We start from the raw sequence: 56,573 nt of genomic DNA on the forward strand, positions 1-56,573 counted from the left end.
CCTTACTGACCGATAGCGAACCAGTACCGTGAGGGAAAGGTGAAAAGCACCCCGACGAGGGGAGTGAAACAGTACCTGAAACCGGACGCCTACAAGCAGTCGGAGGGACCTCGAGTCCTGACGGCGTACCTTTTGTATAATGGGTCATCGACTTGGTCTCACAAGCAAGCTTAAGCCGTTAGGTGTAGGCGCAGCGAAAGCGAGTCTTAATAGGGCGAATGAGTTTGTGGGATCAGACCCGAAACCAAGTGATCTAGCCATGACCAGGATGAAGGTTGGGTAACACCAACTGGAGGTCCGAACCCACACCTGTTGAAAAAGGTCGGGATGAGTTGTGGCTAGGGGTGAAAGGCCAATCAAACTTGGAGATAGCTGGTTCTCTGCGAAATCTATTTAGGTAGAGCGTCAGACGAATACCCTCGGGGGTAGAGCACTGGATGGGTAATGGGGTCCCACAGACTTACTGATCCTAACCAAACTCCGAATACCGAGGAGTAATATCTGGCAGACACACGGCGGGTGCTAACGTCCGTCGTGAAGAGGGAAACAACCCTGACCTACAGCTAAGGCCCCTAATTCATGGCTAAGTGGGAAAGCAGGTGGGACGACCAAAACAACCAGGAGGTTGGCTTAGAAGCAGCCATCCTTTAAAGATAGCGTAACAGCTCACTGGTCTAATTAAGTTGTCCTGCGGCGAAGATGTAACGGGGCTCAAGCCATGAGCCGAAGCTTAGGGTGTGCATTTATGCACGCGGTAGCAGAGCGTAGTGTGACATAGCGCAATGCCTCTTCAGTCTTCGAAAGAAGATTTTGGAGGCAAGGCGCTTTCTGTGAAGCCGGGCTGTGAGGCATCCGGTGGAGAGATCACTAGTGAGAATGATGATATAAGTAGCGACAAAGAGGGTGAGAGACCCTCTCGCCGAAAGTCCAAGGGTTCCTGCTTAAAGCTAATCTGAGCAGGGTAAGCCGACCCCTAAGGCGAGGCCGAAAGGCGTAGTCGATGGGAAGCAGGTTAATATTCCTGCGCCAGGAGATGGTGACGGATCTCAAAGGTAGTTCAGTCTTATCGGATTGATTGGGCTGCTCAGAGGTCCCTGGAAATAGCCCTCCATAAGATCGTACCCTAAACCGACACAGGTGGACTGGTAGAGAATACCAAGGCGCTTGAGAGAACTATGTTGAAGGAACTCGGCAAAATACCTCCGTAAGTTCGCGAGAAGGAGGCCCGTTCAGTAGGCAACTATTGGGCGGGGGCACAAACTAGGGGGTGGCGACTGTTTACTAAAAACACAGGGCTGTGCGAAGTCGTAAGACGACGTATACAGTCTGACGCCTGCCCGGTGCTGGAAGGTTAAAAGGAGAGGTGCAAGCCTTGAATTGAAGCCCCAGTAAACGGCGGCCGTAACTATAACGGTCCTAAGGTAGCGAAATTCCTTGTCGGGTAAGTTCCGACCTGCACGAATGGCGTAACGACTTCCCCGCTGTCTCCAACATAGACTCAGCGAAATTGAACTGCCCGTGAAGATGCGGGCTACCCGCGGTTAGACGGAAAGACCCCATGCACCTTTACTCCAGCTTCACATTGGCATCAGGCCAAGCATGTGCAGGATAGGTGGTAGGCATTGAAACAGAGACGCCAGTCCCTGCGGAGCCATCCTTGAGATACCACCCTTGCTTTGCTTGATGTCTAACCGCGGTCCGTTATCCGGATCCGGGACCCTGTGTGGTGGGGAGTTTGACTGGGGCGGTCGCCTCCCAAAGTGTAACGGAGGCGCGCGAAGGTTGGCTCAGACCGGTCGGAAATCGGTCGTCGAGTGCAATGGCATAAGCCAGCCTGACTGCGAGACTGACAAGTCGAGCAGAGACGAAAGTCGGCCATAGTGATCCGGTGGTCCCGAGTGGAAGGGCCATCGCTCAACGAATAAAAGGTACGCTGGGGATAACAGGCTGATGATGCCCAAGAGTCCATATCGACGGCATCGTTTGGCACCTCGATGTCGGCTCATCTCATCCTGGGGCTGGAGCAGGTCCCAAGGGTATGGCTGTTCGCCATTTAAAGAGGTACGTGAGCTGGGTTTAGAACGTCGTGAGACAGTTCGGTCCCTATCTTCCGTGGGTGTAGGATACTTGAGAGGAGTTGCCCCTAGTACGAGAGGACCGGGGTGAACGGACCACTGGTGGACCAGTTATCGTGCCAACGGTAGTGCTGGGTAGCTATGTTCGGACAGGATAAACGCTGAAGGCATCTAAGCGTGAAGCCCCCCTCAAAACAAGGTATCCCTGAGGACCGTGAAAGACCATCACGTCAATAGGCTAGAGATGTAAGTGCAGTAATGCATTCAGTTGACTAGTACTAATCGTCCGATAGGCTTGGTTTGATCCAGAAATAGCTCAACCAAATCAAAAATCATACATAACAGTATACTTGAACAAAAATGCTTCTTTCCCGGTCTGGTGGATATAGCTCTTGCAAAACACCCGATCCCTTCCCGAACTCGGAAGTTAAGTGCAAAAACGCTGATGGTACTGCGACTTAAGTCGTGGGAGAGTAAGTCACCGCCAGACCTGATAAGAAGCATATCTCTCTCTATATACAAAAAATCCAAACAACGCGGGGTGGAGCAGCCCGGTAGCTCGTCAGGCTCATAACCTGAAGGCCGCAGGTTCAAATCCTGCCCCCGCAACCAACAAATCCTACACTTTCCGCAACCTCCCCTAAAACGGAGGTCTTTTGATGCACAGACATCAGGTCCGCATTCAGGCTCAAAGCCAGAATAATGCCGGACAAGACAGCGAACAATCATCGAGCTGAGGCTTGAGCACCCATTGGTGCAGGTCGAGAAATCGAACGACGCGCGGATGGGTTTGACGCGCGAAGAGTATAGAGCCCTGCGCACCCCTAGCGCCAGAAAATACTATTCTTGCTGTATCATGGTATTATACTGGACCTATATTTGGCTTTGATCTTGCAGGGGCATAGTGGAAGACCAGATCGCGACCCAACCGCGCCTTCTTGCTGATCGCATTGCTGCTGCCCTCGCGCAGGACGCGGGCGAGGACCCGCTTTATCGCCGTTTGGCGCGGGCCATGCGCCTCCTCATCGCGGCGAGCGAGATGAAAAACAACGACAACCTGCCCTCCGAGCGACGCCTCGCCGAAGTCACAGGGCTGTCGCGGGTGACAGTACGAAAGGCGCTGACAGCTTTGGCCGAGGAAGGCATCATCGGTCGGCGCGCCGGGGCGCGTGCGCATGTCGTGAAAGATATCGACCAATCGCTCTCGGTGCTTATCGGGTTTACGGCTGATATGCGACGGCGCGGGGCTGATGGCCGCTCGATCCTGCTGTCGCAAGATGTCGGGCTCCCGACCCCTGACGAGGTTATTTTGTTAGGGATATCACCGACCGACAAGGTCATGCGGTTGTCGCGGGTGCGGCTGGCCGAGGATGAGCCGGGATCGGCCGATATCTGAACTTCTACAACACCCGCCGTCCGCATTCATCGCTTGACGGGAAAACCCCCGATCACGCTTACTTCAACCAGCCAATGCCCGAAGTGGCAGACGCCTAACCGAAGAGGAAAACCACTTAGAAAACGCCCGGAACATATTTAGATAAACCGAACCACCTCTATACCGGGGGGCAGGGCATTGCGCAACGTCACCCAAAGGCCTGCCAGAATCTCGGGCGGGTATTGCGGGATGAAGTCGAACCTGAAGAAGGTGGTCAGAAAATGGTCCATGGCTTTCAGTCCGGACGTATGGGCAGGGGGGGCGCAAGGCACGGCACAGAAGTGGCGGATCAGTCGCAGCTGAGGGTGTGTTCGCTCGCGTCATACCCCTCGTAGTCGGGGGCGCCGTAACCGGGGAAAACCTCGGCTTGGGGGGCTGCGGCGGGGCGATGCCGAACCATTTGGTGTAGATTTCAGCGAACGCGTCGTTGGTCTTCATGCATTCCAGCGCGACTTCGACTTCGTTGCGGAAAGCGACGTCGTCCTTGCGGAAGAAAAACGACACGTTCACGCCCACCGGAATGCGTAGCGACACTTCCAGTTGCGGGTTTTCGGCAGCGAAATACCGGCTGGCCGACATATCGGCAATGGTGGCGTCGGCGCGGCCCGTCAGCACTGCGCGGATCGCATTGGGCTGCGAATTGTAACGGTCCGACTGCAGGCCCGTGAAGATCGACGAAAACGGGGTGTCGATCAGGTCGGTGCCGGGGCGGCCCATCTGCGCGGCCAGTGCAACGCCAAGGTCGTAGGTAAAGCCGGTCAGGTCACCGTCATCGCCGACGAAGGCAAAGGGGGCGAAGCCGCCATCATCGGCCGCGCGCAGGGGGCATTGCTGTCTTGGGCAAAGGCGCCCCGCGTTCCGAGGAACGCAACTGCAGCAAGAGCGTCTTTCAGAATATTGGTCGTTTAGGTCTTCTGTTGGATCTGTTGCTGTCGGGGCGGTGGGCCGACCCGAGGGGGTAATGGCTAGGATGTGGCTTGTTCGGCGGCCAGAAAGCCTTGCGCCAGCGCGACAGCCGCCAGTACCAGGTCGATCACCGGAATGCCGATGGCCGCTTGTAGGCGTGCCCGCGCCGGTCCCATGTCCGCGCAGCCCAGTACCAAGACGCCAGCACCCGCTCCGGCAAGGTCGGCTCCGATGGCGCAGGTGCGGTCGAACAGCGCGGGGTCGGTGCTGGTCGGCAGCAGTGGTGCCGGCGGGCAGGGGCAGCTCGCCTGCGCATCGCGCTTCGATTCCCATCTCGCACATGCGGCGGCGGTGCCGCAGCAGCGATGCGGGGGTCATGGCGATGATGCCAAATCGGTCTGCGCGCGTGCCAGCGCGGCCATCAGGCCTGCCTCCGTAACCGATCACGGTGCGGATGGTCACTTAGCGCGCGATATGGCCGCAGGGGCCGAAAAAGCATGCGCTGATATAGGCGCTGGCGGCGCGCGCGCGAACCTCGGCGGCAAGGCGCAGGCCAGCGGTCGCGACGCCTTCTTCGGCCGCGATGGTGGGGGGCATGTCGTCCAGCCCCGATCACGTCGACCCCATCAAAGGGCGCGAAGCTGGTTCAGATCGACGATACTCGACCCACCAATCATGTGGTTGCCATCTTAGGTGCCGCATTTAACGACGGCGAAGGCGCAGGTGGAATTCTGATACGCCTCTGCGCAGACCGACAGTTCTTGGTGATAGAGGCGCTTTTCCAGCTCTTCGGATTGCGACGGGTTGTTTTGCGACGGGGTGTTGTAACCGATGCTGACCAACTGCACGCCCTGTAGACCCAGAATGCGCCATGTTTCTGGCCAGCGCCGGTCGTTACAGATCGCAAGGCCCGTGATCACACCGGCGTTGCGCACCACGTTGAAGCCGGTATCGCCTGACAGGAAATAGAGCGCTTTTCCAAGTGCTGGTGCGTGCGTTCAGCCTCGAATTCGGCGTGGCCGGGCAGGTGGGTCTTGCGGTATTTCAGGGTGATCTCGCCCGATGCATCGACCAGAATAGCGGTGTTGAAATGCTGACCTTCGGGCGTTAGTTCGCAGTAGCCGAAGCTGAACGACATCCCATAGGCCTTGGCGCGGACGAGCAGCGGCTGGACGGCGGGGTTCGGCATTTGCGTTTCGAACCATATATCGAAATCCGCGCGGTTTTCCATGTCAGAGCGGGGAAAGAACGTCGTCAGCGTCATTTCGGGAAACGACAGAAACTCTACACCCTGTGCATGGGCCTGATCCATCAGGGCCAGCATGCGTGCAACAACCTGATCGCGCGTTTCCGCACGTCGAATGCCGCCGATTTGCGCCGCGCCGATTTTCATTTTCGTCATGATGTCGATCTTTGTCTTGAGGGTGCTTAGTCGAGGACGCGTGCAAGGAATTCGCGCAGCCGTTCAGATTGGGGGTTCGCGAAGATGTCCTCGGGGTGCCGCTTTCGACGACGTGGCCCTTGTCCATGAAGACGACCCGGTCGGCGGCCTCGCGCGCGAAACCCATCTCGTGCGAGACGACCAGCATGGTCATGCCGCGCGCCTTCAGGTCTTTCATCACGCGCAGAACCGACCCAACCAATTCGGGATCAAGCGCGGATGTCGGCTCGTCGAACGGCATCACTTTGGGGGCGAGCGCAAGCGCGCGGGCGATGGCAACGCGCTGTTGCTGCTCGCCCGACCCCGACGGCCCGATCACGAAGACCAATTCACCCTTGTTCACCTTCAGGTCGATCGACCAAAGAACCTCGACCTCGCCGAAGCGTTTTTGCAGGGCGTGAATTTCTGACATGGGGGGTGCATCGTCTTCCTTCCTTAACGGCGTCCACTGCTACGGCCTCGGTCGCGACAGCGGCGGGCGATAGCGGACTAAAGGCGCGAAAACGCCTGATATGTGAGCCGGTAAATATGGTAAGAAGATAAGTGAAACTTATGCGATGGCGCGCGGCCCTAGGGCGCGGTGGAGGTTAAGCATATGAAGTTTCGCGGGAAAGTGTCCTTCGTATCGCGGGGGGCCGGGCTGGCGCTGATGGGTGCGCCAGCGGCGGGCATGGGGCGTTTGTGTGATTCTGGGCGACTTCGCGACCCGTGTTTGTTTTGTGGGCGTTTTACAGACGGTCTTTTGGTGCGGGTTTGCGCAGGCTAAGGCCGCCGAATATGAAGCCCGCCCCGATCAGGCCGTAGAAGCCGCCAAAGATGATCACCATGAACACGGCCGCCGCAGGCCCGCCCGGGTCACCGTCGTTTGCCAGTGCCGCGCCGACCAGCGCGGTGATGATGACTGCAGGCAGCGCTAGCAGGAACAGCGCGCCCGTTGCGATCAGGCCGCGGCTGATCCGCAGCGTGGTGCCGCTGATCCGCGCCAGCCAAATCAGCGCGGCGATAAGGGCGATCAGTTGAATGACGACCACCGGTATCAACCCGATATCAGCCGAGGCCGTCAGGCTGGCCGCCGCTACCAAAGCCGAGGTCAGCGGGCTTGCAGCATAGGCGATCAGCACGGCCAGACCGATGATCGTCGCCCATCGCAGAAAAGGGCGCTCGGCGGGCGTGGGGGTGTCCATGGGGGCGTCCTTGGGTAGGTTTCAGGGTGCTCACCATGGCGTAACACGGAAAAGTCAGCCGCGTCAAAAGCCTAGCGCGGTGCGGGGTGCGCCGCCCGATTGGGCGGATCCCCGCTGGTTGGTGGCGGGCGTGGATGCAAGGTGCTGGCCCGCGTTGCTTTGGCGAGCTGAATTCATTTAAGTCACGGGACATCGCGCGTTCGTGAACGCGCGGCAAAGTCGCCTTACCGAGGAGCCCCCATGCGCCACCTGAAATTTGCCTGCGGCGCGGCCGCACTAGCGCTGCCGCTGCACGCCCATGCCGACGTGTATGACCATGTCAACAGCGCGCTGGACGCCTTGCCCGCGCAGGTGTTCGCAGGGGCCGAGCCGGCGCAATTCGTCAATCTGCACGCGATTTCGATGGTCTTCGGGACAGCCGATTTCGCGCCCAGCATGGCAGGTCGGGCCAGTGTGGGGTTGGATTTGCCGGTTCTGCAGGCGCTTGGTAATGGCGATAGCGCGACCTTTGCTGATAAGGCTGGCGTCAGCCCCTGCGAGGTGAACTTCTTTGTGTCGCTGGGCGCGCGCCCGAACCAAGCCGTTATCTGGGGTGGCGAGCAAGGCATGCCGGGGGCGATCGCCGCCAGCCTGCCCGCCGTCGGGTTCGCGCCCATCGCGGACGATGTATCTGCCAACGGCCCCGTGGGCGAGATGAACTTTGGGGCGGTCGATGCGCAAAACCCGTGGGTCGGCCCGATGGGCGAGGCCAGCCTTGTCGCGGTTACGCCGACCGTCGTGTATCAGGCATCCTCGCAGGCCGCGCTGGATGCGGTAATGGCGACGCCTTCCGCCTATGACACGCCGACGGGCCAAGCGCTGAGCAAACTGTTCGCGGCTGGCGGCCAATACGTAGTACAGGGGGTGTTCTTCTCGTCCGCGTTCGGGCGGTCTGTGGCCGAGGGCGGCGGCGAGACGGTGCCCGCCTATGCTGGCGGGGCCTTGGTCGATATGCAGGGCGAGCAGGGGCCGATCACGCTGCTGGCGCTGGTTTACACCGACTGCACCACCGCCGAGGCCGCGCTGGCCGCCCCGTGGCCGCAAGAGGTTGAGGTGCCGCTGCAAACAGTGCTGGCCGAGACAGAAGGGCTGTGCATCGCCGTGACCCGCGCTGGCGTAACCGACGGCAGCCAAAACGCCAATCGGGTGTTTGACGCGGCCTATCGCGGTATGCTCTCGCGCAGCTTTGCCCCCGTCGCCGTGGGGGGCAAGTAAGGTGCCGCGCGCATCAGCATGGGCGATTGTCGGGCTTTTTGCAGGCGTTCCGCTGGCCAGCCTTGCCCAGCAACCCCAAGTGGCCGTCGATGTGGTGGCCCAATGCACCGGCCAGATCCTGATCGCGTGCCCGCTGGAGGATGCGGGGCGGCTGCTGCTCTGCGTCGATGGGGCGGGGTTCAAGATGCAGTATGACGGCGGCGAGGGTAGGCAGGTCAGCGCTGTCAGCCCGTTTGCGGCGAATCGCGTGACGCCCGCGTGGAACGGCTTTGGGTCGAGCATCAACAGCGGCGTTTATTTTGACGCCGATGGGCAGGACTATCTGGCCTGGATCAGCTTTGATCGGTTCAGCGCAGGCGAGGCGGGGGGGACAACTGCAGGCCTCAGCTTGTTGGACGGTGATCAACCGCCCCACGTGCTGCACTGTGCACCTGGCGCCCAGACACACGCCGTCATGCCGCTGGTCATCGAAGATGTCATGGGCGAGGCGGGATACGTCTACAACGACGCGGCGGACGTGTAGGAGAGCGCATCGCGCTGATCTGGGGCCCAAAAAACCAACGGGTCACAGCGGTCGCCTCAAAAAATCGCAGCGTTGTTGCGCTGCGTCAGTATTTGTCTTGCACCCGTTCCTATGGAACAGATACGCCCGCATTGAAAAGCGGCGCGCCGATATTGCAAGGCAGGGGCGCAGCCACGTTGCTTCGCGCTTTGGCGCATGGTCTGAAAGAGTGACACCATGAAGGTTCTTATTCTGGAAACAACTGCCGATGCTGAGGCGCGCGCTGCCGGCATCATCGCCGAGACCGTCAAGGCCAAGCCTTCGGCGGTTCTGGGGCTGGCGACAGGGGGCACGATGTTACCGCTGTACGCTGCGCTGCGCCGTATGCACACCGATGAGGGGCTGTCGTTCGCGCAGGTGACCACCTTTAATTTGGATGAATACGTCGGGCTTGCGCCCTCGCACCCTGCGTCCTACCACCATTACATGCGCGATGTGCTGTTCGACCATATCGATATCGATCTGGCGAATACCCACCTGCCGCGCGGCGACGCGGCAGACCCCATCGCCGAAGCTGATGCGTATGAGGCGCTGATCGCCAGTGCCGGCGGGATTGATTTGCAGCTGCTCGGCATCGGCCGCAACGGCCATATCGGCTTCAACGAGCCAACCTCGAGCCTGTCGTCGCGCACGCGCATCAAGACCCTGACCGAGAGCACCCACGCGGCCAATCGCCCCTACTTTGCCGAAGGCGAGGCGCTGCCCAAATACGCCCTGACGATGGGCATCGGCAGCATTCTGGCGGCCCGCCACTGTGTTCTGCTGGCTACGGGTGCTGCCAAAGCGGATGTCGTCGCTGCGATGATCGAAGGCCCACTCGCCGCCGTCTGCCCCGCATCGGCACTGCAGCTGCACCCTTGCGCCACAATCGTGCTGGACCGCGCTGCGGCATCGACCCTGAATCTGACAAGCTATTACCACCTCGTCCACCAAGACGGCGCTAAAAGCGCTTTCGAGTAACGCAAGACGACCAGCCCGGCGCACCCGCGCCGGGTAAGTTGGCTAGCGTTGTTTGGGTGTTGGCGGAGCAGGTGGGATTCGAACCCACGGGACCATTCCTGGCCCGGCGGTTTTCAAGACCGCTGCCTTAGACCACTCGACCACTGCTCCGAAGGCGTAACTACCTGTGCGGATGGGTGTTGCCAAGAGGCAAAACACTCAACAGTTTAGCTGTGCGGCGGCAGTGGGGCGATCGGTGGGTTTTGCACGGTTTTGCCGAGGCGGTAGGGCGTTTTAGTGGGGTTCACGCGGATTGTTAGCATTGATTCCAAAGTGAAATAGGCGCGCAGCAGCCGAAACGCGATATAGCTGGGTACGCCCAGAATGCTGCGCGGTTTTCCGGCCAGCAGGCAGGCCAGCACCGCAACGATAAGCGACGCGCTGAGCATGAAGGCCACTAGTGGCTGCCATTCCATCATCCCGCGTGGGCCCGAGCCGAATGCGAATTCCAGCACGCCGAAAAGCAGCAGCGGGATCATCGCGGTGCGGCGCGCCGAATTGAACAGCATGTAGGGCAGCACGATCCGGCCGCGAATGCTGGCGGGGCCGCCCAGCACTATCTGGCGCCCGCGCGCGCTGATGTGCAGAACCGACCGGAACCACCGCAGGCGTTGCTCGCGCATGTGGGCGAGGCTGGTCGGAACTTCGGATATATAGCGGATGCGCGGGTCGACGACGATGTCGTAGCCAATTGCGCCGATACGCATCGAGATATCGGTATCCTCGCCGTTCATTCCGCTGACAAAGCCACCTAGCGCGCGTAGATCTGCCGTGCGGTAGACAGCAAGCATGCCGGGCACGCCGACTACCCCGTTCACGGCTTGCAGCGCGACGGAGTAAAACCCGTGCTTTACAAATGTCTCGATCTGGCGGGCAGGGTCAAAGGGGCCGCCGCCGGGCACCAAGGGCAACCCGCCCACGACGCCGACACGGCCGTCGGAGAACCAAGACAGCGCTCGCGCGATTGATCCGGGCAAGATCTGTGTATCGGCGTCGACGCGGATCAGAATGTCGGTCTCGGCAAGGCGCAGGCCTGTGTTCAGCGCATGTGATTTGCCGGGCGTCGGCTCGCGCAGGACGCGGCCCGAAATATGCTGCGCCGCCGCAAAAGCACGGGTAGCGATCGCTGCGGTTGCGTCGCGCGAGTTATTGTCGATCAGCAGGGCGTGCACCGTGCCACCGTAACCTGCCGCGGCCCGATCTAGCGCCTCGATCGTGCGGGCAATGATGTATTCTTCGTTGAAAGCGGGAATGATGACAGTCACGTCGGGGGTGTAGCTGTCATCGCGGCGCGTGCGCCAGTGCTTGATGCGGGCGACGACATACAGCATCAGAAAAAACAGCGGCAGCACAAGAAAAACGCCCGGGCCCAAGCCGCCGATGATGCCGCTGTGACGCAGTGCGCTGACGATTTGGCGGGCGTGCGCCTCGACCCAGTGGGCGGCCAGAATGGCGATGGTCAGCAGCACCAAGCCTAGCAGCACGTCACGGCCAAAGCCGATGACGCGGCGGCGAATAGGGATCTCGCGCGGCAGGCTGGCATGTTCCAGCAGCTTCAGCGCAAACCAAAGCCACGCGAAAATGCCGCTCAGCACCTCGACCAGATGTAGGGGGATGCCGAGGCCGGACACGCTGGAAATGCCCGCCAGCAGCAGGTCTGCTGCCAAACAGATCGCGATGTAGCCTGGCAGCATATCGGCGATCAGCCGCAATCGCGTATGCGCATCGCGGCCCCAGAACAGGGCAAAGCTGACCAGAAACGACAGCGCATAGGCGCGAAAGGCGATGGCATGCTGACCGGTAAAACCAACATCCAGAACATAGTCGCCCGCCGGAAAGACGCGCGCCAGATCGCCGTGGTTCAGCACATAGATCTGCAGCGCCGCCAGCGCGGTGAACAGCGCCAGCATGCACGGCGCGCGCCAGACAGGCACCGGCGCGGCAAAGCTGCCCGGTGCGCTGTCGACCGATGTGAAAACCGCAGGCGCACCATGCCCGACCGCGACCGCCATTTGTCTGCCCCTTCGCGGTTAATGCGTGGTGGCCGGTGCCGCGATCAGCAGGGCGACGGCGTGGTCGTCCAGCTTGGATCGCAGCGCGGGGTCATCTAACCGCATGACGAACTGGTCGCGGGCGTCGTTCACGTAAACCCAAGCGCTTGCTGGGGCGGCTGCGGGCAAGGCCGATGTTTGCAGCACGCTGATCGTCGCTGATGGCGCGTGGGTGCCCTGTGCCGTTGCGGGCGCGAATGGCAGATCGGCAAGCATGCGCGCGGCGGCTTGCGCCTCGGGCGGTGTCAGGCGGGCTACGCCATCCGTCAGCAATTGAGGCGTATTTCCAGTCATTTGGCCTAGCTGGTCGGCAATGCCGGTGATCGTGGTCGACCCCGGAACCAGCACGGAATCGCTGGCAAGTTCGGCGACCAAGGTCGGGCCGTCGTTACAAATTCCTTCGGCCCCAAAGCCGCGCCCGACCGTCACCTCCAGCTGGTTGACGGCGCCGGTCAGGGTGGGGGGAATGGTGGCGCTGCGGCGCAGCGACCCCTCGGCTGCGGCAAAGCTGTCCAACAGGTGGCCGTTCAGCATGACGGAAACCATCCAGCCGTCGCTACCTTGTGGTAGGGGGGCGAGGCCGTCAATTCCCAGCGGCCCAAGTGTCAGCCCATAGTCCAGACGGGCCGGAACGCGCCGGTCGGGCAGATCGTCGGCGCTGAAGCTATAGCGCCAGCTTTGCGTGCCGGTGAAACTGCGGGCGGCGCCCGCGGCCGGATCGGTGATTTGCAGCGGCCACTTGGCCTGCGTGCGTGCGGTTGCCGCATCGAAAGTCTCGGTCAGGGCTGCGATGGTTTGGGCGGTGGTGATAAAGGCCGGGTCCGCCGCCGCATCGCTGCCCAGCACGCTGACGTTCAGCCCCTGCCGCAGCGCGTTCGATACCGCCAGCACCGTGGTAGTCGCACGTGAATCATCGCCGGTCACGCCGGCCCACCGCACGCCCGCCCGTGCCCCCGCCAGCCGGTATTGGTCGGCGGCGGATTGCGGGGCCGACGCGGATCGCGCCTGCACCGTGCTTCCGGGCAGCAGCGACACCAGTGCGTTGCCGGTATTTATGCTGCACACGCCAGTCGTCGATACGCCGGTGATGGCAAAGGTCACCTGCGTTGAATTCAGCGCAAGATCTTGGTCTTGCAAGGGAATGCGCACCTCGCGCGTGTCGCGGCCTGCGGGCAGCAGCACTTCGGCGCGGCGCGTGCCGTTTAGCGAAATCCGCAGCGTGGCATTCACGTTTTCGGGGATTTCCGAGGCGAACTGCAGCACGACATCGCCCGCTGATACACGGGTATCGCGCGGCAACAGATAGGTCATGCGACCGTACCCGGGCAGGCCGGACACGACCGGCTCGCGCTCGGGCAGCGTCGCACCCACTGGCAGGATCACGGTGTTGGCCGCGTTTGGCCCCTCGGCTGTGCGCGGCAGGGGGGCGCCCGCCGCCCAAGGTATATAGGCGGCGTTCACCCGTGTTGAGGATAGGACGGCATCTGGGTCACGGGCCAATTGCACGGTGACATAGCTTGCCCACCCCGCCGCGCCGAGGACACCCAGCCCGATGACTGGTAAAACCCATTTCATATTAAAACTCCGGCGCGGCGGGGCCGCGTTTACATCGCCTTAACTGGCTTTTTTGATCGTGTGGCTGGCCGCCTCGGGCATATCCTGACGCCATAGTGAGGCCGCAGGGATCTTGCTGCGGTCGACACGATCGGCAAAGCGTTGGCTGATCTCGATCGTTTCGGCCAGCAGGCCGTTCGACAGGGTAATAGGCTCCAGCCCCAGCGCGATGAACGACCGGTTCGAGACGAACAGCTCGTTCTCGGCGGCTTCCAAGCGCGGGTTTTGAACACGATCTACCCTCGCGCCTGTGATCTTGGCCACCAACGCCGCCAGATCGCGCACGCGGTGCGTTTCTGTCATCTGGTTGCGTACGCGCACGCGTTCGCCGCGTTCGGGTGGATTGGCCACGGCCAGCGCGATACAGCGCACCGTGTCTTGGATGTTGATGAACGCGCGCGTCTGCCCGCCGGTGCCGTGCACTGTCAGCGGGTAACCAATCGCAGCCTCGATCAAGAAGCGGTTCAGAACCGTGCCGTAATCGCCATCATAGTCAAAGCGGTTGATCAGCGCGTCATCAAGGCGGGTCTCATCGGTCTGGGTGCCCCAGACGATGCCTTGGTGTAGGTCGGTTATGCGGATCTGGTCGTTCTTGGCGTAGAATTGGAACAGCAGCTGATCGAGCGATTTCGTCATATGGTAAACGCTGCCCGGGTTCGTTGGATACAGGATGCTGCGCGGCAGCAGGCGACCGTCGGGCGTTTCGACCTTCACATCCAGATAACCTTCGGGAATTTCCAGCCCGTCTCCGTCATAGCCGTAGACGCCCATGGTGCCCAAATGGACAACGTGGATATCCAGCTTCAACTCGGCAATCGCTACCAGCAGATTGTGCGTGCCGTTCAGGTTGTTGTCGACGGTATAGCGTTTTTGGCGCGGCCCCTTCATCGAATAGGGCGCGGCGCGTTGTTCGCCGAAATGGATGACCGTATCAGGCTTCAGCAGGTTCAAGACCGCCGCCAGACCGTCGTAATCCTGCGCGACGTCCAGATTGACGAAGCCCAGTTGATGGCCGGACACGCGCTGCCATGCGGCGATGCGGTCTTCGATGCTTGCGATGGGGGTCAGGCTTTGCGCCCCCAACTCGTCCGCGATTGCGCGGCGCGACAGATTGTCGACGATTGTCACTTCGTGACCCAAATTCGACAGGTGAAGGGCAGTGGGCCATCCACAGAAGCCATCGCCACCAATAACCAGGATATTGCCCATTACGGCCCCCAACAAAAACACTGTAGCGCAGCTAGATCCGGACCCTAGGTAAATCAATTCACCTCATGGCGATGTGATGGGAAAAGGCGAATTTTGCAATTATGAGGTGCATTTTTTGGCCAAATCTCATCGAAAGGTTGCGCTAACAGGTTAATGAAATCTGTGTTTGATGTTAAAAAAGGGCGGCACACCGGTCGTGTCCTCGCTGCGGGGCGGATGATTCTAGTCTTTATCCGGGCGTGGATGCGGCGGTAGATGCGTTAAATATAAGAACAATAGTGCGTTGTTGACGTTCCTGCGTCACCATGTGGTTTGTGCTGGGCCGCGTGCAGCCTTGTATCTTGTTAATTCCTGCTTTCACGAAACTTTGCAGGCTGTGGTGGTTTTGTAGTGCACGTATAGGTTGTTTTTCTTTACCTGCCCGTTCAGCCCTATCAGGGCCGCGCCCGATGGCAGGGCGTTGCGCGAATGTGACGCTTGGGCAGCACGCATGTGCGGGACACTGGCGTCGCCGCACAAAGCGCGCGACAACGTGCGGATCACCATTCAAGGCCCACGTGCATGTCGACACTGACCCGACCCAAGACCCAATTCGCCGTTCTGATCGTGCTGGGCTTGTCTCACTTCCTTAACGACCTGATGCAATCGCTGATCCCTGCGGTTTACCCGATCATCAAGGAATCCTACGCGCTGGATTTTGTGCAGATTGGCATCATAACGTTCACATTCCAGATCGCGGGGTCGATCCTGCAACCCGTCGTCGGGGCGGTGACCGACAAACGCCCTGCGCCTTATTCGCCGGTTGTGGGGATGATGTTCACGCTGTCGGGGCTGGTCTGTCTGGCCCGCGCGCATGACTACACCCAGATCCTGATTTCGGTCGCGCTGATCGGCATCGGCTCGTCGATTTTCCACCCCGAGGCGACACGTATGGCGCGCTATGCCTCGGGCGGGCGGCAGGGGCTGGCGCAGGGCATCTTTCAGGTCGGCGGGCAGGCGGGCGGTGCGCTGGGGCCGTTGCTGGCCGCGCTGGTCATTGTGCCAAAGGGGCAGGGCAGCCTGACGTGGTTTGCCGTTGTCGCGCTGCTGGCGATGGGCCTACTGACGTGGACGGGGCGGCAGCACCACCAGAACATCAAGCAACTGGCCGCGCGCCGCGCGAGCGCTGGGGCAGCCCCCTCGCCGTTCCCGCCGTCCAAAGTCGCCTTGGCGATGTTTGTGCTGATCTTCCTGATGTTTACCAAGAACGCCTATGGCGAAAGCTTCCGTTCGTTCTATACCTTCTACCTGATCGAACACTTCGGCCTCAGCGTGACGGCGTCGCAAATGATGCTGTTCGTGTTCTTGTTCTCGGCGGCGGCAGGCGCGTTGATCGGGGGAATCGTCGGCGACAAAATCGGCCGCTATCGCGTGATTTGGATCTCGGTTCTGGGGCCGCTACCGCTGACGCTGATGCTGCCCTATGTCGACTTGTTCTGGACCGGCGTTTTGTCGGTCGCCATCAACCTGATCATGGCCAGCGCGTTCGCATCCATCATGATCTACGCGATGGACCTGATGCCGAACCGCGTGGGGCTTGTCGGAGGGTTGTTCTACGGGCTGAACTTCGGGCTTGGCGGGGTGGCTGCTGCGATTTTGGGCGTGATGGCCGACACTTATGGCCTGTCGACCGTTTATCGTATCTGCGCCTTGCTGCCACTTGCGGGGCTGATGGCGTGGTTCTTGCCGCGCCTTGATACGCGCGGCAGCTAGCGCGTCGCACCTTGCATTTTCCGCCTTGGTCTGCGCCTTTGGACCCAAAGCAGTACGGGGGCCGCGGCCAAGGCAATGGAAAACACTTTCTTTCAAACTCTGGCGCTGGGCTTGGCGGGCCAGCCCAATCTTGCACTGGCTTTGGCCGCACTGGGCGGGCTGTTTTTCATCTTGTTCGTTGTGGTTGCCGTGCAGTTGCGCGCCCATCGCGGCGTGGCGCAGCAGCGTCTGGCCGAGGCTGACCATCAAATTCAGATCCTGCGCGAAGGCGTCGCGCGTGGCGATAGAGCCGAGACCCTGCTGCACGAGCGCCGCGCCGAGGCCGAACGTTTGGGCCAAACCGTCGAGGCTCTGCGCGAGCGGATCGAGGCCGGGCAGGGCGAGAACCGCACCCTTGCGCAGCGCTTGGCCGCGCTGGATATGCGCCGCGCGGCGGATGGCGAACTGCTGACGGCGCGTGACGATACCATCCGCCGCCTGACCGGCCAGATCGACGGTCTGCGTGATCGCCTCGAGGAAGAACAACTGAGCCATCAGGGCCTGAAAGCCCGTATCTCGGCCCTCGAGGCCGAGCTGGAGGCTGAAATGAAAGCCGCCGAGGAGAAGATTACCCTGCTGAGCCAAGTGCGCGGCGACATGCAGGAACGCTTCCGCTTGTTGGCCGACGAGGCGCTGAGGACGCAGGGCGAGACGTTCAGCAAAGTGAATACCGAGCGGCTGGAAGCGACCCTTTCGCCCCTGAAAGAGCATGTCGGGCATTTCGAGAAAGAACTGCGCGAGGTGCATCAGGAAACGGTCAAAGACCGCGAGCGGTTGAAGGCCGAGATCGCAAACCTGACCCAGCGGTCCGAGCAAATCTCGCGCGAGGCGGTGCAGTTGACGCGCGCGCTGAAGGGCGACCGGCAGCAGCAGGGTGCGTGGGGGGAAATGATCCTCGAGGGGATACTGGAGCGGTCGGGGCTGCGCGCGGGAGAGGAATATGTCACCCAAGCCCACCGCACTGGCGTCGATGGCGAACGCCTGCGCCCCGATGTTGTGGTGAACATTCCGGGTGGCAAAAGCCTTGTGATCGATTCCAAAGTCTCGCTGAACGACTATGCTGCGTCGGTCAATGCGACCGATGACGGCGAGGCGGCCTTGTTCCGGCGTCGCCATCTGGCCGCTATTCGTAACCATATCAACGGTCTATCCGCTAAATCCTACCAGCTGGCCGAGGGGCAGTCGCTGGATTACGTGATCATGTTCGTCCCCATCGAGGGGGCCTTGTCCGAGGCGCTGCGCGAGGACGGCAAGCTGACCGAATATGCGTTGGAACGCCACATCACCATCGCCACCCCGACCACGCTGATGATGGCGCTGCGCACGGTATCGCAAGTGTGGGCGGTCGAACGGCGCAACCAGAATGCGGACGAGATCGCCCGCCGCGCAGGGCTGCTTTACGACAAGGTGGCGAATTTCGTCGCCAGCATGGAACGCGTGGGCAAAGGGATCGAGGGGGCGCAGACCGCCTATGAATCCGCTATCGGCCAGCTGTCGCGCGGGCGCGGGAACGTGCTGTCGCAGGTCGAGACGTTGAAGACGATGGGGGCCAAGACGTCAAAGGCTATCGGCCTTGATTTCGACGCGCCCGCCGACGATCAGGCCCAGCCCAGCATCGGCCGCGACGACGACTAGACGCGGCCGATCACGCTGAACACCGCGCCGTCTTGCGATGGGATCAATGTGGCACGAATACCGAAAACATCCGCCAATAGGGCGGGTTTTAGCACCTCCTGCGGTGGGCCATCGGCGCATATTGCCCCGTGTTGCAGCACGATCAGCCGGGTGCAGTAGCGCGCGGCCAGCCCCAGATCGTGCAGCGATGCTACCACAGCACGGCCCGCCTGCGCCTCCGCGGCCAGTACCTCCATCGCCTGGTATTGCGCGGCGGGGTCAAGGTTTGCAGTAGGCTCGTCAGCCAACAACAGGGGCGCGGTTTGCGCCAAGGCGCGCGCCAACAACACGCGCGCCTGTTCGCCGCCCGACAGGCTGCTGACGACGCGATCGGCCAATGGTTGCAGGTCGAGGCGGGCCATGGCGTCTAGTATCGCGCACTGGCCACTGGGCTGAAGCGCATCGTCGTATGGCATCCGCCCCAGCGCGATCAGGTTGCGCGCGGTCAGGGGCCACGCAACGGTGCGCTCTTGGGGCAGAAACGCTGCCGCGCGGGCGCGGCGCATGCTGGGCAACCGCGCCAACGACGATTGTCCGCTGCAGGGTGTCAGCCCCAGCGCCGCGCGCAGTAGCGTGGTTTTCCCCGCACCATTCGGGCCGATCAGCCCGACGCATTCACCCGACGCGACACTAAACGATACGTCGCGCAGGGCAAAGTTAGACAGGTTTTCCAGTGACAGTATCGTCATATAGCCTCGCGGCGCAGGCGCCATATCAGGTGCAGGAACAGGGGGGCGCCGATCAGCGCTGTGACGACCCCCAGCTTCAGGTCGCGCTCGGGCGCGATCAGCCGGATGGCGATGTCGGCGGCCAACAGCAGTGCCGCGCCGCCCAGTGCGCTGGCGGGTAGAAGGCGCGATGGGACGCCCCCCACGGCGCGGCGCAGCACGTGCGGCACAACCAGCCCGACGAAACCAATGGCACCCGCCACGGCAGTTGAACCGCCCACCAGCAGGGCAAGGCCGCCAATCAGCATCAGCCGCATCCGGCCCATATTGATCCCCAGCGCTGCGGCGGCATCTTCGCCCAGCGTCAGCGCATCCAGCGCGCGGGCGGTGCTGCCAACCAGCACCGCGCCACCCACCAGCAGCGGCAGCGCCATCAGAACATGGCCCATGTCGCGGTCGGCAACCGCGCCCATCAGCCAGAACATCGTCTCGTAGGCGGCATAGGGGTTGGGCGACAGGTTCAGCGCCAGCGATACGCCTGCGCCCGCGAGGGCCGAAATGGCGATACCCGCCAAAATCACCCCTAATGTCGGGCCACGCGGCCCTGCCAGCACCAGCACAAGCACCACCGAAAGCAGCGCCCCGGCCAGCGCAGCTGTAGGCAGCGCCCATAGGGCAGCGCCCGCGATGCCGGTCTGCAAGACGATAACCGCCCCCAGCGCCGCTGCCGATGATGTGCCGAGCAGCCCGGGTTCCGCCAGCGGGTTGCGCAGCCAGCCTTGCACCGCCGCCCCCGCCAAGCCGAGTGCAGCGCCGACCAGCGCTGCCAGCAGTGCGCGCGGCAGGCGAATTTCGCGCATGACCAATACCTCGGGGCCGCCCGTGCCGGTCAGCAGCGCCGTAAGGCTGTCGCCAAGGCCGATCCCTGCCGGCCCGATCAGCAGCGATGCGGCCAGTAGCAGCGCCACGAGTGTCGCCAAAGCGGTCAAAAGCCACGGATATTTCATTCTAGGGCCTCGCGTGCTGCGGCAAGACGCGCGACCGCGCGCGCCACCATCACTGTGCCGCAGGCCCATTCGTTCCCCGCAAGGCCGGCGCCAGCGCGCCCTGCCAGCGCGGGGTGGCGCAGTAACTCCTCGGCGCGCGAGGCACCGGGGTAGGGCGTGGGGGTGATGATCATTTCGGGCGCCAGCATGACCAGCTTTTCTAGCGCGAGGGTTCCGCTGAAAGCCAGCACATCATTGGCCGCATTGGTCAAGCCAGCCGCGCGCAAAAGGGCATCGGGCAGGCCGGTGCCCGCGCTGGCAAAGCCGTTCGGGCCATAGATAACCGCGGTCACCTTGCGATGCGCGGGCGGTATTTCGGCCAAGCTGGCGCCAAACCCTGCGATAAGGCGCTCGGCCACGTCGGGCTGGCCCAGCAGTTCGCCCATGCGGCGCGTGTTCGCGCGAATGTCGTCGAAGCTGTCTTCGGGCGGGAATTGTTCAACGCGCAGGCCCAAGCGGCGCAGCAACCCAACCGTTACTGGCGAGGTATAGGCGCTGGCCAGCACCAGATCGGGTTGCAGGCGAAAGACCTCCTCGGCGCTGCCGTGGTTGACGGGATAGGCCATAGCCGCCTCGGCGAGGGGCGAGACTTGTGCGTCGCGTGCGACCGCCGACAGCGACACAATTTGCCCCGGCGCGGCCAGTTGCAGCGCCAGCTGGTCGGTACACAGGTTGATCGAGACGACCCGCGCCGGTGGGGGCGGGTCGCCTGCTTGGGCGGTGCTGGCGCAAACCAGCAGCGCGCCCAGCACTTTAGAAATCCGCGCCAAGGCCGACAAAGACCGAACGCCCTGCGGTGCCATACCCCGAGACCAGCTGGTAATCGGCGTCAAACAGGTTCTCGATGCGGAAGCGCCCTTGCAGGCTTTCGGTGAAGTCATGCGTCACGGCCAGATTCGCCACGGTGTAATCGGGCAGGGTGGCACGGTCGGCGGCGTGTTTCACGTCGAAACGCGCCACGGTTGCATCGCCCAATTGCGCGGCTAGGCCCAGCAGATACGCGTCGCCGACCACGTTGGCAGACATCGGCGTGCTTTGGGTGCGCGTGTAAGATGCGGTCGCGCGCAGCCAAGCGGTCAGGGCGACCTCGCCCTCGATCACAGCGCCTTGGCGGTGGGTAGTGCCTGCGACCTGCTGGTAGCTGCCACCGACCCAATCGATCAGGTCGTCAATCTTCAGGTCAAACCAGGTTGCGCGCACGAAGCCGTCGGCGGGCAGCGCGTATTCGACGCTGAATTCCGACGACTGCGATGTTTCGGGGCGCAAGCCCGCGTTGCCGTAGGGCCCGAACAGCTCATAGCCCGACGGCGCGCGGAATCCGTTGCCGACCTGTCCGCGCAGTGTCCAATCACGGCTGGCGCGCCACACAGCCGCCAAACGCGCGCTGTCATAGCTTCCGAATGCCGAATGGTCGTCGTGGCGGATCGAGGCGCTGAGGTCAAAATCTGGGCGCAGCGCGAAGGTGCCTTCGGCAAAGACGCCGGTGATGGTGTTCTTGCCGTTGCTGGCGCCGTACATGCCCGACTCGTCATAAACCTCGCGCGTGGTGTCTGCGCCGAAGGTCAGGCCGGTCGTCTCCGACAGTGCCGTGGTCGCCAGCCAGCTCAGCTTGTTGCGCGTGCCGGTGTAGTGGGTCGAGCCATAGGCCTCGTCATAATCGCGCTCGATGCCGTAGTGGCTGATCGCCACTGTGTGGCGCAGGCCCGCAGCGTCGAAATCGGCATAAAGGCGCACGCCTGTACTGTCGCTGCGCGATGTATTGTCGGCGTCCGCGCCGAAATCGTCATAGTCGGCATGGGCGCGTGCGGCGAAACCCGCGCCGCCGATGACCGCTCCGTTGTCCAGCGTATAGGCGAGGTTGAAGCCAAGGCGAGTTGCATCAGCGGCGTCATCCTCGGCCCCGCCAGCGACGGCGGAAATGCCATCGGTTGCCAGCGTCGACAGCGTGGCCGTAGCCGACAAGTGATCGTCCAGATGCGCCACGCCAAAGCTGAGGGCGCGGGTGTTACGGCTGCCATATTCTGCATCGGCACGATAGTGCGTGCCGCTTTGGGTTGCGGTGGCGGACGTGATGTTGATGGCACCGCCCACGGCGCGCGCACCATAGATGGCCGACTGGCTTCCCGGCAGAACCTCTATCCGCTGCAGGCCGCCGGTTGTCAGCGTCGCAAAATCGAACGCGACTTGCCCCATCGAGGGGTCGGTCACGTCGATCCCGTCAATAAAAACCGGGACGTAGTTTTGCGACGCACCGCGCAGGGTGAAGCCGCTGGTTTGGCCGTAGCCGCCGCTTTGCGTCAGATTAAAGCCCGGAAGCCCCTGCAGCAGCGTCGACAACGCGGTCTGGCCGCCGCTGTCGGCGTCTTCGATAACCTCGGCAACGACGCCGGTGCGGTTGGCCGCAATCGGAGCGAGGCCAGCCGAAATCACGATCGGCCCTAGCGTGCGGCTGGGCACCGGTTGGGTCGATTGCGCAAATGCGGTGCTGGCCGTCGCGGTCAGCGCAAGGGTGGAAAGTGTGGTCAGGGCGCGAAATGTCATGCCCGGCCTCCTGTCATGGCGGCGTGCCGCCTGTAGAAACATGCCGGTGTCAGCCGGCGGTGAACGTCACCGCTGGGATGGCGCAGCTGCGCCGCCGTCCGATACGCGCCCCGCGACCGGATTGGGTGATCCACCTATGGCAGGTCTCCTGGCTTTGCGGGTCTTTGCGGGGCACCGGCCTTCCCAGGATGGCCCCAGTGGCATGTTCGGGCCTCGCTCGCCGCTTACAGTTGCGGGGGCAGCCGCGGATTTGCACCGCATTCCCTGTTCGGCCGCGTGTGCGGGCACCAAGGTTCCCCCTGATGCGTCGGGCGCTGGGCGGTGTCAACAAAATGAAACCGCCCCCGGCGGGTTGCCGGGGGCGGTGTGGTCTTCTTGCTGCAATCTGCCCTTAGGCTTGCAGCGCGCGGACGGTGATCTCGCCTTCCTCGCGGGCCTGAATGGCCTGCGCGGCCGCATTTGCACCCGCAGCGGTGGTGAAATACGGGATCTTGTCGTTCAGCGCGACGGCGCGGATCTGGCGGCTGTCCGAGATCGTCTGCGTGTTGTCGGTCGTGTTCAGCACCAGCGCGATCAGGCCATCCTTCAGGCGATCGACAATGGTCAGGCCACCTTCATACACCTTGTTCACAACGCCAGCTTCGACGCCGTTCTGGGCCAGCCACGCCTGCGTGCCGCGCGTCGCCAAGATCTTGAATCCAAGCTTGGTCAGGATTTGCGCCGTTTCCAGCATGACCGGGCCCTTGTCGCTGTCCTTGATCGAGATGAACACCGTGCCCGATTTCGGCAGGTCGGTGCCCGCGCCCATCTGCGCCTTCAGGAAGGCGCGGGCGAAGCTGCGGTCCCAGCCCATGACCTCGCCGGTCGAGCGCATTTCCGGCCCCAGCAGCGTGTCGACACCGGGGAAGCGGGCGAAGGGCAGCACGGCTTCCTTCACCGAATACCACGGCATGTTCGGGTCGGCCAAGGTCAGCGGGTCGGCGTAGGGCAGCGGCGTGTCGTAATCGGCCGACTTTTCATAAGGGGCGCGCAGCGGGAAGTTGTCCAGCTTTTCGCCCGCCATCAGACGCGCTGCGATGGATGCGATGGCGCTGTCGGTTGCCTTGGCGACGAAGGGCACCGTGCGGCTGGCGCGCGGGTTCACTTCCAGCAGGTAGATCACGCCATCTTTCACCGCGAACTGCACGTTCATCAGGCCGACGACGTTCAGCGCCAGCGCCAGCTTTTCGGTCTGCACGCGGATCTCGGCCACGATTTCGTCGCTGAGGGTGTGCGGCGGCAGGCAGCAAGCGCTGTCGCCCGAGTGGACGCCAGCTTCTTCGATGTGCTGCATGATGCCCGCAACGTGGACGCGGGTACCATCGCACAGGGCGTCCACGTCAACCTCGGTCGCGCCGGCCAGATAGCTGTCCAGCAGGACAGGGCTGTCGCCCGAAACCTGCACCGCCACGCGGATGTAGCGGTTCAGCTGGTCCATGTCGCGGACGATTTCCATCGCGCGGCCACCCAGCACGTAGGACGGGCGGATCACCAGCGGGAATCCAATACGGCCCGCAATCTCAAGGGCTTCTGCATCAGAGTGGGCGATGCCGTTGATCGGCTGTTTCAGGCCCAGATCTTCGACCAGCTTCTGGAACCGCTCGCGGTCTTCGGCCAAGTCGATGGCATCGGGTGTGGTGCCGAGGATCGGAATACCGGCCGCTTCCAGCTGGTTCGCCAGTTTCAGCGGGGTCTGGCCGCCGAACTGCACGATCACGCCATGCAGGGTACCGTTTTCTTGCTCGACACGCAGGATTTCCATGACGCTTTCGAACGTCAGCGGCTCGAAATACAGGCGGTCCGATGTGTCGTAGTCGGTCGACACGGTCTCGGGGTTGCAGTTGATCATGATGGTCTCGTAGCCGACCTTCGACAGCGAGAAACAGGCATGGCAGCAGCAGTAGTCGAATTCGATGCCTTGGCCGATACGGTTCGGGCCACCGCCAAGGATCACGACCTTCTTGCGGTCGGACGGACGGGCCTCGTCCTCGACCTCGCCCATGACGGGCATTTCATAGGTCGAATACATGTAGGGGGTCTGGGCTTCGAATTCGGCGGCGCAGGTGTCGATGCGCTTGAACACGGCGGTGACGCCCAGATTCAGGCGGGCGCGGCGTACGTTGTCTTCGTCGCGGCCGGTCAGCTTGGCCAGACGCGCATCAGAGAAGCCGAGCATTTTCAGCTCGCGCAGGCCGGTTTCGGTCACGGGCAGGCCGTCACGCTTCACGCCGGCTTCGGCATCCACGATCTCGCGGATACGGTCAAGGAACCACGGATCAAAGCTGGTGACGGCGTTGATTTCGTCGTTCGTCAGGCCTTCGCGCATCGCTTGGGCGATGGTGCGCAGACGGTCGGGAGTGGCTTTGGCCAGCGCGGCGACGATGGCCGACTTTTCGGGCGCGCCAGGGATGGCGATCTCGTCGAAACCGGTCAGGCCGGTCTCAAGGCTCGCCAGCGCCTTTTGCATCGATTCATGGAAGGTGCGGCCGATGGCCATCGCTTCGCCGACCGACTTCATCGCGGTGGTCAAGTTCGGCTCGGACCCAGGGAATTTTTCGAATGCAAAGCGCGGGATTTTGGTGACGACATAGTCGATGGTCGGCTCGAACGAGGCGGGCGTGACCTTGGTGATGTCGTTGTCCAGCTCGTCCAGCGTGTAGCCGACGGCCAGCTTGGCCGCGATTTTCGCAATCGGGAAGCCGGTGGCCTTGGAGGCAAGCGCCGACGAGCGCGACACGCGCGGGTTCATCTCGATCACGACCATGCGGCCGTCTGCGGGGTTCACGGCCCATTGCACGTTCGACCCGCCGGTTTCGACGCCGATTTCGCGCAGAACGGCGATGCTGCCGTTACGCATAATTTGGTATTCTTTGTCGGTCAGCGTCAGGGCAGGGGCCACGGTGATACTGTCGCCGGTGTGGACGCCCATCGGATCGACGTTTTCAATCGAGCAGACGATGATGGCGTTATCCGCTTTGTCGCGGACCACTTCCATCTCGTATTCTTTCCAGCCCAGCAGCGATTCATCGACCAGAATTTGGCCAACGGGCGAGGCATCCATGCCGGTGTGGCAGTAGTGCTCGTATTCTTCGCGGTTATAAGCCACGCCGCCGCCGGTGCCGCCCAAGGTGAAGGCGGGGCGGATAATGGCGGGCAGGCCGATCTCGTCCAGTGCATCCAGTGCGATCTGAACGCCGGCCTTCAGGTCTTTGCGGCCATCTTTGCCGGTGGGGGCGGTGACGATGGTAGCTTTGGGGTTTTCCAGACCGATGCGATCCATCGCCTCGCGGAAGAGGGCGCGGTCTTCGGCCATCTCGATCGCGTCGCGGTTCGCACCGATCAGCTGCACGTTGAATTTTTCCAGCACGCCCATGTCGGCCAGCTTAAGCGCGGTGTTCAGGCCGGTTTGGCCGCCCATGGTGGGCAGCAGCGCGTCGGGACGCTCTTTCTCGATGATCTTGGCGACGACTTCGGGGGTGATCGGCTCGATGTAAGTCGCGTCGGCCATTTCCGGGTCGGTCATGATCGTCGCGGGGTTCGAGTTGACCAGAACGACGCGGTAGCCTTCCTCGCGCAGGGCCTTGCAGGCCTGTGCGCCCGAATAGTCAAACTCGCAGGCCTGACCGATGACGATAGGCCCTGCACCAATGATCATGATAGACTTGATGTCGGTTCTCTTCGGCATTGCGTTCCCCTCGGCAGCTTGCGGATTAGATTCGTGATGAAAGCCGCCCGTCTTTGCCAGAGGGCAGCCAAATTGTCCTGCCTTATAGACAGCGCGCCGCCCCGCGCAACCCCGAACCCGCCTGATTCATGCTGAATCTGCCCCGCGGGGGGATTCCATTGTTGATGTGGTGGCCCGTTTCCTGTATGGCGCGCCCATCCGAGGAGGGGAATGTCCCCTTAAAAGACCGGCGGAGACAACCGCATGGCCAGAAAACACACCGTAAAGGATAGACTGATTTATGTGCGCTAAAACCACCATGGACGAATTCGAAGCCCTTCTGCAGGAGAGCTTTGAGATTGACACCCCCCAAGAGGGCACGGTTGTCAAAGGTAAGGTCATTGCTATTGAAGCTGGCCAAGCCATCATCGACGTCGGCTACAAAATGGAAGGCCGCGTTGACCTGAAAGAATTCGCTAACCCCGGCGAAGCTCCCTCGATCAAGGTTGGTGACGAAGTCGAAGTTTACCTTCGCGCCGCCGAGAACGCCCGTGGCGAAGCTGTCATCTCGCGCGAGATGGCCCGCCGCGAAGAAGCATGGGATCGTCTGGAAAAAGCATACGCTTCGGAAGAGCGCGTCGAAGGCGCCATCTTCGGTCGCGTCAAGGGCGGCTTTACTGTCGATCTGGGCGGCGCTGTTGCGTTCCTGCCGGGCAGCCAAGTCGACGTGCGCCCCGTGCGCGACGCTGGCCCGCTGATGGGTCTGAAGCAGCCGTTCCAAATCCTGAAAATGGACCGTCGTCGTGGCAACATCGTTGTCTCGCGTCGTGCAATTCTGGAAGAATCGCGTGCTGAACAGCGTGCCGAAGTCATCGGCAACCTGACCGAAGGCCAAGTGGTCGACGGCGTTGTCAAGAACATCACCGAATACGGTGCGTTCGTTGACCTGGGCGGCGTTGACGGCCTGCTGCACGTGACCGACATGGCATGGCGCCGTGTGAACCACCCGTCGGAAATCCTGTCGATCGGCGAGACCATCAAGGTCCAAGTCATCAAGATCAACAAGGAAACGCACCGCATCAGCCTCGGCATGAAGCAGCTGCAAGACGATCCGTGGCACTCGGTTGAAACCAAGTATCCGCTGGAATCGGTCCACACCGGCCGCGTCACCAACATCACCGAGTACGGCGCATTCGTTGAGCTGGAACCCGGCGTTGAAGGTCTTGTCCACGTCTCGGAAATGAGCTGGACCAAGAAGAACGTACACCCCGGCAAGATCGTTTCGACCTCGCAAGAAGTCGAAGTCATGGTTCTGGAAATCGACAGCGCCAAGCGCCGCGTTTCGCTGGGCCTCAAGCAGACCCAACGCAACCCGTGGGAAGTGTTCGCTGAAACGCACCCCGAGGGCACCGCTGTTGAAGGCGAAGTCAAGAACATCACCGAATTCGGTCTGTTCATTGGCCTGCCGGGCGACATCGATGGCATGGTTCACCTGTCGGACCTGACATGGGAAGGCCGTGGCGAAGACGTGATCGGCGACTACCGCAAGGGCGACGTCGTGAAGGCCAAGGTTCTGGAAGTCGACGTCGAGAAGGAGCGCATCTCGCTCTCGATCAAGGCGCTGGACGAAGACCCCTTTGCTGATGCCGTTGACGGCGTGAAGCGTGGTACGGTCATCACCGTCGAGGTCACCAAGATCGAAGACGGCGGCATCGAAGTCGAATACGAAGGCATGAAGTCGTTCATCCGTCGTTCGGACCTGTCGCGTGACCGCGCTGACCAACGCCCCGAGCGTTTCTCGGTTGGCGACAAGGTCGACGTTCGCGTGACCAACATCGACCCCAAGACCCGCAAGCTGGGTCTGTCGATCAAGGCCCGCGAGATCGCAGAAGAGAAGGAAGCCGTCGAACAATACGGTTCGTCCGACTCGGGCGCGAGCCTCGGCGACATTCTGGGCGCTGCCCTGAAGGTGTCGGCTAACGACTAATCAGCCCCGCTGAGCAGGATATTGCCCCACGCCCGAAAGGGCGTGGGGTTTTCTTTTTTTGCAAGTCATTGAATCTTTGCCAAAGACAGTGAACTACTGCACAATAGCCCGATAAGGTCGTTTCCCGCCCGCCGGGCGTCTCGGTGAATTTTTCGAGGGAGAGTCCCAGCCAATGATTCGTTCTGAACTGATCCAAAAGATCGCGGATGAGAATCCGCACCTCTACCACCGCGATGTCGAAGCGATCGTAAACACGATCTTTGACGAAATTACCGCCGCACTCGCCAAGGGAAACCGCGTCGAACTGCGTGGTTTCGGGGCATTTTCGGTCAAGGAACGCGATTCGCGTACCGGTCGCAATCCGCGCACGGGCGAACCTGTCGATGTCGAAGAAAAGCGCGTGCCTTTCTTCAAGACAGGCAAGTTGCTGCGTGACCGGTTGAACGGTAAATAGCACCCGTGATGCGCTTTATCCGCCTTGTCTTCTGGCTGGTGGTTGCTGGCTGTCTGGTTGTTCTGGGTCTGGCCAATCGGGGCAGCGTGACCTTGCACGCGATCCCTGCGGGGCTGGCACAGGCACTGGGTATGCAGCCTACTATTCAGGTGCCGCTTTTTGTCGCTATTTTTATCGGTGTCGGCGTTGGCTTGCTGGTGGGGTTTTTGTGGGAATGGATCCGCGAATACCCTGTGCGGGCGGCTGTCGCCAAGCACCGGCAAGAATTGAACGCACTGGGCGACGAGGTGCAACGCCTGCGCCGCGATAATGCGTCGGGGCAGGGTGATGCCGAAATTCTGGCGTTGCTGGGGGCAGGCAAGTCGAAGTAATGCGGCCGCTGGTTAAAATATGCGGACTGCGCACCGACGCAGACCTGCAATCGGTTGCCGATGCTGGTGCACATTATGGTGGCTTGGTGTTCTTTCCAAAATCGCCGCGTGCGGTTGATTTGGACACGGCAGCGGCCCTGCGCGCGCCAGACGCGTTGAAGCTGGTCGCGCTAGTAGTCGATGCTGATGACGCGCTGCTGGATGCCATCATTGCGCGCATAGGCGTGCAAATGCTTCAGCTGCACGGCCACGAGACGCCCGAACGCGTCGCTGCCGTGCGTCAGCGCTATGGGTTGCCCATAATGAAGGCGATCAGTGTTGCGACCCGCGATGATTTGCCTGCTATTGCGACCTACGAAGCGGTAGCTGACCAAATTTTGTTGGACGCGAAGGCCCCCAAAGGCGCGATTTTGCCCGGCGGCAACGGCGTCGCATTCGATTGGACCCTGCTGCAAGGCCGCGTCTGGTCCAAGCCATGGATGCTGGCGGGCGGTCTGACCCCTGAAAACGTAGCCGAGGGGATGCGCCTGACGGGCGCGGCGCAGGTTGATGTGTCTTCGGGCGTTGAAAGCGCGCCGGGTGTGAAAGACCCCGCGCTGATTCGTGCCTTTGCGGCGGCTGCGGGGCTGTGACGCGAACAGCTCGGCTTTACCGTCTCGCCCAATGGATATAAACGCGATCTAACCTGACAGAAGAGGCGCGCGATGGCTTATACCCTCATCAATAGTTATACGTCCGGGCCCGATGCAGACGGGCGCTTTGGCGATTTCGGCGGGCGGTTCGTGTCCGAAACGCTGATGCCGGTGGTTCTGGCCCTGCAAGCCGAATACGAAAAAGCCAAGACCGACCCGACCTTCTGGGCCGAGATGGATGACCTGTGGCGCAACTATGTCGGTCGCCCCAGCCCGCTGTATTACGCCGAGCGTTTGTCGACAGCACTGGGCGGCGCCAAGATTTATATGAAGCGCGAGGACCTGAACCACACCGGTGCGCACAAGATCAACAACGTGCTGGGCCAGATCATTCTGGCGCGCCGCATGGGCAAGACGCGCATTATCGCCGAGACAGGCGCGGGGCAGCACGGGGTGGCAACCGCCACGGTCTGCGCCAAGTTCGGCCTGAAGTGCATCGTTTATATGGGCGCGACCGATGTCGAGCGGCAGGCCCCCAACGTGTTCCGCATGAAGCTGCTGGGCGCGGAAGTGATTCCCGTGAAATCGGGGCGTGGCACGCTGAAGGACGCCATGAACGACGCGATGCGCGACTGGGTCACCAATGTCGCCGACACCTTCTATTGCATCGGCACCGTTGCCGGCCCGCACCCCTATCCCGCCATGGTGCGCGATTTCCAGGCCGTTATCGGCAAAGAAACCCGCGAGCAGATCCTGCAGCACGAGGGCCGCTTGCCCGACACGCTGATCGCCGCCGTTGGCGGGGGGTCGAACGCTATGGGGCTGTTCTATCCCTTTTTGAACGACGATTCGGTCAATATCGTGGGCGTCGAGGCCGGCGGTCACGGCGTGGACGAGCGAATGGAACACTGCGCCAGCTTGACAGGCGGCCGCCCCGGCGTGCTGCACGGCAACCGCACCTTCCTGTTGCAGGATGAAGACGGCCAAATCCTCGAAGGCCACTCGATCTCGGCGGGCCTCGACTATCCGGGTATCGGGCCTGAACACGCTTGGCTGCATTCGATCGGGCGCGTGAAATACGAATCGATCACGGACCTCGAGGCGCTGGATGCGTTCCAGAAGTGCTGCGAATACGAAGGGATCATTCCCGCCCTCGAATCATCGCATGCGCTGGCGCAAGCGATGAAGATGGCGCCAACGCTGCCGAAAGATCATGTCATCGTCATGAACCTGTCGGGACGGGGCGATAAAGACATCTTCACCGTCGCCCGCCACCTAGGGGTCGAGCTGCAGGGTTAATCGCGCCCGAATTTCTGCGCTAGTTTCTGAAGGGGGGAGAGGGTTTCTTCCCCCTTTTTCACGTCTGCCGCGGGCTTTTCAGGCTTGGGCTGCGGCTTTGCCTTGGGCATCAGGGCGGGGTTGCCTCCAGATGAACGCGGCGGATTTAGGCGCAGGTTCACGGCGTTCAGGAACTTGATCTGATCGCCCCCCGCCAGTGCCGCAGCGCCGTCGGAAATACCGCGCAGCATATCATCCAGCCAGTCTTGGTCGGCCTTGGCAAAATCGTGCAACACATAGGATGCCACTGCATCCTTGTGACCCGGGTGGCCGACGCCCATGCGGACGCGGTGGTAGGCCTCGCCAATATGGGCGTGGATCGACCGCAGGCCGTTGTGGCCCGCATGACCGCCCGCTGTTTTGGTTTTCAGGCGGCCGGGGGCCAAGTCTAATTCGTCGTGGAACACCACCACATCGTCAGGCGTCAATTTGTGAAAACGCATGGCTTCGCCCACCGACTGGCCCGACAGGTTCATGAAGGTCTCGGGCTTCAGCAGCAGCACTTTCTCGCCCCCCAGCACGCCTTCGGCAACAAGGCCCTGAAAGCGGCTGCGAAAGGGCGTGAACCCATGGTCGGCGGCAATGCGATCCAGCGCCATGAAGCCGATATTGTGGCGATTTCCGGCATATTTCGCGCCGGGGTTTCCAAGACCTACGAACAGTTTCATATCGGGTTCCTTGATTGCCGCCCCTACAAATGAAAACGGGGGCCAGCGGCCCCCGTCAACACGTCAAAGGCGTAAGCCTTATTCGTCAGCGCCCGGAACATAGCCCGAGGGGGCCGAGATGTTCGCGATGGCGAAGTTACGCTCGGTCGTCGGCTTGACGCCTGCGGGCAGGGTCACGTCAGCGATGTGGATCACGTCGCCGATGTTGCGGCCGGTCAGGTCGACGGTCACGAATTCGGGGATGTCGCTGGCCAGAACGTTCAGTTCGATTTCCGAACGGACGTGGACAACGGTACCGCCGCGCTTCACGCCGGGGGCAGCATCTTCGTTCACGAAGTGAACGGGGATGTGCAGGTTGACGCGGGTGGTTGCAGCCAGACGCATAAAGTCGACGTGGGTCGGCAGGTCTTTTACGACGTGGCGCTGCACGCCACGGCAAACGACGCGCTCGGTCTTGCCGTCAACGTTCAGGTCGATCAGGGTCGACAGGAAGCCGCCCTGTTTCAGCGTCTTCAGCAGGACGTTGAACGATACGTTGATGGCGACAGGCTCTTGGCCCGCACCGTAGATGACGCCCGGGACTTGCCCATCACGACGTGCCTGACGAGCGGCCCCCTTGCCTGTCCCCGTACGCGCGGTCGCGTTCAGTTCAATGGTCTTTGCCATTTGAAACTCCGTTAAATGAGGGGCCTTCCTCCAAGGGTGTAAGGCCCGATGAGGCCTTGCCCCTAACCCAAAAAGTGACGGAAGGAAAGGGCGTCAGGTCCAATTCCCCTCGAAATCCTTGGGCACCAGCAGAACATCGCGGTTCAGGTCGCGCACATCGCGTTTGCCGACCAGCGCCATGGTGGTATCCAGTTCCTTGCGGATGATATCCAGCGCCATCGTCACGCCGTCTTGGCCGTACGCGCCCAAGCCGTAAATGTACGACCGGCCGATCATCGTCGCTTTGGCCCCCAGCGCCAGCGCCTTCAGCACGTCTTGCCCCGAACGGATGCCGGAATCCAGCCAGACCTCGGTCCGGTCACCAACGGCCCGCACGATCGAGGGAAGCATGCGAACCGACGAAAGCGCGCCATCCAGCTGCCGCCCGCCGTGGTTCGACACGACGATGGCGTCGGCCCCCGCATCGGCCGCCATGACAGCGTCTTCGGGGTCGAGGATACCTTTCAGAATCAGCTTCCCGCCCCATTTTTCGCGGATGCGGGCGATCTTGGCCCAATCCAACTGCGGGTCGAATTGCTCGGCCGTCCACGATGACAGCGACGACAGGTTGCCGACGCTGGGGGCGTGCCCGACGATGTTACGGAACGTGCGGCGGGGGGTACGGGCCATTTCGCTGCACCAGCGCCAGCGCAGGGCCAGGTCGGCCAGCGTTTTCAAGGTGGGCTTTGGCGGGGTGGACAGCCCGTTCTTCAGGTCTTTGTGGCGCTGGCCCAGCACCTGCAGATCCAGCGTCAGCACCAGCGCCGAAACGCCTGCATTCTTGGCGCGTTGAATGATATTGTCGACGAATTCATTGTCGCGCATCACGTAGAGCTGGAACCAGAACGGGTCCTTAGTGTGTTCACGCACATCCTCGATCGAGCAGATCGACATCGTCGACAGCGTGAAGGGAACGCCGAATTTCGCGGCGGCGCGGGCGGCCTTGATCTCGCCATCGGGCGATTGCATGCCGGTCGACCCGACGGGCGAAAGGCCCACGGGCATGGCTACCTCTTGCCCCAGCATGGTCGATTTCACGCTGCGGTTTGACATATCGACGGCCACGCGCTGGCGCAGGCGGATCTCGGCGAAATCGGTGGTATTGTCGCGGAAGGTCTGTTCCGTCCAGCTGCCTGACTGGCAATAGTCATAGAACATCTTGGGGGTGCGCCGTTTATAGACGCGCCGCAGATCCTCGATTGTCGTCATCACAGCCATAGTCACTCCCCCCTCCCAAGGGTTGCCTTAGGCGCTGTGTGCGCCCGCGGCCAAGGTTGAAACAAAGTCCAAAACCTGCGGCACGCTGTCGCCCGCGCCAATCCGCGATACGATGGCCGACCCGATTACGCAGCCATCGGCGATGCCCGCAATATCGCGCGCCGCCTCGGGCGAGCGGATGCCGAAGCCGACGATCACCGGCAGATCGGTGGCGGCTTTGATCCGTGCAACCTCGGGGCCGACGGTGCCAGCGTTTGCGGCCGCCGATCCGGTGATGCCGTTGACCGAGACATAGTAGACGAAGCCCGAGGTGTTTTGCAGCACGGTAGGCAGGCGCGCGTCATCGGTCGTCGGCGTAGCGAGGCGGATGAAGTTGATGCCGTAGTCCTTCGCGGGAATGCACAGCTCGCTGTCTTCCTCGGGCGGCAGGTCGACGACGATCAGCCCGTCGATGCCCGCATCCTGCGCGTCTTGCAGAAACTTATGCACGCCGCGCGAATAGATCGGGTTGTAATAGCCCATCATCACCACGGGGGTGGTGTTGTCGGTCTTGCGCAGCTCGCGCACGATCTGCAGCGTCTTTTCCAGCGTCTGGCCGCCGTCCAACGCGCGTTGGCCCGCATGTTGAATCGTCGGGCCGTCGGCCATCGGGTCGGTAAAGGGCATGCCCAGTTCGATAATGTCGACACCTGCCGCCGGCAGGCCCTTCACAATCGCGACCGAGGTTTCATAGTCGGGGTCACCCGCCATCACATAAGAGACAAAGGCCTTGCGCCCTTCGGCGCGAAGTTGGGCGAATTTGGCATCGATGCGCGACATGAGGATCCCCGTTTCAACTGGGTCAGGTTTGTGCGAAGCAAACCGGAATTGCAATGGGGAGTTGCCCGAAATGGACCTGACGCTGACCCTGACCGAGACGCCTGATGCCGGGCTGCGCGCGGCGCTGGGGGAAAAACTGGCCGCCTTCAACACCGCGGATGTCGGCCCCACCGACCGGCGCGAATTGGTGATCTTCGCCCAAGATGCAGACGGCGCGCTGCGCGCGGGCCTGTCGGGTTATACCGCGTGGGGGTGGCTATATACCCAGTGGCTGTGGATGGATGAAACCCAGCGCGGGCAAGGTTTGGCGGGCCGCCTGTTGGCCATGGCCGAGGCCGAGGCGCGCAGCCGTGGCTGCCATGGCGCCTATATCGACACCTTCAGCCCGCACGGGCTGAAGGCTTATCTGCGCGCGGGCTATACCGTGTTCGGGGAACTGCCCGATTTCCCGGTGGGCCGCACGCGCAGCTTTTTACGCAAGGCGCTTTAGCCTGCCAGCTTGCCGCCGGTCAGCGGTTCCGGCGCGCCTGTCGTGGTCGGGAAGCTGATCGGCAGGCCGCGCAAGACGCGGACGGCCAAAAAGGCAAAGCATTCGGCCTCGACCGCGTCGCCGCGCCAGCCCAGATCCTCGGCCGGGCGGGCGGTGACGCCTGCGCGATCCGCGATCATCCGCATAAGCGTCGGGTTATGACGCCCCCCGCCCGAGACGAACAGCGTGTTCGGGCGGTGTGGCAGCAGATCCAGCGCCTTGCCCACCGCGCCTGCGGTAAAGGCGGTCAGAGTCGCGGCTCCGTCCTCTAGCGACAGACCCGTGGCCATATCGGCGGTAAAGTCGAACCGGTCGAGCGATTTGGGGTAGGCTTTGGTCAGGTAGGGGTGTTGCAGCAAAGTGGCCAAGCGATCTTCGTCGACCGTACCTGCCGCGCCAAGTGCACCGCCCAAATCCATGTCGCCCGCGCCGTGCAGCTTTACCCAATCGTTCAGCGGGGCGTTCGCGGGGCCGGTATCAAAGCCGATGACCTGATCTTGGCCGTCGGTCCAGGTGACGTTCGCAACGCCGCCAAGGTTCAGGATCGCGGCGGCGTCCTGCGTGCCTGCGCCGCGCAGCAGGGCCGCGTGGTAAGAACAGGCCAGCGGCGCGCCTTGGCCGCCAAATTCCATGTCGCGGCTGCGGAAATCATAGGCGACGCGGGTGCCGGTAATCTGCGCCATCAGTGCGCCGTTGCCCAGCTGGCGGGTTTGGCCGTGGCGGTCAGGGGTCGGTGCGCGATGCAGCACCGACTGGCCGTGAAAGCCGATGATGCCGATCTGATCCATGCCAAGGCCAGCCTCGGCCACCAGATCCATCACCGCCTGCGACTGGGCACGGGTCAGGACGTCCTCAGCCTCGGCAAAAATCGCAGGCTCGGGGCCGTCAAAGTTCCACACGCGGGCCTGCGCCAGCGTTTCTTCCAGCAGGTCGCGCGTCGCGCGCGGGTAGGGCGCGAGCGTGTAAGCGCCGAATTCGCTGATCGTCTCGCCATCGGTGCGCAGCAACGCGACGTCGATGTTGCCGTCCAGCACGGTGCCGGTCATCAGCCCAACGGCCCAGATTGGTTCAGCCATTGATAATATCCCCAACTTGTTGACGCAGCGTGAAAATGCCGCTGTCGAAATGGCGCGTCGGATGGACGCGATTGGTCAGCAGCGTCCACGCATGGCCGCGTTCGAAATCGACCCACAGGCCGGTGCCCGTAAACCCGGTGTGCCCGATAGTATCGGCGCTGCATTTGCTGCCGCCCGACCACCCATCATAGGGGTTTTCCCAGCCGTGGGTGCGGTGGCCAGCCACGACGGTGCGCATCAGGCGAACGTCGGCATCATCTTGGCGGGCCAGCAGGTCGGCGGCAAAGCCCAGCACGGATTCAACCGTGCCGAACAGCCCCGCGTGGCCCGACCCCTCGAGCGCCCAGCAATTTTCATCGTGCACTTCGCCCACCAGAACGCGCTGGCGCAGCGAGCAGTATTCGGTCGCAGCGGCATGGGCGGGGTCTGCAAAGAAGGCGAAACCCGCCCCCGCATCCATCGCGCGGATGGGTTTGCGCGCGATGCGTTCCAGCGCGATGCCCAGCAGGATGTAGTTGATGTCGGAATAGACCGGCGTGTCCAGCTTGCGCCATTCGCGCTGCAGCACAAAGGCGCGCAGGCGCTCGGGCTCGTTACCATAGGTATAGATCGGCTCGACCGCGGGAAAGGCGGTGGCGTGGCCAAGGCACTGGCGGAAGGTCACCTGCCGTTCCCAGCAGTTCGGGTCGTACTGGCGAAAATCGGGGATGATGCTGGTGATGGGCGCATCCAGATCGATCATCCCCTCGACCGCCAGCTGCAAAATGCGCGACGTTGTGAAGATCACCTTGCTGACCGAGGCCAGATCGAACCACGTGCCCGTCGTCATCGGTCGCACGTCTGGCACGGTCTGGGCGTTGCCGATCGCGCGGAACTCGCGGGTGCCGTCACGCGTGACCAACCCCAGCACGGCGCCCGGTATGCGCCCGGTGCCGATATGGGCGCTGACCGCCGCGAATGCTTCATCGAAATGCGACATGGCTATTCTTTCCGTGCCTTGTGATCTGGGCCGTGGCTGACCCATTCAGCCGCAGCAGGTTCAAACCCCTTGGGCTTGACCAGCGAGGGGATCTCGGTCGTGTTCAGCGCAAAGTCTTGGTGGCGACGGTGGGTCGAGGGGACGGCGGCGATCAGGCGCTGCGTATAGCTGTGCTGCGGGTGCGACAGCACGGCGGCGGCATCACCAAATTCCACCATCTGGCCCGCGAACATCACAGCGACACGGTGCGCGATGCGCTCGATCACGGCCATATCGTGCGACACGAACAGGTAGGCGAGGCCGAATTCCTGTTGCAGGTCGATCAGCAGCTCCAGCACCTTCGCCTGCACCGAGACGTCCAGCGCGGACACGGCCTCGTCCAGCACCAGCACCTTGGGGTTCAGCATCAGCGCGCGGGCAATACAGATGCGCTGGCGCTGCCCGCCCGAAAACTGGTGCGGGTAGCGGGTCAGGCTGTCCTCGGGCAGGCCGACGCGGGCGATCAGCATTGTCATGCGGGCATTATCGTCCGCCGTCAGGCGCTTGTTTTTGGCGATGACAGGCTCGGCCAGAATCTCGGCAATCGTCAGGCGTGGGTTGAGCGAGGCGTTGGGGTTCTGAAACACCATCTGCACCGCGCCATCGGCATTGCCCTGCACATCCCCGCGCACGGGGGTGACAAGGTTCAAAATCGCGCGGGCAGTGGTGGATTTGCCCGAGCCGCTTTCGCCGACGATCCCCAGCGTTTCGCCGCGTCGCAGTGTGAAAGCCACGCTTTCCACCGCATGCACCGCGCCGGGGCTTGGCCGCAAAAAACCGCCCGCCACCGGAAAGCGCACGGTCAGATCCGTCACATCCAGCAGCACGGGCGCAGTCGCATCCAGATCGCGGCGCACCGCATCACCGTTTTCGAAATGCGGCACGGCGCGCAGCAGGTGCTGGGTGTAAGGGTGCTGCGGCGCATCCAGAATTAGGTCGAGCGGGCCGAATTCAACCGCTTGCCCGTTCTGCATCACCATCACCTTGTCGGCGATGGCAGCCACAAGACCGATGTCATGGGTGATGAAAATCATCCCCATGCCGCTTTCACGGCCCAGTTCTGCCAGCAGCGCCATGACTTGGGCCTGCGTGGTCACGTCCAGCGCGGTGGTGGGTTCATCGGCAATCAGCAGGCGCGGGTTGCAGGCCAGCGTCATGGCAATCATCACGCGCTGCAGCATGCCACCCGACAGTTGGTGCGGGAAGTTCTTTAGCCGGCGGGCGGCATCGGGAATGCGGACACGCTCTAACGCTTGCTGCGCGGCCTGCATGGCGGCGGCGCCGCTTAGCCCGTGGTGCAGGCGGAAGGCCTCGGCGACTTGCTCGCCGATGGTCAGCACGGGGTTCAGCGAAGTCATCGGCTCTTGAAAAATCACGCCGATTTCTGCGCCGCGGATGGTTTCCATCGTGTCTTCGGTGGCGGCGGCAATGTCCAACCGGCTGCCATCGCGGCGCTGGAAGTCGATCTTGCCCGACAGGATATGCCCGCCCGCAAAGTCGATCAGCCGGTTCACCGCACTGCAGGTCACCGATTTACCCGAGCCGGATTCGCCGACGATGGCCAGAACCTCGCCCGCGGCCAGATCAAAGCTGACGCCTTTGACGACCTCGGTGATGGTTTTCTTGCCAAAGCCGATGCGCAGGTCTTGAACGGAAAGAAGGGTCGTCATGCCGAACGCTCCTGACTGCGGGGGTCAAGGATGTCGCGCAGCGCATCGCCCAGCAGGTTGAAGCCCAGAATGATCAGCATAATCGTCAGGGCAGGGAAAATCATAATCCACGGGGCCATTTCCATCATGTTCCGGCTGTCGGATAGCATCAGGCCCAAGCTGGGGGCCGGGGGCTGCACGCCAAGGCCAAGGAACGACAGGCCAGCCTCGGTCAGGAACGACCATGCCAGTGCCAGCGTGACCTGCACCGTCAGGGGCGCGACAAGATTCAGCATCAGGTGGCGCGTCAGGATGTATCGGCGCGATGATCCAAAGGTGCGCGCCGCATCGACGAAATCGCGCGATTTGATTGACAGGGCGGGACCGCGCACGACGCGGGTGAAAATGGGGGTGTAAACCAGCGCGATGGCTAGAATGGATGTCCACATGCCCGCGCCCAGCACGGTGATGATCAGCATCGCCAGCAGGATCGAGGGGAACGCCAGCAGCACATCCATGCCGCGCATGATGCTGCCATCAGACCAGCCGCCGAACCACGCCGCCAGCAAACCCAGCAGCGTGCCAATGGTGGCGGCAATCGCGACCGAGAGGAACGCCACGATAAAGCTTTGCCCCACCGCCAGCATCAACCGGCTGAGGACGTCGCGCCCGAACAGGTCGGTACCCATCCAGTAGGTGCCGTTGGGGGCTTTCATCCGGTCGATGCGGAATTGCTGCAGCGGGTCGTGCGGGGTCAGCCCGAACAGGCCCAACAGCGCGACAATCAGGAAAAACAGCACGATCAGCCCGCCAATGCGGCCGCTGGGGTGCGCCAAAAGACGTTTGAACATTAGCGCGTCTCCAACCGGATGCGGGGATCAAGCGCGACGTAAAGCAGGTCGACCAGCAAGTTTACCACCAAGAAATTCAGTGCGATGAACAAGATAGACCCTTGCACCATCGCATAGTCACGTTGGCCAATGGCCTCCAGCACCACGCGGCCAAGGCCGGGCAGGGCGAAGATCTGCTCGACAATCACAGCGCCGCCCAGCAGGTAGCCAAATTCCACCCCGCTGAGGGTGACGACAGGGATCAGCGCGTTGCGCAGCGCGTGCTTCCAAATCACGCTGCCCCGCTTGACGCCCTTGGCGCGGGCGGTGCGGACATAATCCTCGTTCAGCACATCCAGCATGGATGAGCGCGAGATCCGCGCGACCGACGCCGCGAACGAGAACCCGAGGATCAGCGCGGGCAGGCCCAGCTGTGTCAGGTTGCCGATCGGATCCTCCCGGAGGCCGATGTAGCGGCCCATCGTGGGGGAAATGCCGAACAGGGCCGACAGAATGTAAAGGACAACCAAGCCGATCACGAAGTTCGGGGTCGATTGGCCGATCATGGCGACCATGCGCACGATCAGATCGGACAGTTTGTCTTGGCGCGTGGCGGCATAGATGCCCGCTGGCATGCCGATGATCAGCGCGATGGCCAGCGACAGCACCGCCAGTTCCAGCGTAAGCGGAAATCGCTGGGCGATCACCTCTAGCACAGGTTTGCCATAGGTGATGGACAGGCCGAAATCGCCCTGTAGCACCCCCCAGATCCAGCGTCCGTATTGCACCAACCAGTTCTGGTCGATGCCGAAATATTGCGCCAAAGCGGCGCGTTGGTCGGGTGTCAGAAGCCCCGATTCAGTCCCCAGCATGGCCGTGATCGAATCGCCCGGGATCAGGCGGATTGCGACAAAGACCAAGATTGAGACCCCCAGCATGATCAGGGGAAAGGTGATCAGCCGGCGCAGAAAATACGTCATCGGGGCTTCCGTTAGTCGTTAGTTGATCGTTACGTTGGCCAACGAGAACAACGAGCCTTGCGGCGTGGGCACAAAGCCCGTCACGTTGTCACGCAGCGCTGAATAGGCATAGGCGGTGTAGAGCCAGACCCAAGGCGAGGTTTCGGCCAGATGGGCTTCGAACGCTGCGAAAATCTCGCGGCGCTTGGCCAGATCGGATTCGGCGCGGCCTTCCAGCATCAGCTCGTCCAGCGTGTCGTCGATGTAACCGGCGACGTGCTGCAGGTTGCCTGCCTTGGTCCAATAGCGGTTGTACATGGTGAACGGGTCGGGTTGGCCGCCGTTCAGCGCAACAGCCATATCGAAGTCACCCTTCAGCCACGTGTCGACATAGACGCTCAGTTCCATCATCTTGATGTCCAGCTTGATGCCGATTTCGGCCAGCTGGGCTTGGATGACTTGGGCCTCGGATGCGGCGGTAGGCGGCTCGCCGGTGGCGACGACGACGGTGGCCTCGAAACCGTTCTGGAAGCCGGCCTCGGCCATCAGCTCGCGCGCTTTGTCCAGATCTTGCTGGTAGCAGAACAGGTTCGCCGGATCGGTCGCGTAGGCGGGCATGGTCAGCGGGCCAGTCACGGTGCCTTCGCCGATCATGGCGGTGTCCAGCACGTCTTGGCGGTCGATGGCGCAGGAAATGGCCTGACGCACCGCCAGATTGTCGAACGGCGCGTGCGAGGCGTTCAGCTGCAGCACGTGGTAGGCCAGCTGCGGCGTGCGGTTCAGCGTGACGCCCGACACCGAGGGAACCAGCGTTGCGATCAGCGGGTCGTTCAGCAGCGCGAAATCGGTCTGGCCCGAACGCAGCGAGGCGAGGATCGCCGATTCATCGGGCAGAACCGAAATCTCGATCCCGTCATAGGCGACATCGCCGCCCGCCCAGAATTCGTTCACGCCCAAGCTGGCGCGGCTGTTCGGTTCCCAGCTGGTCAGGGTGAAGGGGCCCGAGCCGACAACGGTGGTGCCAAGGCTGCCGTCAGCAATCGCCGCTGCCGGCACGATCGAGGCGTTGGCCGAGCTAAGGGCCGTCAGCAGCGGCACATCGGCTAGCGATAGGTTGAAGACGACCGTGGTGTCATCGGGGGTGTCGATCGTTTCGATCGAGGCGAAGTTTGCGCGCGCGGCGGCACCAGTGGCCTCGTCCAGAATACGCTCGAACGTGGCTTTCACGTCGGCGGAGGTCACGCTGGTGCCATCCGAGAATTTGGCATTCGGGTTCAGCTTGAACGTCAGCGTTTTGGAATCATCGCTGAATTCCCAGCTTTCGGCCACGGCCCCGACAATGTTCAGGTCTGCGTCAAGGCGCACCAGCGGCTCGTACACCAGTTCCATCAAACGTAGCGACGGGAAGGCGGTTTGCTTGTGCGGGTCGATGCCGGTGGCATCTTGGGCCCAAGCAAAACGCAGTGTTTCGGCGCTGACGGGCGCTGCGATGGCGCCAAAGGCTGCTAGCGCAAGGCCAGAAATCCAGCTTGCTTTTTTGAATGTCATTTTCGGGGTCCCCTCCACAGGACTGAATGGTTCGGCTTGGGCCCATTAAATAGATTCGGCATGGGAATCGGGGCCCGTTTGCGTGCCGAACGCCACAATGACACAGCCAAAAGGCGCCGTCACGCGGTCAGTTGGCCCAGTTGCGTTTGCGCGTGGTGCGGCCGATGCCGGGGTTCATGGTGTTCGTCGGGTCAAGTGACCGGTAGAAATCCGCCAGCGCAGGCTTGGCCTGATACAGGTGCCCGACGTTGTGTTCGGACGGGAATTCGACACCGTTTTTGGCCAGATGCGCGATGATGTCGGCCTCGACCTCGTGCCAGTGGAAGCCCTTTTTGATGGCATAGTCATAGTGGAAGACCATGCACAGGAAGTGCCCGGCGGCCATGGTCATCTCGACCTTGGCGGGCACGTCTGCGGGCAGATCCTCGCGCCAGTCCTGCACGTTGCGGGGTAGAGCCATATCCAGCGAGACAAGGTTGTCCAACCGCTTGTGGTGCACGGCGCGATAGCGCACGGAGGAGCCTGCAACCGCATAGCGGTGGCGGAACGCGTCGGCGGCCTCGGCCTCGGTGCATTCAAAGAAGTCGCCGGTCGCGCTGGGGAAGTGGGCGCCAAGCCATGCGCGCGCTTCGGCCACGCCGTCGCCATCCATGCGCAGCAGCACATGGTGTTCGTACTTTTCGGCAAAGGCGTTCATGCGTTTGGGCAGGTGGTTCGGCCAAATGCGCATCAGCCCGTTCAGCACGACATCCGACAGCGTATCGCCCAGCCCGATCCGCTTGGTGAAGGCGTCAAAGCGCGACTTCATGCGGTAGGCCAGCTGCATTTTTTCGGTTCCGGCATATTTCAGGAACAGGAAGATGTCTTTCCCGTATTTCGTCGCCAGATCATAGGCATCGCGGCGGATGTATTCGCCCGCGACAGGCGGCGTTGCAAATTCGGTCAGCGCGGCGCGGCGCAGCGCCCCGAGTTCGGCAAAATCGTTCGACGCCACATAGAACACGGTGCTCGGCCCGCCCGAGGGGAAGGTGTCGATCCGCACGGCGAACACGCACAGCTTGCCTGCGCTGCCCGCAGCTTCAAACAACAGGCGCGGGTCGTTGTTGTAGCGCGCGGGCGTGGGCGCGTCGACGTCGCGCACCAGTTGTTGGTAGTCGGGGTCTGATGCGCGCTTGCCCGCATCATGGATTACGTCGGCGGCGGTGTAATCGCCTGCATCCAGCCGCGACAGGATCGTTTCGGCATCATCGCCCAGATTGATGCCAAGGTGGTTGACCAATTCGGCGCGCCCGTCGGCGGTGACGCGCGCGAACAGCGATAGCTGCGTATAGGCTGGCCCGCGCCGGATCAGTGCTCCGCCCGAGTTGTTGCACACGCCGCCGACGACGGTCGCGCCGATGGTGGTCGATCCGATGACCGAATGCGGGGCGCGGCCCAGCGGCTTGATGGTGTTTTCCAGCTGATGCAGCGTCGCGCCCGGTTGGCAGAGCACCTGATTGCCACCGTCCAGCAGGTCGATGCGGTTCAGGCGCATCCCGCTGATGACCACAACCTCGCGGTCGTATTGGTCGTCAAAGGGGGTCGATCCGCCGTTCAGGCCGGTGTTGGCCGCCTGCATGATGATGATACGCCCCGATTCGACACATAGCTTGAAGGCACGCCATTGCTCGAGCAGCGAACCCGGGCGGACGACCGCGACGGCAGGGCCAGCGCCAAAACGGTAGCCGTGCGTGAAGGGGGCCATCATGTCGGGGGCCGTCAGCACATGGGCGGCCCCGACAACCTCGGTCAGGCGGGCGATCAAATCTGCGGCGGAAAGTTCGGTCATGGGGGCGGGCCTGTGCAGTAACGTTTTACCGTGTCTGGCTAGGCCAGCGCCGCGCAGCCTTCAAGGGGGAAAGGCGTTTTACAGCTGCTTGCCGGTGCAGCTTAGAACCACTGGCCGGGTTCCATCAGGCCGAAATCGAGCAGTTGCTGCGAATTCCACGTGAACGGAACAGAGTTGTGCCACATGAACGATTTGATGTCGAACTTCGACCCGGGGTTGCGTCGCAGCGCCTTGGCCGTGCGGAACGACGCGATCACCGCCGTCGGGCTATGGTGCCACGGGCAGGCGTAGGTGTTGTATTCGGCCATGTTCAGGCGGTGGTCGGGCAACAGCTCCAGCCCGCGCACGTTGCGGAATACGCTGACACGGTCGATCCGGCGGTAGCGGGGCAGGACGTATTCCTCGAACCGCCAGCGCAGGCCGCCAAAGAAGTCGAGTTGGCGTTCTTCGTAGTTGTTTTCTTTGTCTTTTCGCCCCAACGCATAATAGCCGGTGCGATCCAGATAGGCGTCCGACAGGCTGACGCCGCTGTCGTTGCGCTGGATGTCGCTGGGGTAGAGGTCGATGACATAGGTCAGCACGCTGTCGCGGCGTTCTTCGGCGCAAAATGTCGTAAGCTCGCCCAGCGAGCGGTATTCGCTGAAGGCGTGAAACAGATATTCGCCGCTGTAGCAGTAATAGAACCAGACCTTTTCGGGCGCGGCGGCCAGCAGGCGGTTCACCGCGCGCGGCAGCCCGTTTTCGGCAAAGACGTCGTATTCGATATAATGGACCAGATCCGCCAATTCGGGCGCGATGCTGAACGACGGGTGCCCCAGCACAATCAAAACACGCAGACCGCGCGCAAGGTGATGGCTGATCGTGCTTTCAACCTCGATCGTATCGTCTGCATAGATGATGCCGATCGGTCCTTTGGCCAGCAGTGTACTGGCATTGGCTAGAAAGTGGTCGATGCTGGGGTAGCGCATCCTGAGTCCTTGAAACGGTTTTCCGAGAAAAAAGGTCGCGGAGAAAGGGTTGCGAAAAACAAGTTGCAAAACTGTATGTGCAACTGATCGCGCAAAGGCGGTGGCATTGCAAGTGTGGCGGGCGCGCATTATGGCAACCTTCAACATTGCGAGCCTGATACGAGCGCGGGAAGGTCACTTCATGGACAACCAAGCCGAAAAAGCGACTAAAAAACTGTTCATCAAAACCTACGGGTGCCAGATGAACGTATACGATAGCGAACGCATGGCCGAAACGCTGGGCGCGCAGGGGTATGTCACCACCGATAACGCCGACGAGGCGGACATGGTGCTGCTGAATACCTGCCACATCCGCGAGAAAGCGGCCGAGAAGGTTTATTCCGACCTAGGCCGGTTGAAGCCGCTGAAGGATGCGAACCCGAACCTGAAGATCGGCGTCGCTGGCTGCGTCGCGCAGGCCGAGGGCGAAGAGATCATGCGCCGCATGCCGCTGGTCGATCTGGTTGTCGGCCCGCAAAGCTACCACAACCTTCCCGCAATGGAAGCGCGCGTCCGGTCGGGCCGCCGCGCGGTTGATACCGAATTCGAGGAAGACAAGTTCGCCCACCTGAAGGCGCGCCCGCGCGCCCAGCGTGGCCCGACCGCCTTCCTGACGGTGCAAGAGGGTTGCGACAAGTTCTGCGCTTTCTGCGTGGTGCCCTATACTCGTGGGTCAGAAGTGTCGCGCCCCGCCGACAAGATCATGGCCGAGGCGCAGGGGCTGGTCGAGGCTGGCGTGCGCGAGATCACTCTGTTGGGCCAGAACGTCAATGCGTGGCACGGCCAAGGCGCCGAGGGCTTGGGCGATCTGGTGCGCCGCCTTGCGCGTATCGACGGGCTGGAGCGCATCCGCTACACCACATCGCACCCCAACGACATGGCCGATGACCTGATCGCCGCCCATGCCGAGGAAGACAAGCTGATGCCCTACCTGCACCTGCCGGTGCAGTCGGGATCGGACCGTATCCTGAAGGCGATGAACCGCAAGCACACGGCCGAGCAGTACCTGCGCCTGATCGAGCGTATCCGCGCCGCGCGCCCCGATATTTTGCTGTCGTCGGATTTCATCGTCGGCTTCCCCGGCGAGACGGATCAGGATTTTGAAGAAACCTTGGCGCTTTGTGCCGAGGTTGATTACGGCGCGGCGTTCAGCTTTAAATACTCGGCCCGTCCGGGCACGCCTGCAGCCGAAAAGCCGGAGCTTCCCCCCGAGGTGCTGGACGAGCGTCTGCAGCGCCTGCAGGCGCAGATCACCCGCCAGCAAAACGCGGCGCTGGCGCGTATGGTCGGGCGCACGATTCCGGTGCTGTTTGAAAAGAAAGGCCGCCTTGCGGGGCAGTTGATCGGCAAGTCGGGCTACCTGCACGCGGTTTACGCCGAAGTGCCTGAAACCGAGCTAGGCAAGATCCGTATGGTTGAAATCATGCAGACCAGCACCAATTCTTTGGCAGGTAAGCTGGTCGCGTGACCACGCCTTGCAACACGAGGCTTGCGCGACGGGGGAACAGGGGGCACAACAAACCTACCTGTTCATCCCGTGTCCAAGCCATAAAGGAGCACTGATTGTCCCTGACACCGCAGCCGCCCGCGCCGCATCAGCCCGACACGGGCGAGACGATCCTTGAATTTCCCGACAACTACCTGCTGATCGACCTGTGTGGTCAGCACGACCGCCATCTGGCGCTGATCGAAGACCGCCTCTCGGTGCAGATTTTGCGTCGTGGCAACCAGTTGTCGGTCGTGGGCGACGCCCCCGACCGCGAACGCGCCTGCGACGTGCTCGAGGCGCTGTACCAGCGGCTCGAGGCTGGCAAGGGGCTGGAAACTGCCGACATCGACCGCGAAATTCGCATGGGCACCGCCCCTGTGCCCGAGGTGCAGCGCGACGCAGCGCCGACCCCGACGGGCACCCCGCGCCCTGCGCCCGACGCGCCGGTTGAAATCCGCACCCGCCGCAAAACGGTCGAGCCGCGCACCGAGGCGCAGAAGACCTATGTGCGCAACCTGATGGATAACGAGCTGGCCTTCGGCATCGGCCCCGCAGGCACCGGCAAGACCTATCTGGCGGTTGCCGTGGGTGTTTCGATGTTCTTGGGCGGCCACGTTGACCGCATCATCCTGTCGCGCCCCGCCGTCGAGGCTGGCGAGCGGCTGGGCTTTTTGCCGGGCGATGCCAAGGAAAAAGTCGATCCCTATATGCAGCCGCTTTATGACGCGCTGAACGATTTTCTGCCCGGCAAGCAGGTGCAGAAGATGATGGAAGAAAAGGTGATCGAGATTGCGCCGCTGGCCTTCATGCGCGGGCGCACGCTCTCGAATGCCTTCGTGGTGCTGGACGAGGCGCAAAACGCCACATCCATGCAGATGAAGATGTTCCTGACCCGTCTGGGCGAGGGGTCGCGCATGGTCATCACGGGCGACCGCACGCAGGTCGACTTGCCGCGCGGCGTAACATCGGGTCTGGCCGAGGCCGAGCGGCTGCTGAAAGGCATCAACCGCATCAGCTTCAACTACTTCACCGCACAAGATGTGGTGCGCCACCCCTTGGTCGCCAAAATCATCTCGGCCTACGAGGCGGATGAGGAAAGGAAAGCCGCGCAATGATCGTGGATTGCTTGATCGAGGAATCGCGCTGGCAGGCGGTCGATCTGGAGGCACTGGCCGAGAAGGCCGCCGCGGCCGTTGCCGCGCGTCTTGCACTGCCGGGCGACCTCGAAGTCAGTCTGCTGGCGTGCAACGACGCGCGAATCGCCGATCTGAACGCCGATTTTCGCGGCAAGCCGACACCCACAAATGTGCTGTCGTGGCCGTCCGAAGAACGTGGCGCGCGTGTCGCCGGCGAAATACCGCTGTTGCCGGTGGCGGGGGATGCCCCCGAAATCGGTGATATCGCGATCGCGTTCGAGACCTGCGCCCGCGAGGCCGAGGAAGCAGGCAAGCCTATGGCCGACCATGTGACCCACCTTTTAGTGCATGGATGCCTGCATCTGCTGGGATTTGATCACGAACGCGAGGCCGACGCCACGTTGATGGAAGGCCTTGAGACAGAAATCCTTGGCAAAATGGGTCTGGCTGACCCATATTCGGATCACCACTAGTTTTTTGGATGGGCTTCCCATCCGCAGTCGGTTTCAGGAAGGAGACCATGTCGGACGCTAGCAATCAGCCCCCGTCGACCCAAAACGGGTTGCATGAGGAGCAAGGCGAGGCCGCCTCTCAGGAGGGGTCGAGTCGCGGCGGCTTTTTCAGCCGTATCATCGACGCCCTAAGCCCCCAGGACGCCGCCCCGAAATCCGCAGATAATTTTGTGCACGCAGGTGGACAGGTTCTGGGTATCGGCAACCTGCGCCGTCTGGAAGTCGAGGATGTTGCAACACCCAAGGCGGAAATTATCGCCCTGCCGGTGGACAGCAGCTTCGATTATGTCGTGGAGACCTTCCGCGACAGCGGGCTTAGCCGGATTCCGGTCTACGAGGGGACGCTGGATGCGCCCTTGGGGATGGTGAACCTGAAGGACTTTGCCCTCAAGTTCGGTTTCGGTGCCGACACCAAGGGGTTTGATCTACGGGGTATCTTGCGGCCCGTCCTATACGTGCCGCCGTCGATGTCGCTGGGGGCCTTGTTGCAAAAGATGCAGTCCGACCGCACGCATATGGCGCTGATTATCGATGAATACGGCGGCACCGACGGTCTTGTGACCATCGAAGACCTGATCGAGACCGTCGTGGGCGAGATCGAGGACGAGCACGACATCGAGGAACACGCCGATCTGGTTCAGGAGGGCCCGATGACGTGGGTGGCCGATGCCAGCGTGCCCCTGACCACGTTCGCCATGCGATCGGCGTTCGATCTGACCGCCGACGAGGATATCGACGGTGAAGAGGTCGAGACGCTGGGCGGTCTGGCGTTTATGCTGTCGGGTGATGTGCCCGACACCGGCGAGGTGATCGACCACCCCGCAGGCGCCAGCTTCGAAGTTCTGGATGCCGACAACCGCCGTATCAAGCGGCTGCGGATTCGCTTGCCTGAAGGCCCGCAGGACTAAAAGAATGGCGCGACCAGATTTTAAACGCGCGCTTTCCGGCGCGCTGGTGCTGGTCGCGCTGGGCGCTGTTGCGGGCTTGGGCATCGCGCCCTTTGGCTGGTGGCCGCTGACATTGGTGGCTTTCGCGCTTTTTCTGGCGCGGCCCGCCCAAGGGTTCGTGCGGTTCTGGCTGTTCGGCATTGGCTACTTCAGCCTGACACTGTGGTGGATTGTCGAGCCTTTCTTGGTCGACATCCCGCGCACCGGCATTTTGGCCCCTTTGGGCCTGTTCGCCATGTGCGGCGGTATGGCGCTGTTCTGGGGGGCTGCGGGCTGGGTGGCCGCACGGTTGCGCGCAGGCGCGCTGGGCGGCGGCGCGGCCTTGGCCCTTGCCGAGCTGGCCCGTAGCCACGTTTTAACCGGCTTCCCGTGGGCGATGCCCGGCGAGATCTGGATCGACACCCCCCTTGCACAGCTGGGCGCCTTTATCGGGCCCTTTGGCCTGACGCTGGTGACGCTGGGGCTGGCCGTCGGCCTTGCTTGGGCCGGTTTGCGCTGGCGCGCGCTGGCCGTCATCGGTGCAGGTGCTGCCGCGTGGGCCGCGATGGCAGTGGTCGCGCCGCCGCTGGCGAACCCGCAAGACGGGCCTGTCGTGCGGCTAGTGCAGCCCAATATCGCCCAATCCGACAAATGGCGCCCCGCCGTTGTCGACGGCCTCGTCGCACACATGACTGCCTTGTCGGTTGCCGAAGGGCAACCGCCAGATTTGGTGGTGTGGCCTGAATCCGCCACGCCGTGGTTGCTGGAGGATGCGACCGGCCTGTTTGCCGACATCAGCCGCCAAGCTGGCGCACCGCTGCTGGTTGGTGCAGTCAGCCTGCGCGGTGAAGATATTTTCAACAGCCTCGCCCTCGTGTCGCCCGACGCGCCCTTGCAGGTCTATGACAAGGTGCATCTGGTGCCGTTTGGCGAATATGTTCCACTGGGCGAGACGCTGGCACATATGGGCATCACCGGGTTTGCCGCGCGCGACGGGGCGGGTTTTACGCAAGGCGCTGGGCCGCAACGTCTGGATGTGCCGGGTATCGGCCCGACGCAGGCACTGATTTGTTACGAAGGCATCTTCGCCCCCGAGGTTCGCGCCGCCGTCAATGCCGCAGGCCCACGCCCGCGTTTTGTGACCATCGTGACCAATGATGCGTGGTTCGGCCGCGTCTCGGGGCCGTACCAGCACGTGGTGCAGGCGCGGATGCGCGCGATTGAATTGGGACTGCCTGTCGTGCGGGTCGGCAATAACGGCGTCTCGGCCATGATCGACGCCCGTGGCCGCATGACAGCTAGCCTGCCGCTGAACACAACGGGTGTGGTGGATGCGGTGTTGCCCCCCGCACTGCCTGCGACACTTTATGCAAAACTGGGCGATTGGCCCGCGATCATAGGGGCTTTTGTGCTTTTTGCCGCGCTGGCCCTGCGCGCAAGGCGCAAATCCGATTGACCCCGTCGCGGGGCAGGCATAGGCCTAACCCATGCATCCGTCACAACGGCTTCCTGGCGTGGCGGCGAAGAACCCAATGGAGCAGTCCCATGGCACGACAAGATTACATTTTCACCTCCGAGTCGGTCTCGGAAGGGCATCCGGACAAGGTGTGCGACCGCATTTCGGATTCGGTTCTGGACGCCTTTTTGGCCGAGGAACCCGAGGCGCGCGTGGCCTGCGAGACGTTTGCCACGACCAACCGCGTCGTGATCGGCGGCGAGGTCGGCTTGTCCGACAAGGCCCGTCTGGACACGTTCATGCACAAGGTTGACGGCATCACCCGCGAGGCGATCCGCGACATCGGCTATGAACAAGACGAATTCCACCACGCCACCGTCGAGATCACCAATCTGCTGCACCCACAGTCGGCGCATATCGCCCAAGGGGTGGATGCCAGCGACCACAAAGACGAGGGTGCGGGCGACCAAGGCATTATGTTCGGCTTTGCGACCCTAGAGACGCCCGAGCTGATGCCCGCGCCGATCCAGTATGCCCACGCGATTCTGCGCCGCTTGGCCGAGGCCCGTAAATCGGGGGCCGAGCCGCTGCTGCGCCCCGACGCCAAATCGCAACTGTCGCTGCGCTATGCCAATGGCAAGCCGGTCGAGGTTGCCTCGATCGTGCTTTCGACGCAGCATGCGCTGGAAAGCCAGACATCGGCCGACATCCGCGAGATTGTCGAACCGTATATCCGCGAAGTGCTGCCCGAGGGCTGGCTGACCGACAAGACCGAATGGTGGGTAAATCCCACCGGCACCTTCGTAATCGGCGGCCCCGATGGCGACGCGGGTTTGACCGGCCGCAAGATCATCGTGGACACCTATGGTGGGGCCGCACCGCATGGCGGGGGCGCTTTCTCGGGGAAAGACCCGACCAAGGTCGACCGGTCTGCCGCATATGCTGCGCGCTATCTGGCCAAGAACGTGGTTGCCGCCGGTCTGGCGGAACGCTGCTTGATTCAGCTGTCCTACGCCATCGGCGTGGCGAAGCCGCTGTCGATTTATGTCGACACCTATGGCACGGGCGAGGTGGATGACGCTGCGATTGAAAAGGCGCTGGGCCAAGTGATGGACCTGTCGCCGCGCGGCATTCGTCAACACCTGCAGCTGAACCGCCCCATCTATGCGCGCACCTCGGCCTATGGCCACTTTGGCCGTGCACCCGATGCGGATGGCGGTTTTAGCTGGGAACGCACCGATCTGGCCGACGCGCTGAAGCGCAGCGTCTAAGAAAAGCCCCGCCTTGGCGGGGCTTTTTCATTATATCCCCAAGCGGTCACGCAGGGCGAACCATGTCATGGCCAAGGTCAGCAGCGGCGCGCGCAGGCTGCTGCCACCGGGGAAGGCGGAAACGGGCAGGGTGCCCATCACGTCGAAACGCTCTGCCTGTCCTAAAATCGCCTCGGCCATCACGCGGCCTGCCATGCCGGCCAGCGCAACGCCATGCCCAGAATATCCTGAAGCCGACATGATATTGCTGCCCACGCGTGTCACATAGGGAAGCCGCGACATGGTGATCGCCAGCGTGCCGCCCCAGATATGGTCAATCCGTACGTCTTTTAGCTGCGGAAACAACGAGACCATGCGGGCCTGCAATGCCGTTCCGATGTCTTTGGGAAAGCCCATCGAATAGCTTTCGCGCCCGCCGAACAGGAAACGGCCATCTTCGGACAGGCGATAGTAGTTCACAACGAACTTGCTGTCGGCAACGGCGATATCCTCGGCCAAGACCTGTTGGGCTAGCGGGCCAAGCGGCTCGGTGGCGCCGATGAAGCTGTTGATCGGCATGACATGCGCGGGCACTTTGGGCACGATATTGGGCAGATAGCCGTTCCCCGCGACAACCACCCAATCGGCGGTCACACTGCCCAGCGGCGTTTTAACCACAGCGGGCGCGCCTTCGGTGACCGAGATAGCCTCGGACTGTTCAAAAATCACGGCCCCTGCGGCTTCGGCGGCATTGGCCAAAGCCAGCGCATACCGCAGTGGGTGGATGTGGCCCGCGCCGCGATCCAACTGGCCCGCTTTGTAAAGCGGCGATTTCACCAGCGCCTGAAAACCCGCCTGATCAAGGGAAACGATCTTGTCATAGCCATAGCGCTTGTGCAGGAATTCGGTTTCGGCCTGCACATCGCGGCCCTCGGTGGCTGAATATTCGCCATGCGCGACGCCGGGGCGATAGCGGGCCTCGGGCGCAGAGGTCGTGCAAAAGTTAACCAACTGGGCTTTGGCGTCTTCGGCAATGTCCCACAGGGCGCGGGCGCGGGTTTCTCCGAGACGGTTTTCCAACCAGATCTGGCCTTTGTTATAGCCGGTCCCGACTTGCCCACCGTTGCGGCCCGATGCACCGAAGCCCGCGCGATGTGCGTCCAGCACAATGACGCGCAGGCCGCGTTCAGCTAGCGTTTTGGCGGCCCAAAGCCCCGTATAGCCTGCGCCAATCACGCAGGCATCGACGCGGTGATCCCCATGCAGTTGCACTCGCGGTGGCGGCAGGGTGGTGCTGGCGGCATACCAGCTGGCCGGATATTCGCCGGGACGATCGTTGCGATACAGCGGGTTCATACGTTCAACAACAAATGCTCGCGTTCCCACGGGCTGATGACCCGCAGAAATTCATCATATTCGGTGCGCTTCACGATGGAATACACGCGGGCGAAATCGGGGCCGAGGACTTCATGCAGGGCTGTTGCCTCGTCGAACAGGTCCATCGCGTCGCCCAGCGAATACGGGATCGCCTCGCCATCAGCCTCACCGGCATCGCCCATATAACGCTTCTCGGGCCAGATACTGTTGACCATGCCCAGATAACCGCATGCCAAGCTGGCGGCGATGGTCAGGTAGGGATTGCAGTCCATTCCGGCCAGGCGGTTCTCGATCCGCCGGGCTTCGGGGGGGGATATCGGCACGCGGATGCCGGTCGTTCGGTTGTCGCGGCCCCACTCCAGATTGATGGGCGCGGCAAAGCTGCGGACATAGCGGCGATAGCTGTTCACATAAGGCGCCATGACGGCAATGGCTGCGGGCATGTGTTCCTGCAACCCGCCAATGAAGTGGAAGAACAGGTCAGTCTCGCCACCGTGGGGCCCGTTGAACAGGTTGCGGCCCTGCGCATCGGTGACCGAGTGATGGATGTGCATGGCGCTGCCCGGCTCACCCTCGATCGGTTTGGCCATGAAGGTGGCGTAGCAATTGTTCTTCAGCGCGGCTTCGCGGATCAGCCGTTTGAAATAGAAAATCTCGTCCGCCAGCTTGATGGGATCGCCATGGCGCAGGTTGATCTCGATCTGGCCGGCACCGCCTTCTTGGGTGATTCCGTCGATTTCGATGCCTTGGATTTCGGCGAATTCATAAATGTCGTCGATGACGGGGCCGTATTCGTCCACAGCCGTCATAGAATAGGCCTGACGCGCCGCCGCAGGGCGACCGGTGCGGCCCATCATGGGGACGATGGGTTTACCTGGGTCGGTGTTGCGTCCAACCAGATAAAACTCCATCTCGGGGGCGACGACGGGCGTCCAGCCGCGCGCCTTGTATAGCGCGACCACACGCTTCAGCACATTGCGCGGCGAGCAGGGGATCGGGTTACCCTTTTGGTCAAAAGCGTCGTGGATAACCTGCAGCGTGCCATCCTTGGCCCAAGGCGCGGCCGAGGCTGTGGATAAGTCTGGCCGCAGGATCATGTCCGGTTCCAGATACCCCTCGGGGCCGGCGGCTTCGGCCCATTCGCCGGTGATTGTCTGGAAGAAGATCGAATTGGGCAAGTGGAAATACTGCTGGCGGTCCCATTTCAGCGCAGGCACGGCTTTGCCCCGGGCAATGCCGGGGAAATCGGCAATGACACATTCGACCTCGTCCAGCTTGTTCGCCTCGAGGTAGTCGCGGGCTGCTTGGGGGATCTGGTCGGTCCAGCTCATGCGGGGATCTCTTTGGTTTTGAAGAAACGGGCGATGCGGGTGCCGAGGCGCTTGTCATCCAACGGCAGGTCGGCGGCGGCACGGGCGCGGGCCAGCACCTCGTCGGGCAGCGCGCCGCCGCGATATTCTATCATGTCGTGGCCGTAGGCGGTGCCGAATTCGGGGTGGGGCTGCACCGTGAAAATGCTGTCGCCATAGACCAACGCCGCGTTTTCGCACATTGGTCCACTAGCAAGGCGCCGCGCACCTGGAGGAAGGCCGGTCACTTGATCTTGGTGCCATGCGTTCAAGGCGAGTGTTTCACCGCCAAAATCGTAATCGAACCGTCCGACACGCCAGCCGCCGTCGAATTTTTCGACCTTGCCGCCCAACGCCTGCGCGATAATCTGGTGGCCAAAGCACACGCCCACCAGCGGGCGATTGCTGGCCTGAATCGCGCGGATGAATTCCTCTAGCACGGGAATGAAGGGATGATCTTCATATACCCCGTGGCGCGACCCCGTGATGATCCAGCCATCGGCATCGGTTGGCGCGGCGGGGAACTGCATATCCACCGCTGCCCAGCGTTGAAAGGTGAAGTCGTGGCCCGCCAGCAACCCCTCGAACAGGTCGGGGAAATCGCCATGGGTCGGCTGCAACGCGTCGGGGGCGTAGCCTGTTTGTAGAATGCCGATTTTCATGGATGCACCGCTGTGGCTTTTGCCCAACCCTAACGCGGGCTGCCCTTGCGGGCAACCCAGCGGCTAGACGGTATCGAGGTAAAGATTCAACCGCTCGGCGGGGGATAGCTCGGCCATGTAGTGCATTTCCTGCCGTTTGGTGCGCACCAGATTGTCGATCAGCGGGGCGGGGAAGATGCGTTTGACCAGATCGGAATGGGCAAAGGCGTCGATCGAATCCTCCCAGCTGACGGGGATCTGGGGCATTTTCTGGCCATAGGCGCTGCCTTCAATTGCGGGCGGGGGGCGCAGGTCATCCTCTAGCCCGATCAGCGCAGCGCCCAAAATGGCGGTCAGCAGCAGATAGGGGTTCACATCGCCGCCCGCGACGCGATGTTCGATCCGGCGGGCCTGAAATTCCGATGCGGGCACGCGGATAGAGGCAGTGCGATTGTCATGCGCCCAGCAGATGCCGGTGGGCGCGTGGCTTTCGGGCACCAATCGCTCGTAGCTGTTGTGGTGGGGCGCGAAGATCAGGGCGCAGTCGGGGATGGCCTGCAGACAGCCCGCAATTGCACGGTAGAGTACCTTCGTCCCGTCATGGGTATCGTTCGCAAAGACGTTCCGGCCCTTGTCGTTGATCAACGAGAAATGCACATGCAGCCCGTTCCCCGCAAAATCGGGGTAGGGCTTGGCCATGAAACTGGCCGCCATCTTGTGCTTGCGCGCCAGCCCGCGCGTCAAGGTTTTGAACAGCCAGGCATTATCGGCGGCTCGCAGGGCATCGGGGACATGCTGCAGGTTGATCTCGAACTGGCCGGGGCCCACCTCGGACATCGCGGCCTCGGCGGGAATGTCCATCGCCTCGCAGGCGTCGTAAAGGTCGTTGAAAAAGTTGTCGAAGGCATCCAGCACGCGCAGTGACAGGTTTTCCGCCCCGATGCGCCGCTTGCCCGAGCGGGGCGAGGGTGGCACGCGCAAATCAGCGCCACTGTCATCGACGAGGTAGAACTCCATCTCGGTCGCCACCACGGGGCGCAAACCGCGTTCGGTGTATCGATCTAAGATGGATTTGAGGGCGTGGCGCGGGTCGCCGCCATAGGGCTGGCCATCATCCATGTACATCCACATGGGCAGCATGGCCGATGTGCCGTCCAGCCACGGCATGGGCACGTAACCCCGATCGGTGGGGCGCAGTAGGCCATCTGGGTCGCCTTCCTCGAAAACAAGGGGGCTGTCTTCTACATCCTCGCCCCAGATGTCGAGGTTGAGGGCCGAGATCGGGAAGCGAATTCCGGCTTCCTCGATCCGGCGGGCAAAACGGGTGGGGGTTCGTTTGCCGCGGGCTTGCCCGTTCAGGTCGACCGCGGCGGTGCGTATGGATTTGATGTGTAAATTGTCGTCAAGCCAGCTCATCTGATCAACCGTAATCGAAGTTTCATTCGACTACGCCTTTCTTGGGGCAGGTGGCGATTAAGGCGTTTATTCACCATGCCCATCAGGGCAGTGATGAGGAGGGTCAGCAGGATGAAATACCCTGCCAGAATCGGGTAGGCGACAAAGGGGTTGAACGTCTTGCCAGCAAAGTAGCTGGCATAATACAGCGCGTCACCTTGTTGTTGCACCGACGGAAATCCCGAAAAGAATA

General features: G+C 62.2%; 49 protein-coding genes, 2 tRNA genes, 2 rRNA genes, 3 pseudogenes and 2 riboswitches (2 of these 58 running past the window's edge). Of the genes and pseudogenes, 22 read left to right on the forward strand and 34 right to left on the reverse strand.

The annotated features are described in order from the left end of the window. The 5 genes and pseudogenes from BVG79_RS02515 to BVG79_RS13430 form a co-directional block, all read left to right on the forward strand. Positions 1–2,378: ribosomal RNA gene (locus tag BVG79_RS02515) — 23S ribosomal RNA — on the forward strand (it extends 459 nt beyond the left edge of the window). A 72-nt stretch (positions 2,379–2,450) separates the two neighbouring features. Further along, positions 2,451–2,565 (forward strand): 5S ribosomal RNA (gene rrf, locus BVG79_RS02520). A 45-nt stretch (positions 2,566–2,610) separates the two neighbouring features. Continuing rightward, positions 2,611–2,687: transfer RNA gene (locus tag BVG79_RS02525), tRNA-Met, on the forward strand. Between the two features lie 292 nt (positions 2,688–2,979). Then, complete coding sequence (locus BVG79_RS02530) at positions 2,980–3,471, forward strand: GntR family transcriptional regulator (protein ID WP_257789405.1); 492 nt, start codon at positions 2,980–2,982, stop codon at positions 3,469–3,471. Beyond that, positions 3,450–3,569, forward strand: a pseudogene (locus BVG79_RS13430) (integrase core domain-containing protein); the annotation flags it as partial. The gene BVG79_RS02530 and the pseudogene BVG79_RS13430, both read left to right, overlap by 22 nt. 39 nt (positions 3,570–3,608) lie before the next feature. Here the strand turns inward: BVG79_RS13430 and BVG79_RS13815 are convergent. The 8 genes and pseudogenes from BVG79_RS13815 to BVG79_RS02550 form a co-directional block, all read right to left on the reverse strand. Beyond that, complete coding sequence (locus BVG79_RS13815) at positions 3,609–3,740, reverse strand: hypothetical protein (RefSeq protein WP_257789406.1); 132 nt, start codon at positions 3,738–3,740, stop codon at positions 3,609–3,611. 220 nt (positions 3,741–3,960) lie between these two features. Continuing rightward, positions 3,961–4,482: pseudogene (locus BVG79_RS13875) on the reverse strand (substrate-binding periplasmic protein); the annotation flags it as partial. Further along, positions 4,476–4,697: an aspartate/glutamate racemase family protein gene (locus tag BVG79_RS13715; RefSeq protein WP_335617565.1), complete on the reverse strand. Its 222-nt coding sequence runs from the start codon at positions 4,695–4,697 to the stop codon at positions 4,476–4,478. The pseudogene BVG79_RS13875 and the gene BVG79_RS13715, both read right to left, overlap by 7 nt. Before the next feature lie 181 nt (positions 4,698–4,878). Continuing rightward, positions 4,879–5,013, reverse strand: a complete 135-nt coding sequence (locus BVG79_RS13820; RefSeq protein WP_257789408.1) for a hypothetical protein — start codon at positions 5,011–5,013, stop codon at positions 4,879–4,881. Between the two features lie 92 nt (positions 5,014–5,105). Next, positions 5,106–5,354 carry a nitrilase-related carbon-nitrogen hydrolase gene (locus tag BVG79_RS13775; RefSeq protein ID WP_250643767.1) on the reverse strand — a complete coding sequence of 83 codons (249 nt, stop codon included), beginning with the start codon at positions 5,352–5,354 and terminating at the stop codon, positions 5,106–5,108. Continuing rightward, positions 5,333–5,818 (reverse strand): nitrilase-related carbon-nitrogen hydrolase, encoded by a 486-nt coding sequence (locus BVG79_RS13780; protein WP_250643768.1) that lies wholly within the window; start codon positions 5,816–5,818, stop codon positions 5,333–5,335. The genes BVG79_RS13775 and BVG79_RS13780 overlap by 22 nt, the downstream gene beginning before the upstream one ends. Before the next feature lie 26 nt (positions 5,819–5,844). Then, a pseudogene (locus BVG79_RS13880) lies at positions 5,845–6,158 on the reverse strand (ATP-binding cassette domain-containing protein); the annotation flags it as partial. A 427-nt stretch (positions 6,159–6,585) separates the two neighbouring features. Then, a complete protein-coding gene (locus BVG79_RS02550; protein ID WP_085785493.1) occupies positions 6,586–7,041 on the reverse strand; it encodes a hypothetical protein in 456 nt (151 codons plus the stop codon). A gap of 240 nt (positions 7,042–7,281) precedes the next feature. Between BVG79_RS02550 and BVG79_RS02555 the strand changes: the two genes are divergently transcribed. From BVG79_RS02555 to nagB, 3 genes are all read left to right on the forward strand, one after another. Further along, positions 7,282–8,295, forward strand: coding sequence for a hypothetical protein (locus BVG79_RS02555; RefSeq protein ID WP_085785494.1), 1,014 nt, complete (start codon positions 7,282–7,284; stop codon positions 8,293–8,295). Between the two features lies 1 nt (position 8,296). Then, positions 8,297–8,818 carry a hypothetical protein gene (locus BVG79_RS02560; RefSeq protein WP_085785495.1) on the forward strand — a complete coding sequence of 174 codons (522 nt, stop codon included), beginning with the start codon at positions 8,297–8,299 and terminating at the stop codon, positions 8,816–8,818. A 216-nt stretch (positions 8,819–9,034) separates the two neighbouring features. Further along, positions 9,035–9,817 (forward strand): glucosamine-6-phosphate deaminase, encoded by a 783-nt coding sequence (nagB, locus tag BVG79_RS02565; protein ID WP_085785496.1) that lies wholly within the window; start codon positions 9,035–9,037, stop codon positions 9,815–9,817. Between the two features lie 60 nt (positions 9,818–9,877). Here nagB and BVG79_RS02570 read toward each other — a convergent pair. From BVG79_RS02570 to BVG79_RS02585, 4 genes are all read right to left on the reverse strand, one after another. Further along, positions 9,878–9,967, reverse strand: a tRNA-Ser gene (locus BVG79_RS02570). Positions 9,968–10,023: 56 nt separating this feature from the next. Next, on the reverse strand, positions 10,024–11,868 hold the full coding sequence (locus BVG79_RS02575) for a glycosyltransferase family 2 protein (protein ID WP_085785497.1): 1,845 nt from the start codon (positions 11,866–11,868) through the stop codon (positions 10,024–10,026). 18 nt (positions 11,869–11,886) lie between these two features. Further along, positions 11,887–13,482 (reverse strand): hypothetical protein, encoded by a 1,596-nt coding sequence (locus BVG79_RS02580; RefSeq protein WP_085785498.1) that lies wholly within the window; start codon positions 13,480–13,482, stop codon positions 11,887–11,889. A gap of 39 nt (positions 13,483–13,521) precedes the next feature. Continuing rightward, on the reverse strand, positions 13,522–14,730 hold the full coding sequence (locus BVG79_RS02585; protein ID WP_085785499.1) for an NAD-dependent epimerase/dehydratase family protein: 1,209 nt from the start codon (positions 14,728–14,730) through the stop codon (positions 13,522–13,524). Positions 14,731–15,291: 561 nt separating this feature from the next. On the opposite strand from BVG79_RS02585, the gene BVG79_RS02595 reads away from it, so the two are divergent. Together BVG79_RS02595 and BVG79_RS02600 are read left to right on the forward strand one after the other, a co-directional pair. Continuing rightward, a complete protein-coding gene (locus BVG79_RS02595) occupies positions 15,292–16,482 on the forward strand; it encodes an MFS transporter (protein WP_198167880.1) in 1,191 nt (396 codons plus the stop codon). Between the two features lie 75 nt (positions 16,483–16,557). After that, positions 16,558–18,156 carry a DNA recombination protein RmuC gene (locus tag BVG79_RS02600; RefSeq protein WP_085785501.1) on the forward strand — a complete coding sequence of 533 codons (1,599 nt, stop codon included), beginning with the start codon at positions 16,558–16,560 and terminating at the stop codon, positions 18,154–18,156. Here the strand turns inward: BVG79_RS02600 and BVG79_RS02605 are convergent. The 5 genes from BVG79_RS02605 to carB all read right to left on the reverse strand — a co-directional run bounded on the left by BVG79_RS02605 (position 18,153) and on the right by carB (position 26,174). Further along, the gene (locus BVG79_RS02605; protein ID WP_085785502.1) at positions 18,153–18,884 is read right to left on the reverse strand and encodes an ABC transporter ATP-binding protein; all 732 of its coding nucleotides are present in this window, start codon (positions 18,882–18,884) and stop codon (positions 18,153–18,155) included. The genes BVG79_RS02600 and BVG79_RS02605 overlap by 4 nt on opposite strands. Then, positions 18,881–19,870: a FecCD family ABC transporter permease gene (locus BVG79_RS02610; RefSeq protein WP_085785503.1), complete on the reverse strand. Its 990-nt coding sequence runs from the start codon at positions 19,868–19,870 to the stop codon at positions 18,881–18,883. Before BVG79_RS02610 ends, BVG79_RS02605 begins: the two co-directional genes overlap by 4 nt. Continuing rightward, positions 19,867–20,712, reverse strand: coding sequence for an ABC transporter substrate-binding protein (locus tag BVG79_RS02615; RefSeq protein ID WP_085785504.1), 846 nt, complete (start codon positions 20,710–20,712; stop codon positions 19,867–19,869). Before BVG79_RS02615 ends, BVG79_RS02610 begins: the two co-directional genes overlap by 4 nt. After that, positions 20,663–22,450, reverse strand: a complete 1,788-nt coding sequence (locus tag BVG79_RS02620) for a TonB-dependent receptor plug domain-containing protein (protein WP_085785505.1) — start codon at positions 22,448–22,450, stop codon at positions 20,663–20,665. The genes BVG79_RS02615 and BVG79_RS02620 overlap by 50 nt, the downstream gene beginning before the upstream one ends. Positions 22,451–22,570: 120 nt before the next feature. Continuing rightward, positions 22,571–22,757: riboswitch (cobalamin riboswitch) on the reverse strand. A gap of 84 nt (positions 22,758–22,841) precedes the next feature. Continuing rightward, on the reverse strand, positions 22,842–26,174 hold the full coding sequence (gene carB / locus BVG79_RS02625) for a carbamoyl-phosphate synthase large subunit (RefSeq protein ID WP_085785506.1): 3,333 nt from the start codon (positions 26,172–26,174) through the stop codon (positions 22,842–22,844). A gap of 298 nt (positions 26,175–26,472) precedes the next feature. On the opposite strand from carB, the gene rpsA reads away from it, so the two are divergent. The 5 genes from rpsA (at position 26,473) to trpB (ending at position 30,896) form a co-directional block, all read left to right on the forward strand. Continuing rightward, positions 26,473–28,140, forward strand: coding sequence for a 30S ribosomal protein S1 (gene rpsA / locus BVG79_RS02630; protein ID WP_418268949.1), 1,668 nt, complete (start codon positions 26,473–26,475; stop codon positions 28,138–28,140). A gap of 172 nt (positions 28,141–28,312) precedes the next feature. Beyond that, on the forward strand, positions 28,313–28,594 hold the full coding sequence (ihfB, locus tag BVG79_RS02635) for an integration host factor subunit beta (RefSeq protein ID WP_085785508.1): 282 nt from the start codon (positions 28,313–28,315) through the stop codon (positions 28,592–28,594). An 8-nt stretch (positions 28,595–28,602) separates the two neighbouring features. Beyond that, entirely contained in the window at positions 28,603–28,965 is a 363-nt protein-coding gene (locus tag BVG79_RS02640) for a LapA family protein (protein WP_085785509.1), read from the forward strand. After that, positions 28,965–29,597 (forward strand): phosphoribosylanthranilate isomerase, encoded by a 633-nt coding sequence (locus BVG79_RS02645; RefSeq protein ID WP_085785510.1) that lies wholly within the window; start codon positions 28,965–28,967, stop codon positions 29,595–29,597. The genes BVG79_RS02640 and BVG79_RS02645 overlap by 1 nt, the downstream gene beginning before the upstream one ends. Before the next feature lie 72 nt (positions 29,598–29,669). Next, complete coding sequence (gene trpB / locus BVG79_RS02650) at positions 29,670–30,896, forward strand: tryptophan synthase subunit beta (protein WP_085785511.1); 1,227 nt, start codon at positions 29,670–29,672, stop codon at positions 30,894–30,896. On the opposite strand, the gene pth is transcribed toward trpB, so the two are convergent. The 4 genes from pth to trpA form a co-directional block, all read right to left on the reverse strand. Then, a complete protein-coding gene (gene pth, locus BVG79_RS02655; protein WP_085785512.1) occupies positions 30,893–31,603 on the reverse strand; it encodes an aminoacyl-tRNA hydrolase in 711 nt (236 codons plus the stop codon). The two genes, trpB and pth, sit on opposite strands and share 4 nt — an antisense overlap. A 78-nt stretch (positions 31,604–31,681) precedes the next feature. Beyond that, positions 31,682–32,269, reverse strand: a complete 588-nt coding sequence (locus BVG79_RS02660) for a 50S ribosomal protein L25/general stress protein Ctc (protein WP_085785513.1) — start codon at positions 32,267–32,269, stop codon at positions 31,682–31,684. A 93-nt stretch (positions 32,270–32,362) separates the two neighbouring features. Beyond that, positions 32,363–33,526, reverse strand: a complete 1,164-nt coding sequence (locus tag BVG79_RS02665) for an alpha-hydroxy acid oxidase (RefSeq protein WP_085785514.1) — start codon at positions 33,524–33,526, stop codon at positions 32,363–32,365. Between the two features lie 27 nt (positions 33,527–33,553). After that, the gene (trpA, locus tag BVG79_RS02670; RefSeq protein WP_085785515.1) at positions 33,554–34,345 is read right to left on the reverse strand and encodes a tryptophan synthase subunit alpha; all 792 of its coding nucleotides are present in this window, start codon (positions 34,343–34,345) and stop codon (positions 33,554–33,556) included. A gap of 70 nt (positions 34,346–34,415) precedes the next feature. Between trpA and BVG79_RS02675 the strand changes: the two genes are divergently transcribed. Beyond that, positions 34,416–34,835, forward strand: coding sequence for a GNAT family N-acetyltransferase (locus tag BVG79_RS02675; protein WP_085785516.1), 420 nt, complete (start codon positions 34,416–34,418; stop codon positions 34,833–34,835). Here BVG79_RS02675 and BVG79_RS02680 read toward each other — a convergent pair. The 8 genes from BVG79_RS02680 to BVG79_RS02715 form a co-directional block, all read right to left on the reverse strand. Next, positions 34,832–35,950 (reverse strand): anhydro-N-acetylmuramic acid kinase, encoded by a 1,119-nt coding sequence (locus BVG79_RS02680; protein ID WP_085785517.1) that lies wholly within the window; start codon positions 35,948–35,950, stop codon positions 34,832–34,834. The genes BVG79_RS02675 and BVG79_RS02680 overlap by 4 nt on opposite strands. Further along, entirely contained in the window at positions 35,943–36,929 is a 987-nt protein-coding gene (locus BVG79_RS02685) for a serine hydrolase domain-containing protein (RefSeq protein WP_085785518.1), read from the reverse strand. The genes BVG79_RS02680 and BVG79_RS02685 overlap by 8 nt, the downstream gene beginning before the upstream one ends. A 2-nt stretch (positions 36,930–36,931) precedes the next feature. After that, positions 36,932–38,638 (reverse strand): ABC transporter ATP-binding protein, encoded by a 1,707-nt coding sequence (locus BVG79_RS02690; RefSeq protein ID WP_085785519.1) that lies wholly within the window; start codon positions 38,636–38,638, stop codon positions 36,932–36,934. Then, the gene (locus BVG79_RS02695; protein WP_085785520.1) at positions 38,635–39,468 is read right to left on the reverse strand and encodes an ABC transporter permease; all 834 of its coding nucleotides are present in this window, start codon (positions 39,466–39,468) and stop codon (positions 38,635–38,637) included. The genes BVG79_RS02690 and BVG79_RS02695 overlap by 4 nt, the downstream gene beginning before the upstream one ends. Beyond that, positions 39,468–40,427, reverse strand: a complete 960-nt coding sequence (locus BVG79_RS02700) for an ABC transporter permease (protein WP_085785521.1) — start codon at positions 40,425–40,427, stop codon at positions 39,468–39,470. The genes BVG79_RS02695 and BVG79_RS02700 overlap by 1 nt, the downstream gene beginning before the upstream one ends. A gap of 18 nt (positions 40,428–40,445) precedes the next feature. Then, complete coding sequence (locus BVG79_RS02705; RefSeq protein WP_085785522.1) at positions 40,446–41,954, reverse strand: ABC transporter substrate-binding protein; 1,509 nt, start codon at positions 41,952–41,954, stop codon at positions 40,446–40,448. Between the two features lie 127 nt (positions 41,955–42,081). Further along, on the reverse strand, positions 42,082–43,782 hold the full coding sequence (dld, locus tag BVG79_RS02710; RefSeq protein WP_085785523.1) for a D-lactate dehydrogenase: 1,701 nt from the start codon (positions 43,780–43,782) through the stop codon (positions 42,082–42,084). Between the two features lie 101 nt (positions 43,783–43,883). Continuing rightward, on the reverse strand, positions 43,884–44,750 hold the full coding sequence (locus tag BVG79_RS02715) for a hypothetical protein (protein WP_085785524.1): 867 nt from the start codon (positions 44,748–44,750) through the stop codon (positions 43,884–43,886). A 181-nt stretch (positions 44,751–44,931) separates the two neighbouring features. On the opposite strand from BVG79_RS02715, the gene miaB reads away from it, so the two are divergent. The 6 genes from miaB to metK all read left to right on the forward strand — a co-directional run bounded on the left by miaB (position 44,932) and on the right by metK (position 51,579). After that, entirely contained in the window at positions 44,932–46,257 is a 1,326-nt protein-coding gene (gene miaB / locus BVG79_RS02720) for a tRNA (N6-isopentenyl adenosine(37)-C2)-methylthiotransferase MiaB (RefSeq protein WP_085785525.1), read from the forward strand. Positions 46,258–46,352: 95 nt separating this feature from the next. After that, positions 46,353–47,393, forward strand: a complete 1,041-nt coding sequence (locus tag BVG79_RS02725) for a PhoH family protein (protein ID WP_085785526.1) — start codon at positions 46,353–46,355, stop codon at positions 47,391–47,393. Next, positions 47,390–47,887 carry an rRNA maturation RNase YbeY gene (gene ybeY, locus BVG79_RS02730; RefSeq protein WP_085785527.1) on the forward strand — a complete coding sequence of 166 codons (498 nt, stop codon included), beginning with the start codon at positions 47,390–47,392 and terminating at the stop codon, positions 47,885–47,887. Before BVG79_RS02725 ends, ybeY begins: the two co-directional genes overlap by 4 nt. A 47-nt stretch (positions 47,888–47,934) precedes the next feature. Next, on the forward strand, positions 47,935–48,834 hold the full coding sequence (locus BVG79_RS02735) for a CBS domain-containing protein (RefSeq protein WP_085785528.1): 900 nt from the start codon (positions 47,935–47,937) through the stop codon (positions 48,832–48,834). A gap of 4 nt (positions 48,835–48,838) precedes the next feature. Further along, a complete protein-coding gene (gene lnt, locus BVG79_RS02740; protein ID WP_236951397.1) occupies positions 48,839–50,308 on the forward strand; it encodes an apolipoprotein N-acyltransferase in 1,470 nt (489 codons plus the stop codon). 34 nt (positions 50,309–50,342) lie between these two features. Then, positions 50,343–50,392, forward strand: a riboswitch (SAM-SAH riboswitch). 5 nt (positions 50,393–50,397) lie between these two features. Then, a complete protein-coding gene (gene metK / locus BVG79_RS02745; RefSeq protein ID WP_085785530.1) occupies positions 50,398–51,579 on the forward strand; it encodes a methionine adenosyltransferase in 1,182 nt (393 codons plus the stop codon). A gap of 30 nt (positions 51,580–51,609) precedes the next feature. Here metK and BVG79_RS02750 read toward each other — a convergent pair whose 3' ends face one another. From BVG79_RS02750 to BVG79_RS02770, 5 genes are all read right to left on the reverse strand, one after another. Next, positions 51,610–52,914, reverse strand: coding sequence for an NAD(P)/FAD-dependent oxidoreductase (locus tag BVG79_RS02750; protein WP_085785531.1), 1,305 nt, complete (start codon positions 52,912–52,914; stop codon positions 51,610–51,612). Next, the gene (locus BVG79_RS02755; RefSeq protein ID WP_085785532.1) at positions 52,911–54,266 is read right to left on the reverse strand and encodes a glutamine synthetase family protein; all 1,356 of its coding nucleotides are present in this window, start codon (positions 54,264–54,266) and stop codon (positions 52,911–52,913) included. The genes BVG79_RS02750 and BVG79_RS02755 overlap by 4 nt, the downstream gene beginning before the upstream one ends. Beyond that, positions 54,263–54,946, reverse strand: a complete 684-nt coding sequence (locus tag BVG79_RS02760) for a type 1 glutamine amidotransferase (protein ID WP_085785533.1) — start codon at positions 54,944–54,946, stop codon at positions 54,263–54,265. The genes BVG79_RS02755 and BVG79_RS02760 overlap by 4 nt, the downstream gene beginning before the upstream one ends. Positions 54,947–55,009: 63 nt before the next feature. Further along, complete coding sequence (locus BVG79_RS02765; RefSeq protein WP_085785534.1) at positions 55,010–56,341, reverse strand: glutamine synthetase family protein; 1,332 nt, start codon at positions 56,339–56,341, stop codon at positions 55,010–55,012. Next, positions 56,338–56,573, reverse strand: partial view of an ABC transporter permease gene (locus BVG79_RS02770; protein ID WP_085785535.1) — the 3' end only. Its footprint extends 571 nt past the window's final position; 236 of the gene's 807 nt are visible here — the last part of the coding sequence; the start codon falls outside the window, past its right edge; the stop codon is at positions 56,338–56,340. Before BVG79_RS02770 ends, BVG79_RS02765 begins: the two co-directional genes overlap by 4 nt.

This window comes from Ketogulonicigenium robustum (genome assembly GCF_002117445.1).
In the GTDB taxonomy this organism is placed as follows: Bacteria; Pseudomonadota; Alphaproteobacteria; order Rhodobacterales; family Rhodobacteraceae; genus Ketogulonicigenium; species Ketogulonicigenium robustum.

What these genes read in the sequence shown, in the direction of transcription:
- BVG79_RS02640 (WP_085785509.1), top strand. Translation starts at nt 28,603, where the DNA reads ATGCGCTTTATCCGCCTTGTCTTCTGGCTGGTGGTTGCTGGCTGTCTG.
- BVG79_RS02575 (WP_085785497.1), bottom strand. Translation starts at nt 11,868, where the DNA reads ATGGCGGTCGCGGTCGGGCATGGTGCGCCTGCGGTTTTCACATCGGTC.
- BVG79_RS02690 (WP_085785519.1), bottom strand. Translation starts at nt 38,638, where the DNA reads ATGACGACCCTTCTTTCCGTTCAAGACCTGCGCATCGGCTTTGGCAAG.
- BVG79_RS02550 (WP_085785493.1), bottom strand. Translation starts at nt 7,041, where the DNA reads ATGGACACCCCCACGCCCGCCGAGCGCCCTTTTCTGCGATGGGCGACG.
- BVG79_RS02645 (WP_085785510.1), top strand. Translation starts at nt 28,965, where the DNA reads ATGCGGCCGCTGGTTAAAATATGCGGACTGCGCACCGACGCAGACCTG.
- ihfB (WP_085785508.1), top strand. Translation starts at nt 28,313, where the DNA reads ATGATTCGTTCTGAACTGATCCAAAAGATCGCGGATGAGAATCCGCAC.
- BVG79_RS13780 (WP_250643768.1), bottom strand. Translation starts at nt 5,818, where the DNA reads ATGACGAAAATGAAAATCGGCGCGGCGCAAATCGGCGGCATTCGACGT.
- BVG79_RS02755 (WP_085785532.1), bottom strand. Translation starts at nt 54,266, where the DNA reads ATGAGCTGGACCGACCAGATCCCCCAAGCAGCCCGCGACTACCTCGAG.
- BVG79_RS02555 (WP_085785494.1), top strand. Translation starts at nt 7,282, where the DNA reads ATGCGCCACCTGAAATTTGCCTGCGGCGCGGCCGCACTAGCGCTGCCG.
- lnt (WP_236951397.1), top strand. Translation starts at nt 48,839, where the DNA reads ATGGCGCGACCAGATTTTAAACGCGCGCTTTCCGGCGCGCTGGTGCTG.
- BVG79_RS02750 (WP_085785531.1), bottom strand. Translation starts at nt 52,914, where the DNA reads ATGAACCCGCTGTATCGCAACGATCGTCCCGGCGAATATCCGGCCAGC.
- metK (WP_085785530.1), top strand. Translation starts at nt 50,398, where the DNA reads ATGGCACGACAAGATTACATTTTCACCTCCGAGTCGGTCTCGGAAGGG.
- BVG79_RS02605 (WP_085785502.1), bottom strand. Translation starts at nt 18,884, where the DNA reads ATGACGATACTGTCACTGGAAAACCTGTCTAACTTTGCCCTGCGCGAC.
- BVG79_RS02735 (WP_085785528.1), top strand. Translation starts at nt 47,935, where the DNA reads ATGTCGGACGCTAGCAATCAGCCCCCGTCGACCCAAAACGGGTTGCAT.
- dld (WP_085785523.1), bottom strand. Translation starts at nt 43,782, where the DNA reads ATGACCGAACTTTCCGCCGCAGATTTGATCGCCCGCCTGACCGAGGTT.
- BVG79_RS02595 (WP_198167880.1), top strand. Translation starts at nt 15,292, where the DNA reads ATGTCGACACTGACCCGACCCAAGACCCAATTCGCCGTTCTGATCGTG.
- BVG79_RS02715 (WP_085785524.1), bottom strand. Translation starts at nt 44,750, where the DNA reads ATGCGCTACCCCAGCATCGACCACTTTCTAGCCAATGCCAGTACACTG.
- BVG79_RS02765 (WP_085785534.1), bottom strand. Translation starts at nt 56,341, where the DNA reads ATGAGCTGGCTTGACGACAATTTACACATCAAATCCATACGCACCGCC.
- pth (WP_085785512.1), bottom strand. Translation starts at nt 31,603, where the DNA reads ATGAAACTGTTCGTAGGTCTTGGAAACCCCGGCGCGAAATATGCCGGA.
- BVG79_RS02585 (WP_085785499.1), bottom strand. Translation starts at nt 14,730, where the DNA reads ATGGGCAATATCCTGGTTATTGGTGGCGATGGCTTCTGTGGATGGCCC.
- rpsA (WP_418268949.1), top strand. Translation starts at nt 26,473, where the DNA reads ATGGACGAATTCGAAGCCCTTCTGCAGGAGAGCTTTGAGATTGACACC.
- trpA (WP_085785515.1), bottom strand. Translation starts at nt 34,345, where the DNA reads ATGTCGCGCATCGATGCCAAATTCGCCCAACTTCGCGCCGAAGGGCGC.
- miaB (WP_085785525.1), top strand. Translation starts at nt 44,932, where the DNA reads ATGGACAACCAAGCCGAAAAAGCGACTAAAAAACTGTTCATCAAAACC.
- BVG79_RS02600 (WP_085785501.1), top strand. Translation starts at nt 16,558, where the DNA reads ATGGAAAACACTTTCTTTCAAACTCTGGCGCTGGGCTTGGCGGGCCAG.
- trpB (WP_085785511.1), top strand. Translation starts at nt 29,670, where the DNA reads ATGGCTTATACCCTCATCAATAGTTATACGTCCGGGCCCGATGCAGAC.
- BVG79_RS02705 (WP_085785522.1), bottom strand. Translation starts at nt 41,954, where the DNA reads ATGACATTCAAAAAAGCAAGCTGGATTTCTGGCCTTGCGCTAGCAGCC.
- BVG79_RS13820 (WP_257789408.1), bottom strand. Translation starts at nt 5,013, where the DNA reads ATGCCCCCCACCATCGCGGCCGAAGAAGGCGTCGCGACCGCTGGCCTG.
- BVG79_RS02685 (WP_085785518.1), bottom strand. Translation starts at nt 36,929, where the DNA reads ATGTCGCATTTCGATGAAGCATTCGCGGCGGTCAGCGCCCATATCGGC.
- BVG79_RS02700 (WP_085785521.1), bottom strand. Translation starts at nt 40,427, where the DNA reads ATGACGTATTTTCTGCGCCGGCTGATCACCTTTCCCCTGATCATGCTG.
- BVG79_RS02665 (WP_085785514.1), bottom strand. Translation starts at nt 33,526, where the DNA reads ATGGCTGTGATGACGACAATCGAGGATCTGCGGCGCGTCTATAAACGG.
- BVG79_RS02760 (WP_085785533.1), bottom strand. Translation starts at nt 54,946, where the DNA reads ATGAAAATCGGCATTCTACAAACAGGCTACGCCCCCGACGCGTTGCAG.
- BVG79_RS02610 (WP_085785503.1), bottom strand. Translation starts at nt 19,870, where the DNA reads ATGAAATATCCGTGGCTTTTGACCGCTTTGGCGACACTCGTGGCGCTG.
- BVG79_RS02695 (WP_085785520.1), bottom strand. Translation starts at nt 39,468, where the DNA reads ATGTTCAAACGTCTTTTGGCGCACCCCAGCGGCCGCATTGGCGGGCTG.
- BVG79_RS02660 (WP_085785513.1), bottom strand. Translation starts at nt 32,269, where the DNA reads ATGGCAAAGACCATTGAACTGAACGCGACCGCGCGTACGGGGACAGGC.
- ybeY (WP_085785527.1), top strand. Translation starts at nt 47,390, where the DNA reads ATGATCGTGGATTGCTTGATCGAGGAATCGCGCTGGCAGGCGGTCGAT.
- BVG79_RS02615 (WP_085785504.1), bottom strand. Translation starts at nt 20,712, where the DNA reads ATGGCACCGCAGGGCGTTCGGTCTTTGTCGGCCTTGGCGCGGATTTCT.
- carB (WP_085785506.1), bottom strand. Translation starts at nt 26,174, where the DNA reads ATGCCGAAGAGAACCGACATCAAGTCTATCATGATCATTGGTGCAGGG.
- BVG79_RS02620 (WP_085785505.1), bottom strand. Translation starts at nt 22,450, where the DNA reads ATGACATTTCGCGCCCTGACCACACTTTCCACCCTTGCGCTGACCGCG.
- BVG79_RS02580 (WP_085785498.1), bottom strand. Translation starts at nt 13,482, where the DNA reads ATGAAATGGGTTTTACCAGTCATCGGGCTGGGTGTCCTCGGCGCGGCG.
- BVG79_RS02680 (WP_085785517.1), bottom strand. Translation starts at nt 35,950, where the DNA reads ATGGCTGAACCAATCTGGGCCGTTGGGCTGATGACCGGCACCGTGCTG.
- BVG79_RS02675 (WP_085785516.1), top strand. Translation starts at nt 34,416, where the DNA reads ATGGACCTGACGCTGACCCTGACCGAGACGCCTGATGCCGGGCTGCGC.
- BVG79_RS13815 (WP_257789406.1), bottom strand. Translation starts at nt 3,740, where the DNA reads ATGGACCATTTTCTGACCACCTTCTTCAGGTTCGACTTCATCCCGCAA.
- nagB (WP_085785496.1), top strand. Translation starts at nt 9,035, where the DNA reads ATGAAGGTTCTTATTCTGGAAACAACTGCCGATGCTGAGGCGCGCGCT.